The sequence below is a fragment of the Devosia sp. RR2S18 genome (assembly GCF_030177755.1).
GTDB classification, from domain to species: domain Bacteria; phylum Pseudomonadota; class Alphaproteobacteria; order Rhizobiales; family Devosiaceae; genus Devosia; species Devosia rhizosphaerae.
On record NZ_CP126539.1, the window covers coordinates 2265331 to 2321651 of the forward strand.

60 protein-coding genes (2 of these 60 only partly in view) are annotated in these 56321 nt (G+C 60.2%); 19 read left to right on the forward strand and 41 right to left on the reverse strand.

All coding sequences use genetic code 11. The features are described from left to right. The 3 genes in view from QOV41_RS11190 to QOV41_RS11200 are tightly spaced (at most 14 nt apart) and all read right to left on the reverse strand, a layout consistent with a single transcriptional unit that may run on beyond the window. Positions 1 to 1012, reverse strand: partial view of an RNA degradosome polyphosphate kinase gene (locus QOV41_RS11190; protein ID WP_284576611.1) — the 5' end (the start) only. Its footprint begins 1151 nt before the window's first position; only the first 1012 of its 2163 coding nucleotides appear in the window; its start codon is at positions 1010 to 1012; its stop codon lies off the left edge, out of view. Further along, complete coding sequence (locus QOV41_RS11195) at positions 1005 to 1715, reverse strand: P-loop NTPase family protein (protein ID WP_284576612.1); 711 nt, start codon at positions 1713 to 1715, stop codon at positions 1005 to 1007. The genes QOV41_RS11190 and QOV41_RS11195 overlap by 8 nt, the downstream gene beginning before the upstream one ends. A gap of 14 nt (positions 1716 to 1729) precedes the next feature. After that, positions 1730 to 2821 (reverse strand): AI-2E family transporter, encoded by a 1092-nt coding sequence (locus QOV41_RS11200; RefSeq protein WP_284576613.1) that lies wholly within the window; start codon positions 2819 to 2821, stop codon positions 1730 to 1732. A 132-nt stretch (positions 2822 to 2953) separates the two neighbouring features. On the opposite strand from QOV41_RS11200, the gene purM reads away from it, so the two are divergent. From purM to QOV41_RS11220, 4 genes are all read left to right on the forward strand, one after another. Then, positions 2954 to 4030: a phosphoribosylformylglycinamidine cyclo-ligase gene (purM, locus tag QOV41_RS11205; protein WP_284576614.1), complete on the forward strand. Its 1077-nt coding sequence runs from the start codon at positions 2954 to 2956 to the stop codon at positions 4028 to 4030. A gap of 44 nt (positions 4031 to 4074) precedes the next feature. Continuing rightward, positions 4075 to 4617, forward strand: coding sequence for a phosphoribosylglycinamide formyltransferase (gene purN, locus QOV41_RS11210; protein ID WP_415926708.1), 543 nt, complete (start codon positions 4075 to 4077; stop codon positions 4615 to 4617). A 93-nt stretch (positions 4618 to 4710) separates the two neighbouring features. After that, positions 4711 to 5607: a DMT family transporter gene (locus QOV41_RS11215; RefSeq protein WP_284576616.1), complete on the forward strand. Its 897-nt coding sequence runs from the start codon at positions 4711 to 4713 to the stop codon at positions 5605 to 5607. Between the two features lie 263 nt (positions 5608 to 5870). Then, positions 5871 to 6053, forward strand: a complete 183-nt coding sequence (locus QOV41_RS11220) for a hypothetical protein (protein WP_284576617.1) — start codon at positions 5871 to 5873, stop codon at positions 6051 to 6053. Between the two features lie 65 nt (positions 6054 to 6118). On the opposite strand, the gene gatB is transcribed toward QOV41_RS11220, so the two are convergent. From gatB to QOV41_RS11240, 4 genes are read right to left on the reverse strand one after another with little or no spacing between them, the layout of a single operon-like run. Next, positions 6119 to 7618 (reverse strand): Asp-tRNA(Asn)/Glu-tRNA(Gln) amidotransferase subunit GatB, encoded by a 1500-nt coding sequence (gatB, locus tag QOV41_RS11225; RefSeq protein WP_284576618.1) that lies wholly within the window; start codon positions 7616 to 7618, stop codon positions 6119 to 6121. Positions 7619 to 7635: 17 nt separating this feature from the next. Then, a complete protein-coding gene (locus QOV41_RS11230; RefSeq protein WP_284581282.1) occupies positions 7636 to 8076 on the reverse strand; it encodes a GNAT family N-acetyltransferase in 441 nt (146 codons plus the stop codon). Between the two features lie 58 nt (positions 8077 to 8134). Further along, a complete protein-coding gene (locus QOV41_RS11235) occupies positions 8135 to 8653 on the reverse strand; it encodes a GNAT family N-acetyltransferase (RefSeq protein ID WP_284576620.1) in 519 nt (172 codons plus the stop codon). 9 nt (positions 8654 to 8662) lie between these two features. After that, positions 8663 to 8977 (reverse strand): chorismate mutase, encoded by a 315-nt coding sequence (locus QOV41_RS11240; protein ID WP_284576622.1) that lies wholly within the window; start codon positions 8975 to 8977, stop codon positions 8663 to 8665. A 254-nt stretch (positions 8978 to 9231) separates the two neighbouring features. On the opposite strand from QOV41_RS11240, the gene QOV41_RS11245 reads away from it, so the two are divergent. Next, positions 9232 to 9489, forward strand: coding sequence for a YjhX family toxin (locus QOV41_RS11245; RefSeq protein ID WP_284576623.1), 258 nt, complete (start codon positions 9232 to 9234; stop codon positions 9487 to 9489). 36 nt (positions 9490 to 9525) lie between these two features. Here QOV41_RS11245 and QOV41_RS11250 read toward each other — a convergent pair whose 3' ends face one another. The 7 genes from QOV41_RS11250 to QOV41_RS19745 all read right to left on the reverse strand — a co-directional run bounded on the left by QOV41_RS11250 (position 9526) and on the right by QOV41_RS19745 (position 13468). After that, positions 9526 to 9843, reverse strand: a complete 318-nt coding sequence (locus QOV41_RS11250) for a hypothetical protein (protein ID WP_284576624.1) — start codon at positions 9841 to 9843, stop codon at positions 9526 to 9528. Positions 9844 to 9960: 117 nt separating this feature from the next. Then, on the reverse strand, positions 9961 to 11445 hold the full coding sequence (gatA, locus tag QOV41_RS11255; RefSeq protein ID WP_284576625.1) for an Asp-tRNA(Asn)/Glu-tRNA(Gln) amidotransferase subunit GatA: 1485 nt from the start codon (positions 11443 to 11445) through the stop codon (positions 9961 to 9963). Positions 11446 to 11488: 43 nt separating this feature from the next. Further along, positions 11489 to 11974, reverse strand: coding sequence for a GNAT family N-acetyltransferase (locus QOV41_RS11260; RefSeq protein ID WP_284576626.1), 486 nt, complete (start codon positions 11972 to 11974; stop codon positions 11489 to 11491). Further along, positions 11975 to 12262 (reverse strand): Asp-tRNA(Asn)/Glu-tRNA(Gln) amidotransferase subunit GatC, encoded by a 288-nt coding sequence (gene gatC, locus QOV41_RS11265; RefSeq protein WP_284576627.1) that lies wholly within the window; start codon positions 12260 to 12262, stop codon positions 11975 to 11977. Positions 12263 to 12347: 85 nt separating this feature from the next. Next, positions 12348 to 12875, reverse strand: coding sequence for a hypothetical protein (locus QOV41_RS11270; RefSeq protein WP_284576628.1), 528 nt, complete (start codon positions 12873 to 12875; stop codon positions 12348 to 12350). 10 nt (positions 12876 to 12885) lie between these two features. Then, complete coding sequence (locus QOV41_RS11275) at positions 12886 to 13362, reverse strand: DUF2442 domain-containing protein (protein ID WP_284576630.1); 477 nt, start codon at positions 13360 to 13362, stop codon at positions 12886 to 12888. After that, positions 13331 to 13468: a DUF4160 domain-containing protein gene (locus QOV41_RS19745; RefSeq protein WP_350149795.1), complete on the reverse strand. Its 138-nt coding sequence runs from the start codon at positions 13466 to 13468 to the stop codon at positions 13331 to 13333. The genes QOV41_RS11275 and QOV41_RS19745 overlap by 32 nt, the downstream gene beginning before the upstream one ends. 261 nt (positions 13469 to 13729) lie before the next feature. Between QOV41_RS19745 and ruvX the strand changes: the two genes are divergently transcribed. The 5 genes from ruvX (at position 13730) to dprA (ending at position 18277) form a co-directional block, all read left to right on the forward strand. Continuing rightward, positions 13730 to 14191 carry a Holliday junction resolvase RuvX gene (gene ruvX / locus QOV41_RS11280; protein WP_284576632.1) on the forward strand — a complete coding sequence of 154 codons (462 nt, stop codon included), beginning with the start codon at positions 13730 to 13732 and terminating at the stop codon, positions 14189 to 14191. A gap of 72 nt (positions 14192 to 14263) precedes the next feature. After that, positions 14264 to 15250 carry an aspartate carbamoyltransferase catalytic subunit gene (locus QOV41_RS11285; RefSeq protein ID WP_284576634.1) on the forward strand — a complete coding sequence of 329 codons (987 nt, stop codon included), beginning with the start codon at positions 14264 to 14266 and terminating at the stop codon, positions 15248 to 15250. Further along, a complete protein-coding gene (gene pyrC, locus QOV41_RS11290) occupies positions 15250 to 16545 on the forward strand; it encodes a dihydroorotase (protein WP_284581284.1) in 1296 nt (431 codons plus the stop codon). Before QOV41_RS11285 ends, pyrC begins: the two co-directional genes overlap by 1 nt. Before the next feature lie 3 nt (positions 16546 to 16548). Beyond that, positions 16549 to 17145 carry a glycerol-3-phosphate 1-O-acyltransferase PlsY gene (gene plsY / locus QOV41_RS11295; protein WP_284576636.1) on the forward strand — a complete coding sequence of 199 codons (597 nt, stop codon included), beginning with the start codon at positions 16549 to 16551 and terminating at the stop codon, positions 17143 to 17145. Positions 17146 to 17149: 4 nt separating this feature from the next. Continuing rightward, complete coding sequence (gene dprA / locus QOV41_RS11300) at positions 17150 to 18277, forward strand: DNA-processing protein DprA (RefSeq protein WP_284576638.1); 1128 nt, start codon at positions 17150 to 17152, stop codon at positions 18275 to 18277. Here the strand turns inward: dprA and QOV41_RS11305 are convergent. After that, on the reverse strand, positions 18274 to 19299 hold the full coding sequence (locus tag QOV41_RS11305; protein WP_284581286.1) for an aldo/keto reductase: 1026 nt from the start codon (positions 19297 to 19299) through the stop codon (positions 18274 to 18276). The genes dprA and QOV41_RS11305 overlap by 4 nt on opposite strands. Positions 19300 to 19442: 143 nt before the next feature. Between QOV41_RS11305 and topA the strand changes: the two genes are divergently transcribed. Next, positions 19443 to 22070 carry a type I DNA topoisomerase gene (topA, locus tag QOV41_RS11310; RefSeq protein WP_284576640.1) on the forward strand — a complete coding sequence of 876 codons (2628 nt, stop codon included), beginning with the start codon at positions 19443 to 19445 and terminating at the stop codon, positions 22068 to 22070. Between the two features lie 7 nt (positions 22071 to 22077). Here topA and QOV41_RS11315 read toward each other — a convergent pair whose 3' ends face one another. After that, positions 22078 to 22464: a VOC family protein gene (locus QOV41_RS11315; RefSeq protein ID WP_284576641.1), complete on the reverse strand. Its 387-nt coding sequence runs from the start codon at positions 22462 to 22464 to the stop codon at positions 22078 to 22080. Between the two features lie 633 nt (positions 22465 to 23097). On the opposite strand from QOV41_RS11315, the gene rnr reads away from it, so the two are divergent. The 3 genes from rnr (at position 23098) to rpmG (ending at position 26035) form a co-directional block, all read left to right on the forward strand. Continuing rightward, positions 23098 to 25377, forward strand: a complete 2280-nt coding sequence (rnr, locus tag QOV41_RS11320; RefSeq protein ID WP_284576643.1) for a ribonuclease R — start codon at positions 23098 to 23100, stop codon at positions 25375 to 25377. A 1-nt stretch (position 25378) separates the two neighbouring features. Beyond that, on the forward strand, positions 25379 to 25783 hold the full coding sequence (locus tag QOV41_RS11325; RefSeq protein ID WP_284576645.1) for a DUF983 domain-containing protein: 405 nt from the start codon (positions 25379 to 25381) through the stop codon (positions 25781 to 25783). Positions 25784 to 25867: 84 nt separating this feature from the next. Continuing rightward, complete coding sequence (gene rpmG, locus QOV41_RS11330; protein ID WP_284576647.1) at positions 25868 to 26035, forward strand: 50S ribosomal protein L33; 168 nt, start codon at positions 25868 to 25870, stop codon at positions 26033 to 26035. 379 nt (positions 26036 to 26414) lie between these two features. Here rpmG and QOV41_RS11335 read toward each other — a convergent pair whose 3' ends face one another. Then, positions 26415 to 27785 carry a PleD family two-component system response regulator gene (locus QOV41_RS11335; protein WP_284576649.1) on the reverse strand — a complete coding sequence of 457 codons (1371 nt, stop codon included), beginning with the start codon at positions 27783 to 27785 and terminating at the stop codon, positions 26415 to 26417. Positions 27786 to 27860: 75 nt separating this feature from the next. Continuing rightward, complete coding sequence (locus tag QOV41_RS11340) at positions 27861 to 28232, reverse strand: response regulator (protein ID WP_236897936.1); 372 nt, start codon at positions 28230 to 28232, stop codon at positions 27861 to 27863. Positions 28233 to 28330: 98 nt separating this feature from the next. Between QOV41_RS11340 and QOV41_RS11345 the strand changes: the two genes are divergently transcribed. The 5 genes from QOV41_RS11345 to QOV41_RS11365 all read left to right on the forward strand — a co-directional run bounded on the left by QOV41_RS11345 (position 28331) and on the right by QOV41_RS11365 (position 32130). Next, the gene (locus QOV41_RS11345; protein WP_284576653.1) at positions 28331 to 28609 is read left to right on the forward strand and encodes a DUF3572 family protein; all 279 of its coding nucleotides are present in this window, start codon (positions 28331 to 28333) and stop codon (positions 28607 to 28609) included. Then, the gene (locus tag QOV41_RS11350) at positions 28596 to 29930 is read left to right on the forward strand and encodes a DNA polymerase IV (RefSeq protein WP_284581287.1); all 1335 of its coding nucleotides are present in this window, start codon (positions 28596 to 28598) and stop codon (positions 29928 to 29930) included. The genes QOV41_RS11345 and QOV41_RS11350 overlap by 14 nt, the downstream gene beginning before the upstream one ends. Continuing rightward, complete coding sequence (locus QOV41_RS11355) at positions 29927 to 30385, forward strand: RidA family protein (RefSeq protein ID WP_284576655.1); 459 nt, start codon at positions 29927 to 29929, stop codon at positions 30383 to 30385. The genes QOV41_RS11350 and QOV41_RS11355 overlap by 4 nt, the downstream gene beginning before the upstream one ends. Before the next feature lie 76 nt (positions 30386 to 30461). Then, positions 30462 to 31640 carry a GNAT family N-acetyltransferase gene (locus tag QOV41_RS11360; protein ID WP_415926709.1) on the forward strand — a complete coding sequence of 393 codons (1179 nt, stop codon included), beginning with the start codon at positions 30462 to 30464 and terminating at the stop codon, positions 31638 to 31640. Between the two features lie 73 nt (positions 31641 to 31713). After that, positions 31714 to 32130, forward strand: coding sequence for an HIT family protein (locus tag QOV41_RS11365; RefSeq protein WP_284576657.1), 417 nt, complete (start codon positions 31714 to 31716; stop codon positions 32128 to 32130). Positions 32131 to 32146: 16 nt separating this feature from the next. Here the strand turns inward: QOV41_RS11365 and QOV41_RS11370 are convergent, their stop codons facing one another. From QOV41_RS11370 to msrA, 23 genes are all read right to left on the reverse strand, one after another. Then, positions 32147 to 32833, reverse strand: coding sequence for an ABC transporter ATP-binding protein (locus QOV41_RS11370; protein WP_284576659.1), 687 nt, complete (start codon positions 32831 to 32833; stop codon positions 32147 to 32149). Continuing rightward, positions 32826 to 34196 (reverse strand): ABC transporter permease, encoded by a 1371-nt coding sequence (locus tag QOV41_RS11375; RefSeq protein WP_415926710.1) that lies wholly within the window; start codon positions 34194 to 34196, stop codon positions 32826 to 32828. Before QOV41_RS11375 ends, QOV41_RS11370 begins: the two co-directional genes overlap by 8 nt. Further along, entirely contained in the window at positions 34193 to 35542 is a 1350-nt protein-coding gene (gene proS, locus QOV41_RS11380; RefSeq protein ID WP_284576661.1) for a proline--tRNA ligase, read from the reverse strand. The genes QOV41_RS11375 and proS overlap by 4 nt, the downstream gene beginning before the upstream one ends. Before the next feature lie 311 nt (positions 35543 to 35853). Further along, positions 35854 to 36102 (reverse strand): DUF1467 family protein, encoded by a 249-nt coding sequence (locus QOV41_RS11385; RefSeq protein ID WP_284576663.1) that lies wholly within the window; start codon positions 36100 to 36102, stop codon positions 35854 to 35856. Positions 36103 to 36179: 77 nt separating this feature from the next. Then, on the reverse strand, positions 36180 to 37853 hold the full coding sequence (locus QOV41_RS11390) for a ribonuclease J (RefSeq protein WP_284576665.1): 1674 nt from the start codon (positions 37851 to 37853) through the stop codon (positions 36180 to 36182). 78 nt (positions 37854 to 37931) lie between these two features. Next, the gene (locus QOV41_RS11395) at positions 37932 to 38768 is read right to left on the reverse strand and encodes a biotin--[acetyl-CoA-carboxylase] ligase (protein WP_284576667.1); all 837 of its coding nucleotides are present in this window, start codon (positions 38766 to 38768) and stop codon (positions 37932 to 37934) included. Then, on the reverse strand, positions 38768 to 40213 hold the full coding sequence (gene nuoN / locus QOV41_RS11400) for an NADH-quinone oxidoreductase subunit NuoN (RefSeq protein WP_284576668.1): 1446 nt from the start codon (positions 40211 to 40213) through the stop codon (positions 38768 to 38770). The genes QOV41_RS11395 and nuoN overlap by 1 nt, the downstream gene beginning before the upstream one ends. Before the next feature lie 9 nt (positions 40214 to 40222). Next, complete coding sequence (locus QOV41_RS11405; RefSeq protein ID WP_284576669.1) at positions 40223 to 41794, reverse strand: NADH-quinone oxidoreductase subunit M; 1572 nt, start codon at positions 41792 to 41794, stop codon at positions 40223 to 40225. Beyond that, positions 41794 to 43905, reverse strand: coding sequence for an NADH-quinone oxidoreductase subunit L (gene nuoL, locus QOV41_RS11410; protein ID WP_284576671.1), 2112 nt, complete (start codon positions 43903 to 43905; stop codon positions 41794 to 41796). The genes QOV41_RS11405 and nuoL overlap by 1 nt, the downstream gene beginning before the upstream one ends. 11 nt (positions 43906 to 43916) lie before the next feature. After that, on the reverse strand, positions 43917 to 44231 hold the full coding sequence (nuoK, locus tag QOV41_RS11415) for an NADH-quinone oxidoreductase subunit NuoK (RefSeq protein ID WP_415926711.1): 315 nt from the start codon (positions 44229 to 44231) through the stop codon (positions 43917 to 43919). Positions 44232 to 44240: 9 nt separating this feature from the next. After that, positions 44241 to 44849: an NADH-quinone oxidoreductase subunit J gene (locus tag QOV41_RS11420; RefSeq protein WP_284576673.1), complete on the reverse strand. Its 609-nt coding sequence runs from the start codon at positions 44847 to 44849 to the stop codon at positions 44241 to 44243. Positions 44850 to 44860: 11 nt separating this feature from the next. Next, entirely contained in the window at positions 44861 to 45349 is a 489-nt protein-coding gene (gene nuoI, locus QOV41_RS11425; RefSeq protein ID WP_284576675.1) for an NADH-quinone oxidoreductase subunit NuoI, read from the reverse strand. After that, positions 45349 to 46446, reverse strand: coding sequence for an NADH-quinone oxidoreductase subunit NuoH (gene nuoH, locus QOV41_RS11430; protein ID WP_284576677.1), 1098 nt, complete (start codon positions 46444 to 46446; stop codon positions 45349 to 45351). The genes nuoI and nuoH overlap by 1 nt, the downstream gene beginning before the upstream one ends. Before the next feature lie 8 nt (positions 46447 to 46454). After that, positions 46455 to 48521, reverse strand: a complete 2067-nt coding sequence (gene nuoG / locus QOV41_RS11435; RefSeq protein ID WP_284576679.1) for an NADH-quinone oxidoreductase subunit NuoG — start codon at positions 48519 to 48521, stop codon at positions 46455 to 46457. A gap of 3 nt (positions 48522 to 48524) precedes the next feature. Beyond that, complete coding sequence (gene nuoF, locus QOV41_RS11440; RefSeq protein WP_284576682.1) at positions 48525 to 49832, reverse strand: NADH-quinone oxidoreductase subunit NuoF; 1308 nt, start codon at positions 49830 to 49832, stop codon at positions 48525 to 48527. A 5-nt stretch (positions 49833 to 49837) separates the two neighbouring features. Continuing rightward, entirely contained in the window at positions 49838 to 51043 is a 1206-nt protein-coding gene (gene nuoE, locus QOV41_RS11445; RefSeq protein ID WP_284576684.1) for an NADH-quinone oxidoreductase subunit NuoE, read from the reverse strand. Beyond that, complete coding sequence (locus QOV41_RS11450) at positions 51043 to 52236, reverse strand: NADH-quinone oxidoreductase subunit D (protein ID WP_284576686.1); 1194 nt, start codon at positions 52234 to 52236, stop codon at positions 51043 to 51045. The genes nuoE and QOV41_RS11450 overlap by 1 nt, the downstream gene beginning before the upstream one ends. Further along, entirely contained in the window at positions 52233 to 52850 is a 618-nt protein-coding gene (locus tag QOV41_RS11455; RefSeq protein WP_284576688.1) for an NADH-quinone oxidoreductase subunit C, read from the reverse strand. The genes QOV41_RS11450 and QOV41_RS11455 overlap by 4 nt, the downstream gene beginning before the upstream one ends. A gap of 8 nt (positions 52851 to 52858) precedes the next feature. After that, positions 52859 to 53440, reverse strand: coding sequence for a NuoB/complex I 20 kDa subunit family protein (locus QOV41_RS11460; protein WP_284576689.1), 582 nt, complete (start codon positions 53438 to 53440; stop codon positions 52859 to 52861). Continuing rightward, the gene (locus QOV41_RS11465; protein ID WP_284576691.1) at positions 53431 to 53796 is read right to left on the reverse strand and encodes an NADH-quinone oxidoreductase subunit A; all 366 of its coding nucleotides are present in this window, start codon (positions 53794 to 53796) and stop codon (positions 53431 to 53433) included. The genes QOV41_RS11460 and QOV41_RS11465 overlap by 10 nt, the downstream gene beginning before the upstream one ends. Positions 53797 to 54198: 402 nt before the next feature. Continuing rightward, positions 54199 to 54750, reverse strand: coding sequence for an outer membrane protein (locus tag QOV41_RS11470; RefSeq protein WP_284576693.1), 552 nt, complete (start codon positions 54748 to 54750; stop codon positions 54199 to 54201). A 276-nt stretch (positions 54751 to 55026) separates the two neighbouring features. Further along, the gene (locus QOV41_RS11475; RefSeq protein WP_284576695.1) at positions 55027 to 55593 is read right to left on the reverse strand and encodes an outer membrane protein; all 567 of its coding nucleotides are present in this window, start codon (positions 55591 to 55593) and stop codon (positions 55027 to 55029) included. A gap of 51 nt (positions 55594 to 55644) precedes the next feature. Further along, positions 55645 to 56321, reverse strand: partial view of a peptide-methionine (S)-S-oxide reductase MsrA gene (gene msrA / locus QOV41_RS11480; protein WP_284576697.1) — the 3' portion only. It continues 49 nt past the right edge of the window; only the last 677 of its 726 coding nucleotides appear in the window; its start codon lies beyond the right edge, outside the window — the gene reads right to left on this strand; it ends in the stop codon at positions 55645 to 55647.

The following is a 56321-nucleotide window of genomic DNA, read 5'->3' on the forward strand; positions in this document are numbered from 1 at the left end:
AGCGGGCGTTATAGGCAGGAAACTTGAGGTCGGGCCGGTTCACGCCACAGATTTGGCTGGCGTCGGCAAGTCCAAGGAAGCCTTGTACTTCAAACACGTCGGCCTCTCGGACACCGAGCTTCTCGCCGATTTGGCGCTTGAGCGCACGGGTCATTGACGACTCGATCTCAAGCCGGATCACCTGCCCGCGACGGCGCTGACGCAGCGCCGTCTCGAATTCCACCACGAGGTCGGCGGCTTCGTCGTCGATTTCGATTTCGCTGTCCCGAACCACGCGGAAGGCGCCTGATCCCACTACTTCATGGCCGGGGAACATTTTGTGGAAGAAGAGTTTGACGAGGGTGTCGATGGTGACGACTTCGGTTCGGCCGTCGGACACCAATCCGGTGGGTAGGTTGATGAAGCGGTCGAGATTGGAGGGGATACGGACCAGCGCCGTCAATGGTAGGTCGTTATCGGGGCGGCGCATCTCAAATGCGAGCGCTAGGCCCAGATTGGGAATGAACGGGAATGGATGCGCCGGATCGACTGCGATTGGCGTAAGGACCGGAAAGATCTCCTCGCGGAACAGCTTCTGCAGGTATTCGACTTGCTCCGCGCTTAGATCGTGCGCCTCATGGATGACCACGTTTTGCGCAAATAACTCCTCGCGGAGGCTTTGCCAATGATCTTGCTGCTCGAGTTGCAGGTGGTGAACGAGAGTCGCGATTTCCTCGAGCTGTTCGGACGGCGTCAAACCATCGGCGCTCTGCTTGGAAAGTCCCGCGCGCAACTGCCCCTTCAGGCCCGCAACGCGGACCATATAGAACTCATCGAGATTGTTCGCTGAGATCGAGACGAACCGCAGCCGCTCCAGCAGCGGGTGGTGTTCGTTGCCCGCCTCTTCGAGCACGCGCATGTTGAACTGGAGCCAACTGACTTCGCGGTTGACGAAGCGAGCAGGACTTTTTCGCAAAGCCTCGATGTCGGGGGCAGAAGCCTCGGTTTCGCCGAACTCGCTCATCTCATTCATCGTCTTGCTCGTCCCAATCCTGTGCGCTACTTGCCTCGCCCCGTGCAACGCGCCGGTGATCCAGCGCCTCTGCCGCAATGTTCCGGGTTATCGCTGTGCCCCGGGCAAGTGCAAGCCTGTCCATCAAGTCGGCGAGGATCACCGCTTCCTCGGCAGACCGCTCCATGCGGGCTACCAGATAGAAGATGATTTTAGGGTCAACCACAACCTGCCGATCGCCAAACAACTTCACGAACATCTGTGACAATTGAATGTCGTCGGTGATTTCGAGCTTGAACGAAGCTGCGCGACGAGCCCGGGAGCGAACATCGTCTGTCGCGAGCGGCCAGTCGGCGATGTCCGCGCGCGCAGACAGAAGCAAGGGGCGCTGGTCGCGCATGGACTGATTGAGCAGGTGGAAGAGCCCTGCTTCGTCATAGCCGCGCTGGTCGACATCCTCGACGATGATGGGAGCCCGCCCCCCTGCTGCTGCAAGGTCGGCAAGATCACCACTATCTGCGAAAGCTGCAGCGCTGCGGTGGGCAAAGATCCGCGCGAGGTGTGATTTCCCAGACTTCGGCGGACCAATCAATAGGGTCACGGGATCCGGCCAGTGCGGGAAGGCCGCGATACGCCCATAGGCGAGCTCATTGCCCTCGCCGACCAGGAAGTCCGCTTCGCCTTGCGCTGGGATGTGCCCCAGCTCGAGAGCAAGCTGCTTCATGGGCGCGTTCGCCATCAGGCCGTAGGGGTACCGCCGCCCGCATGGCCGTTCTGGCCACGGTAGAGCGAGCTTTCCTTGTACTTGCGCACCCCGTAGCGCACCAGCACACTGCCAATCGCCGCCATTGGGACGGCAAGTAGCAGCCCGACGAAGCCAAAAAGAGCACCCAAGGCGAGAAGCGCGAACATCATCCAGACCGGGTTGATGTTGATGGTCGAACCCACGAGCTTTGGATAAAGAATGTTACCCTCGACGAACTGCCCAACGAAGTAGATCGCTGCGACAATGGCCACGAACCACCATTCGGGCCAGAACTGGACAATGGCGATGCCGATGGACAGCACGAGCCCTATGGCGAAACCGACAAACGGCACGAAGCTGAATAGGCCAGCGATCAAGCCGATGGCTAGACCAAAATTTAGTCCCACTGCCGTCAGCGCCGTGGCGTAGAACGCGGTCAGGATCAGCACCACGCCACCCTGGCCACGAATGGCTCCGCCGATGGCACTGTCGATATCGCGCAAGACGCTATTGATTTCGCCCTTGTGGTCTCGCGGCAGCAGGCTTTCCAGTCCCCGGACCATCGCCTCCCAGTCGAGCAACAGATAGAAGGTCACCACCGGGGTAAACACCAGGAAACCAAACGCGTTGATCAGGGTCATGCCGCTGGCAACGACCTCGCCGGTGATAACTCCTACCAGGCCGACCAACTGCCCCAGCATGTCGTTGACCGAGGCCTCTACCTGGGCAGCACGCTGGGGGCCCAGCCATTCGTTCAGTTCCGGTGCCCAGCGTCTGGCTAATACCTGCAGATCGGCAGCATATCCTGGCAACCTCTGAATGAGGTCGCCGACCTGCTGAACGACCAGCGGCACGACCATGTAGAACAGGCCCACGATAACGGCTACGACGACCGCGAGCACCACTGCGGTCGCCCAGCCGCGGTTGAACCGCCAATGCTGCAACTGATTGACCAGCGGGTTGAGGAGATAGGCGAGCGCCGCACCAACCACAAAGGGCAACAGGATGCCGCGGAAGAGCCATAGGAGCGCAATCAGCACGAGAAACGAGCCGATCCAGATCAGTACTTGATTTCGGAGGCTCATGGCGCCGTGCGGCCCTTGCGTCGGGGTGGAGGAGAAGTTATCAGGCCGTCTAGCTTCCGGCTGGGGACTTGGCAATCGTCTAGGTTTTCGGTGACGGCTTTGCGCACGCTTTCCCCATACGGTTCACAGCCCATGTCCGACCCGCAAAACCTGGCACCAAACGGGCTTTCATACAAGCAGGCGGGCGTCGATATCGACGCAGGCAACGCCCTTGTCGAGGCGATCAAGCCAGCCGTCAAATCGACCAGGCGGTCGGGAGCCGATGGCGAGATCGGCGGCTTCGGCGGCCTCTTCGACCTGCGCGCGGCGGGCTTCATCGACCCAGTTCTGGTTGCTGCAAACGATGGTGTCGGTACCAAGCTCAAGATTGCCATCGATACTGGGCGCCACGACACGATCGGGCAGGACCTCGTTGCGATGTGTGTCAACGACATTATCGTTCAAGGTGCCGAGCCGCTGTTCTTCTTGGACTATCTGGCAACGGGCAAGCTCGACGTCGAACAGGCCACCGCCATCGTCAACGGTATCGCCGAGGGCTGCCGGATCGCCGGTTGCGCGCTCATCGGCGGAGAAACAGCCGAAATGCCGGGTATGTATCATGGCAAGGACTATGATCTTGCCGGGTTTGCGGTTGGTGCTGCCGAACGGGGCACCCTGCTTCCCCGCAACGACATCTCTGAGGGTGACGTGCTGGTGGCGCTGGCCTCTTCCGGCGTTCACTCCAATGGCTACTCGCTGGTCCGCAAGATCGTAGAAACGTCCGGCGTCGATTGGCAGACCGAAGCACCCTTCTCGCCCGAACAGACCCTCGCGGAAGCCTTGCTGACCCCAACCCGGATCTATGTGACGCCGATCTTGTCGGCCCTGAAAGCGGGAATCGGCATCAAGGCTCTCGCCCACATCACCGGCGGTGGTTTTATCGACAACATCCCCCGGGTGCTGCCGGACCAGTTGGCTGCCCATGTCGATCTCAGCGCCATCTCCGTGCCTCCGGTGTTCGGATGGCTCAGCCGCACCGGCGGTATCGTCGAGCGGGAAATGCTGCGGACCTTTAATTGCGGCGTTGGCATGCTGTTGGCGGTTACGCCTGACGATGCGCAGCGGCTGACCGATCATCTCGCGGGCGAAGGCGAAAGCGCCGCGATAGTGGGCAGATTGGTGCCGAGGACCGGAGACGCCGTGACCTTCCAGGGCGCGCTGGCGCTGTGAACCGCAAGCGGGTCGGCATTCTCATCTCGGGCCGGGGCTCGAACATGTCAGCGTTGATCGGGGCCGCGAAAGCACCGGAGTTTCCCGCTGAGGTCGTCGGCGTGTTGTCCAATCGGGCTGCCGCTCCAGGTCTTGCTCTCGCTGCTGCCGAGGGCATCGCCACGACCTCACTGGCACAAAGCAGTTTTCCGAGCCGCGAGGGGTTTGAGGACGCAGTAACTCAGATCCTGGAAAGCTGGACGGTCGAGATCGTCTGCCTTGCCGGCTTCATGCGGATTTTGACGCCCAAGTTCACTCAACATTGGGCTGGACGCCTGATCAACATCCATCCTTCCCTGCTGCCGGACTATCGTGGGCTCGACACGCACGCGCGCGTATTGGCCGATGCTCGCTCTGTTCACGGCTGCACGGTCCATTTCGTGACCCCAGGACTAGATGAGGGTCCGGCCATTCTGCAGGCCAAGGTACCGGTTTTGCCGGGCGATACACCCGAGACGCTCGCCGCGCGCATTCTCGTCGAGGAGCACCGGATCTACCCCGAGGCGCTACGGATGCTGGCAGCCGGAGAAGTAGCCTTCAACCAGTAGTCCATCAGAACCGCTGATGGTTCTCATCGTCAAAATCGGTTCGACCTTGTCCCCGCCGAGGCGTAGCGTCCGGCTTCTCAAGGGAGAATCACCATGTCCACCCGTGATTGGGCGCTCATCATCTTCGTCGGTAGCATTTGGGGCTGTTCGTTCCTGTTCAATGCGGTTTTGATCCGTGAACTTGGGCCAGTCACGGTGGCCGCCGGCCGTGTCACCATTGCGGCTGTCGCCAGTTGGGCGGTGTTCTTCGTCTTGAGAAAGCCGCTCCTGCGCAGTCCCAAACTCTACTTCCAATTGGGTCTGCTTGGGGTGTTCAGCTACGCCATTCCCTTCACGCTGTTCCCGCTCAGCCAGTCTTACATTCCCAGTGGGCTCACCGCGATCATCAACGCCCTGACGCCGATCATGACCGTGATCGTTTCTCACTTCTGGCTGGGCGGCGAAAAGGCCCGCTACAACAAAGCCATGGGTGTTGTCGCCGGCTTCGCTGGTGCGGCACTGCTAGCGTCCCCCGCCTTGGCGGCGGGAAGCGGCAATGGACAGTTGTGGGCGATTGGAGCGTGCCTCATCGCGACGGTGCTCTATGCCATTACGCTCAATGTGGCACGGTCCTTCCGGGACGTCGAGCCGACCACCATCGCCACTGTGGCCCTCACTGGTGCAGCCCTGGCGTCGGTTCCGGTTGCTCTCGTCGCCGAAGGCCTGCCACACATCGAACATGCCGAGACCTGGGCCGCCTGGATAGCGCTTGGTGTTTTCTCGACCGCGCTGACGTTCCAGATCATGTACCGGGTCCTGCCCCGCATTGGCGCCACCAATTTCGCGTCCAACACCTTCGTAACCCCGGTCGTCGCGATCCTGTTGGGAATGGGCCTTCTCGGCGAAACGATCCTGCCAGTGCACGTCGCTGGCATGGCCGTCATTTTCCTCGGTCTGCTGCTGATCGATGGCCGCATCTTGAACTTCTGGGGACGCCGGGTGCCGGCATAAGCCCGGAACTCCCCTCCAACCGCGTTCGTTTGGCTTTCAACAAGGAGCCTCGAATGAACCAGCCCCGACCCGACATAGATCCGAGCGCACCACCAGAGATTGTGCCCCAGCCGGAGCCGCCCCAGCCCCAACCGGTAGACCCCTACCCGCCGCATCCCGCTGAGGTTCCGACACCGGACCAGCCGGTGGAAGAGCCAATGCCTCCGGTGCAGCCTGAGTTGCCCCCCGCTCCCGGGCATGAGCCCATTCCGCGGGAGGTTTAGATGGCACACAAAGCTAAGCCCGAGGAAGCTCCTGCCAGCCGCCCCGTCGGCGTCCCACCGATGCCCAAGGCACTGCCCACGAGCGACGCCAAGCGGCCGCACACGTCTCCTCTGAGGAACGGAGAACAGGAGCCGGTGGACCCCGAACTACCATCGAGCCCCGGCAACGACCCTAACCCGTAAGCGAATGCTGGTAGGTGCTTACGCGCCGGAGGAATGCTCCGGGATACTGACGCCGTCGCGCGCTTCTACTCGAGCCCGAGCTTGCTTTTCATCATTTCATTCAGGGCCTGCGGATTGGCCTTGCCACCCGATGCTTTCATCGCCTGGCCCACGAACCAGCCGATCATGGTGGGCTTGGCCTTCACCTTCTCCACCTGATCTGGATTGGCCGCGATGATTTCGTCGACGATTTTCTCGATCGCGCCCATGTCGGTCACTTGCTTCATGCCGCGCCGCTCGACGATCTCGGAAGGCTCGCCCTCCGGTTCCTCGCCAATGATGATCTGCAGCAGATCTTTTGCACCCTTGCTTGAGATTGTACCGGCGGCGACGAGGTCGACGATCCCAGCAATCTGACGCGGCTGAAGGTGGGTCTCCCAGATCGCAAGACCCTGGCTATTGGCGAACGCCGCAACATCGGCATTGAGCATATTGGCGACGGCCTTGCCGTCCCGCTTTGTATCGCCGAACGCAACACAGGATTCGTAGTAGTCTGCCGTCTCCCGGTCGAGGGTCAGCACCATGGCATCGTATGGGGTCACCCCATAATCATTGACGAAGCGGGCTTTCTTTTCGTCAGGTAGTTCAGGCAGGTGCTCTGCCAATTCGGCGATGAATGCATCGTGGAACTCAAGCGGCAGCAGATCGGGATCGGGGAAGTAGCGGTAGTCATGCGCCTCTTCCTTGGAACGCATGGAGCGCGTTTCACCAAGCTTGGGGTCGAACAGGCGCGTCTCCTGGTCGATGACGCCGCCGTCCTCAAGAATGTCGATCTGGCGTCGTGCCTCGTATTCGATCGCCTGCCCGGCGAACCGCACCGAGTTCACGTTCTTGATCTCGCAACGCGTGCCAAACTCACCGCCCGGGCGACGCACGGAGACATTGACGTCAGCGCGCATCGAACCCTGCTCCATGTTGCCGTCGCAAGTACCAAGATAGCGCAGGATCGTGCGCAACTTGGAGAGGTAGGCCTTGGCTTCCTCGGAAGACCGCAGGTCGGGTTTGGAGACAATCTCCATCAGCGCCACGCCGGACCGGTTGAGGTCGACAAAGCTCATATTGGGATGCTGGTCATGGATCGACTTGCCGGCATCCTGCTCCAGATGCAGCCGCTCGATGCCAATCTCGATGGTCTCGCCATCGACGTCGAGCAACACCTTGCCTTCGCCGACGATCGGATCCTTGAACTGGCTGATTTGATAGCCCTGCGGCAGATCGGGATAAAAGTAGTTCTTGCGGTCGAAAACCGAACGCTTGTTGATCTGAGCCTTTAGGCCAAGACCCGTACGCACGGCCTGCCGCACGCATTCCTCGTTGATCACCGGCAGCATGCCCGGCATGGCGGCATCGACGAACGAGACATTGGAGTTGGGTGGATTGCCGAATTCTGTCGACGAGCCCGAGAAAAGTTTGCTCTCGCTGGTTACCTGGGCATGGACTTCCATGCCGATAATGACCTCCCAATCACCGGTGGAGCCGGCAATCAGACGCTTCGGATCGGGCGTACGGGTGTCGACGATGCTCATTGTCTAAGGCTATCCCACTACTCCACCACCGCGAGGTATTTGCGGAAGCGGATTTTGTCCAATTCATACTTCAGGCTCGCGGAGTACTTGCTACCGCGCCAGACCGGCTGATAGCCCCAGCGCTCATAGAAGCGAACCGCTCCGACATTGCCGGCATAGGTTTCGAGTTCGGAAAAGGCGAACCCATTAGAGGCGATAGCCGCTTCGAGGGCGCCAAGCAAGACCGCTCCCACGCCCCTACCCTGCGCATGCGGCGCAACCCAGAGATCGGAGATGTTGTGGTCGCCATGTTCCCGCGCTCCCCAGCCGAGCAAATTGCCGCGGAGATCCTTCGCCACCACCAGCTTGTCTGAATGAGTCTCGCAGAAGTTCACGAACTCCGACCGGAGGGAAGTTCGATCAGCACGACCGGCATCATCCGCTCCGAAGGCACTCTCCTCCCAGGAAGCAAACCCCATCGCGCCGAGTGCCGAAGCATCCTGCGGATCTGCCGACACGATCAGGAAGTTTGGGGCATCACTCTTCGTCGAGATCGTCTATCTCGCCATCAAAGGGCAGCAGTTTCTTCTCGAGATGCACGCTCATAAACGGTTCATGTGCGGCCCGCCCGTCAGGCCGCAGCGCCAGAATGCGGTAACCCTGCCGCTCATAAAAACGAACTGCGCGCACGTTGTCAGCGGGGGTTTCGAGTTGCACTCGCTCGGCCCCCTCAAGCTCTAGCATCGATTCCATGCGTCTGAGCAGAAACGAGCCCAAGCCGTGTCCTTGCAATTCGGGCATGACAAAGAGGTACGGAATGTAGGCACGTCGGGTAGCGCGAGAACACCATCCCACTGCGATACCATCGACCTCTACTACAATGATGCGGGGCAGCGTCTCCGAAACGGCTTGAGTCAGACGGCGCTGCTCGGACTGCTTCAATCCGACCTGATCGGTCAGCAGCGGGAATATTCCACTTTCCCAAGCACGATATGCAATGTCGGACAGGCGGCGGGCATCAGCTTGTTCGGCCTTGCGAATGCGGATGCCTGCCATGGCTCCCTCCTATTGCGTGCGGCGCCGCGCCGCGATGATGCCCTTCTCGTAATTGATGTTCCAATCGATTAGGGTTCGCCACACAAGTTCGGCCTGATCTTCATCAAGATCAAGAGCCAAACTGCGATCGCGCACTTTTGCTATTACGGCCTCTATCCGGGCTAGGTCACGCGCTTCGTGCGGGTCTGTCTTGATCTGGGCCATGCGCGTGACGTAGCGGTGGCGCTCGGCGAACAGCCGCAGAAGTGCGTGGTCGATGCGGTCGATTTCGGCACGGACGTCGTCCTTGCTCTGACACTGTTCGGGAGCTTTGTGTTCAGTCACGGCAATCCTCGCTAACGGGCTGTTGCTGGTTTGCACCGCATCAGCGCCGATTTCAACCATGCTCCTGCCAGTATCTGGAGTTCAGCCAAGCCCACGCTTATTGATCATCAGATGTGTAGCTTGTCTGAGATTGCCTAAGCGCCCGTCCGCATCGCGACGGGCATGAATGAACCAGCCGGCCGTCGCGCGTGATGCCGACGGATGGCTCCGTTTGTTCGCGGGCCGCGTGCCCGCTGCCAAGGCATCTCACATCAATGGACATTTCCCGCAACGAACAGCGCGTGCTGCATGCACTCGCGCAAGGCGGTTGCATCGCTGTCATCAAGGATCAGCGTGGCAAGATCGTCGATCTTGAATTCTTCAACCGAGACGGCTGGCTGATGACCAGCTGCAAGCTCACCTTGTTCCGGAAGCTCAAAGCCAAGAAGGCAATCGCCTCTTCGGACGGTCGCCCCTACCGGATCACGCGTCGCGGGCTAGAGCTCGTTCGCAGTGAGCTCGACAATCGCTGAAAGCAACAGGGCCGGGCAAACTGCCCGGCCTTGACACTAGTGACGGGTCACGTCGCTTAAGGCCGCCGCAATGTGTTCCCACTCGGCCGAGACGCTTGCCGTCGCGCGCCGCTTGCCAGCGCGACGATACCAGTAATCGGCATTGCCCATGTCGGCCTCGATCCAGTGCATCAAGGCATGAACCCAGTCGAACGCCTGCACGCCTTCCATGGATTGCACGATGTTGTGCGCCTGCTCCCACTCGGGACCCACGCGCAGACCGCCCTTTTTGATCCACCAAAGCGCCTGGAGTGGCTTGCTCATGTCCTTGGGCGGCTCGGACCAATCGAGCGAGGTGAAGATGTCGACGGTCATCGGCGAAGTTCCTGTCGGCCCGGGCGTCGCCAGAGGCGGCGCTACAACCAGTTTCAATTTGTGCATGCCGCGCAGGTAGTGCGGAACGGCCACACGATCAAGTAGCGCATGCGCGCCCTACCACCAGCGCCTTGGTGCGAAGTCTCCGCCCGCGCTCTTTTCGATGACACGCGCCGCGGCGAATAGGGTCTCCTCGTCGAACGGCTTGCCGATCAGTTGCAGGCCTAGTGGCAGGCCTTTGCTGTCCTTGCCGGCCGGAACGGCGATACCGGGCAACCCCGCCATGTTCACCGTCACGGTGAAGATGTCATTGAGGTACATCTTAACCGGGTCATTCGCCATGTCTTCATCACCGATACCGAACGCGGCGGAGGGCGTTGCCGGCGTGAGGATGGCGTCCACGCCGCCGTTGAATACGTCCTCGAAGTCCCGCTTGATCAGCGTGCGGACTTTTTGAGCGCGCACATAGTAGGCGTCATAGTAACCGGCCGAGAGCACATAGGTCCCGATCATGATGCGGCGCTTCACTTCGCGCCCGAACCCGGCGGCGCGGGTCAGCTCGTACATGTCGGTGATGTCCTTGCCGCTAACGCGTAGGCCATATTTCACACCGTCATATCGAGCGAGATTGGACGAGGCTTCGGCAGGCGCTACGATGTAGTAGGCCGGCAGGGCGTATTTGGTGTGCGGCAAGGAGATATCCTGGACTGTCGCGCCCTCGGCCTTGAGCCATTCTAGGCCCTCCTGCCAAAGTTTCTCGATCTCCGCCGGCATGCCATCCATGCGGTATTCCCGCGGGACACCGATCGTCAGGCCCTTGACGCCCCGCTCGACCGCAGCGGCGAAGTCCGGTACCGGCATATCGACGCTGGTAGAATCCTTGGGGTCAAAACCCGACATGGAGGTCATCATCAGCGCCGCATCCTCGACAGAGCGCGCGATCGGCCCCGCCTGGTCAAGCGAGGAGGCAAAGGCGACCACACCCCAGCGCGAGCAGCGACCATAGGTGGGTTTGATCCCAACAGTACCAGTCAGAGCTGCCGGCTGCCGGATCGAGCCGCCTGTGTCCGTTGCCGTCGCACCCGCACACAGCCAGGCGGCAACGGCGGATGCCGAACCGCCCGAGGAACCACCCGGCACCAGATTGGCATTGCTACCGTCGGCCCGGAAGGGGTTGATCACCGGGCCGTAATAGCTCGTCTCGTTGGACGACCCCATGGCGAATTCATCCATGTTGAGCTTGCCCAACATGACGGCGCCATCGCGCCAGAGATTGCTCGTGACGGTAGACTCATATTCCGGCTTGAAACCGTTGAGGATGTGGCTGGCTGCCTGGGTATGCACACCCTTGGTGCCGAACAGATCCTTGATGCCGACCGGAATGCCTTCAAGAAGACCGGCTTCCCCCTTGCCGAGCTTTTCGTCGCTGGCCTTGGCCATCTCCGTAGCTTGGTCGGCAGTGACCGCCACATAGGCGTTGAGGGCCGGATTACCTGCTTCGATTGCCGTCAGATAGGCGCCAGTGAGCTCGGCAGCCGTGAAGTCCTTGGCGGCCAGTCCCTTGCGGGCTTCGGCGATGGTGAGTTTGGTTAGGTCGGTCAAATCAGTCACTTTCCTTGTGCGTTAGCGCCAGGATGCGAATAGGTTATGCGGGTTCAGCGGGGGCTTCGAGAGGCATCTCGAAGAAGGCCGACCACTCGCTGTCGGGGTAATCGAGGAAGGGGCCGCGCGGGCGAAATCCGCTGCGGGTGTAGAGCCGATGGGCCCCCGCAAAGCCGTCGCCGGTACCCGTTTCGAGCATCAACATCGCCATCCCCTTTTCGCGAGCCAGCGCGACGATTGAGGCAAGAAGAGCCGAGCCTACCCGCTGTCCTCTTACGTGTGGGTCGGTGAACATGCGCTTCACCTCCCCCAGGTCGGCTGAGTGTACCTTAAGCGCTCCAATGCCGACAGCAGCTCCAGCTTCATCCCGGGCGACGAACACCGTGGTGTCTTCGCCGGCCATCTGCTCCACCGTCATCTTGAACTGGAATTCAGGTGGCGAAAGCGGCAGGAGGTGCTCGTTCAATGCCGCCACGAGCCGGCGAACATCGTCCTGCAGCGGGGCTTCAATGGCAACAGAGATGGCCATCTACTCGACCACCTTGGGCACCATGAAGAAGTTGTCCTCACTCAGTGGGGCGTTGCTGACGATCTTGTCGGCATAGCTGCCATCGGAAATGACATCGTCACGACGACGGAGCGTCATCGGCATCACCGAGGTCATCGGCTCAACGCCCGACACATCAACCTCATCAAGCTGCTCGACGAAGCCGAGAATCGCATTCAGCTCTTCCTGGTAGCCGGCGACTTCGTCCTCCTCGATGCGAATACGGGCAAGGCGGCCGATACGCTTGACGGTGCTGGCGTCGACGGACATGAGGCTGAACTCCGGATAGGCGTCTTGTTTGCGGGCGTTATTAACAACCGCGACCGGCAAAAGACAATGGGAATGGCTATCCAGCTCAGACTTCTACCGCCATGCTCCGTTCCAGCGCCACCAAGCCAGTGCCATCGAGCCTCTCGCGCAGGACCGCAAAAGCTTGCTCAACAGCTTCATCATCCCCGGCCAGAGCGATCAACCGAGGTACCGCCCCCTCAAGCAGGCTCTTGCCGAGATGGATCAACTCCGAGTCGGTCCCAAAAAGCACGGCCACGGAGCCGCTCGCCCAACGCCCCAAACGACCAGGCGCCTCTTGCAACAAGAGCAAAGGCGCTTCATCCGCTGCATCGATCAAAACGGCCCCGCGACCACCGCCCCAAGCCTGAACCCCGGCGCCCTCCTCGCTGTCGATGAGCCGTTGAGCCGGCCGCCTTCGCCATGCTTCGAGGTTGACCTGCGCCAGGCTCTCGCCAAACCCGTCAATGATCTGATCCGCGCCTGAAACAAGTTCAGTAGCGTCGATATCAGCCATCGCTCGTGCATTCAGCACCACAATGGCACCACCGATATGGATGCGCAGGGTCGTCCCGCCGAACCAGGTAAGTTTCACGACACGTCCGTCAACTCGCCCTACGTTGGTGTTCCAACAAATAGCGGGTCGCCAATGCGATCGACGGAGGAATGGCCCTGTCCTTGCGGTAGTCGGCAACCACCCGCCTTGCTATTCCGAGTCGCGCAGCCATCCCGTCCAAACTCAGCCTCAGATCGTCCATCGCCTGCCGAAACTCGTCATTGCGCATTGTGACGGGAGCGAGCTCTTCGATCCAAACAGCAGAGAGTTCTTGCCCATCGGGCCACATCAGCGCGTCCCCACGCTCGCGAACCCTGAAAGAAGCAAACAGTTCCGGGTTGTCGCGTAAGGCGACGAAATGCCTGTGGCTCATGATCGCCGGGCGCAGATCGACTATCTCGACCTTTCCGCCTTCCCATTCGACAGAGACTTTCATCTCCCCAGCAAACCGGGCACTGCGAATACGCGGTAATGGCCCGCCGATTTCGACGAAGTCATCTTCTGGAGTTAGTTCGATTCCATTCATTCTCAAGAAGCTCCAGGTTCTGACGCGCCCAATTCAGGGCAGTCTGAAGGTCCTTCCTTCTCATGCGGCCGTTCAAAACACGCAGATCAGCAAGGCTGACGGACACCTCACCATCGGGGGCCGAGATATGGAATGCGGCGGCCGATGGTCATCCGCATAAATCCGGATATGCACTGCACCTAATTCCACTATGGTAGGCATCTTACCCCCTCGAATAGTGCGCCACACGCACTTTCTCAGATGCCGTCGCAGATTTTAATTAGTAGAACTACTTAGCCGCTAAACCGAGTGCTTAAGCGATCATACCAGGAGTCTTTTGCAACTAGGTTCACTGTATGTTCTGCATGCCTCAATGTCAAGGACCTGTATGTCGAACGATCTGAGCAATCCCCTCGAGGCCATCCCTGCCACCGGCAAGATACTGGGCCTAGATCTCGGTACGAAGACCATCGGGGTCGCGGTGTCAGATGCTATGCGCTACTCGGCGACGCCGCTCGAGACGATCAAGCGCACCAAGTTCACCCAGGACGCAGAACGCTTGGAACAACTGATCGCCTCGAATCACGTCGTTGCAATCATCCTGGGCCTGCCTCTCAACATGGATGGCTCCGAAGGGCCTCGAGTGCAGTCTACGCGGGCATTCGCGCGCAACCTTGCTCAGAGAGTAGCTCTGCCGATCGCCTTTTGGGATGAGCGCCTTTCCACCAGTGCCGTTACCCGGATGATGATCGAAGCTGACCTGCGCCGCGACCGGCGGGCCGAGGTCGTCGACAAGTTGGCGGCCAGCTACATTCTCCAGGGCGCTCTGGACCGGCTCCGGCGGGGATAATCGCTGGGCAGAGTTGAATTGCGCTCTCGCCTCCGCTAGACCGCAGCAAATCTCCAGAAGGATGTGGAGCTTATGGCTCAGGATAGCGCCGAACAGGCCGCTTCGTCCGCCGGTTCGTCCGGCGATTTCCCTCCTTTTCGGCAGCGTCACCTGCTTTCCATCGCCGACCTGCAGCAGCATGAGATCATCGACCTGCTTGATCGGGCCGAGCGTATGGTGCCGGTCAGCCGGCAGGAGCGGAAATTGCATCCGACGCTAGCTGGCAAGACCCAGATCAACCTTTTCTTCGAGCCGTCGACCCGCACCCAGTCGTCATTTGAAATTGCCGGCAAGCGCCTCGGCGCACTCGTGGTCAATATGTCGGTCAAGACCAGTTCGGTGTCCAAGGGCGAAACCCTGATCGACACTGCGGCTACCCTCAACGCCATGCGCCCGGACGTGCTGGTGGTCCGCCACTCTGCCGCGGGCGCCGTGGAACTCTTGAGCCAGAAAGTCGGATGCTCGGTGGTCAATGCTGGAGATGGGGCTCACGAGCACCCCACCCAGGCGCTGCTCGATGCCCTCACGATCCGCAATCACAAGGGACGCCTCGGCGGTCTTACCGTGGCCATTTGCGGGGACATCGCTAATTCCCGGGTGGCCCGCTCTAATCTCCTGCTCCTGGGCGCGCTTCATGTGCGAACCCGGGTGATCGCCCCTCGTAATCTCCTGCCGGCAGGCATTGAACATCTGGCCACCGAAGTCTTCACCGACATGAACGAGGGACTGAAAGGCGTCGACGTGGTGATGATGCTTCGCCTGCAACACGAGCGCGCCAACGGCAAGATGATCCCGTCGATTCGCGAGTACTACCGGTTCTTTGGCCTTGATGCTGAAAAGCTCGCCTGCGCCAAGCCGGAGGCCATCGTTATGCATCCAGGTCCGATGAATAGAGGCGTCGAAATCGATCCCGCAATTGCCGACGGCCCGCGCTCGGTGATCACCGATCAGGTCGAGATGGGCGTCGCCGTCCGGATGGCCGTGCTGGACGCTTTGTTGTCCCAGGGAGCAGCAGCATGATGCGCCCCCTTCTTGTTGAAAATGCCCGAGTGGTCGACCCAGCTTCGGGGACCGACGCCAGGGGCGCTGTACTAGTCGAGAGCGGCAGCATCAGCGATATCGCCCTGAACGGACCGGTTGGGGTGCCCGACGGCGCCGAAGTTGTTGACGCCGCAGGCCATGTTCTCTCGCCTGGCCTCATCGACATGCGCGTCTTTACGGGCGAGCCCGGCAAAGAATATCGGGAAACCTTCCAGTCCGCGGGCGAAGCTGCCGCTGCCGGTGGCGTCACCAGCTTCGTGATGATGCCCGACACCGTGCCGACCGTCGACGACGGGGCTCTCGTCGACTTCCTCATCCGTCGCGCCCAAGTGACGAGCAAGGTCAACGTCTTACCCGCCGCTGCCCTTACTAAGGGTCTCGCCGGTCAGGAGCTCACCGAATTCGGACTCCTCAAGGAAGCGGGCGCGGTGTGCCTCACCGACGGGCGGGAATCTATTCAGTCGACCGCCCTACTCCGGGCCGCGATGAGCTACGCAGCCAACTTCGACATGACGATAGTGCATCACCTGTCGGAGCGTGGGCTGACTGGTGAAGGGGTCATGAACGAGGGCTTGTTCGCCACTGTGCTTGGTCTCAAAGGCATTCCGCGGGAAGCCGAGACTATTCCCCTCGGCAGGGATCTGCAGCTGGCTGCGCTCACAGGGGTGAAATATCACGCGGCTCAAATCTCCTGCAGCGCATCGGTCGAACTCGTCGCCGCCGCCAAGAAGCGCAACCGGATGGTTACCGCAGGGGTGTCGATCAACAATCTTGCGCTGAACGAGAACGACATCGGACGCTACCGCACCTTCTTCAAATTGTCGCCGCCACTGCGGGCCGAATACGATCGCCAGGCGGTCATCGAAGGACTGCGTAACGGCACGATCGACACCATCCACTCCGATCATGATCCGCAGGACGCCGAGGTCAAGCGCCAGCCATTTGCTGAGGCTTCGATTGGCGCGATCGGGCTCGAGACCCTGCTTGCAGCGGCACTTCGCCTGGTTCATTCCGGCGATGTGGACCTGCTGACTGTTCTTCGTGCAATGACCAGTCGACCAGCCGAAATCCTCCGTCTCCCCTCCGGCCGCATCACCCGGGGGGCTCCGGCCGACCTCATCCTCTTTGATCCCGACTATCCCTGGCAGGTCGCGGAGCACAAAATCCGTTCACGGTCCCGCAATACCAGCTTTGAAGGTGCGCGGCTTGCTGGCAAAGTGATGCGGACCATCGTGGGTGGCAAAACTGTCCACATCCACACCGAGGAAGACTGATCGATGTACGCCAATCTGCTCCTTGCCGCCGTCCTCGGCTATTTCTGCGGCTCAATTCCATTTGGTCTGCTGCTGACCCGTGCTGCCGGGATGGGCGATATCCGCGCCATCGGCTCAGGCAATATCGGGGCCACCAATGTGCTGCGGACCGGCAATCGCTGGCTGGCTTTCTTCACCCTTCTGCTCGACGCCGCAAAAGCTGCTCTGCCCATCCTGGTCGCGCGTGCGTTCTGGGGTGAGGAGGCTGCTATGGTGGCAGCCGTAGCGGCCTTCCTCGGCCACTGCTTTCCGGCGTGGCTCGGCTTCAAGGGTGGCAAGGGTGTCGCCGTGTTTATCGGTTCGCTCCTTGCACTCTCCTGGCCGGTCGGTCTCATCTTCTGCGCGGTCTGGCTGCTGATTGCCTTTACCCGCAAGCTCTCCTCCCTGGCAGCGCTCACCGCAGCCACGACGGCGCCGATCTTTGCCTATGTCATCGTAGGGGAATGGCTGGCCGGCACCGCGGCGATCATGGCGGTGCTCCTCTTTATCCAGCACCGCGAGAACATCAGTCGCTTGATGGCGGGAACTGAGCCCACCATCGGCTCCGGCAAGAAGGCCTAATCCCATGAGCCAGAGGGGCGCAGAGCAAGTTCTGTCGCCCACCCGCCGTGTTGCCTGGCTGCGGTTGCTCCGCACCGACAATGTCGGGCCAGTCACTTTCCGGCAGTTGCTCAGCCGCTTCGGCTCCGCTGAGGCTGCGCTAGATGCCCTTCCCGATCTTCTCCGGCGCACAGGTAAACTCTCTCGCATAACGACCCAAGCCCAGGCGGAGGATGAAATTACCGGTCTGACCCGCTATGGCGCGCGCCTGGTCGCCACCGGCGAGCCGGACTATCCGGACCTGCTCAATCACATTCACGCCGGCCCGCCATTGGTCACGCTGGTCGGTGGCGAAAACCTTGATTGGCACCGAACTGTCGGGATCGTGGGGGCTCGTAACGCCTCTTCGGCGGGCATCAAGATGACCCGGCTGCTATCCACCGAACTGGGGGAGCGCCGCTATACGATCATTTCCGGTTTGGCGCGCGGCATTGATGCCGCTGCCCATCGGGCCAGCCTTGCCACCGGCACAATCGCCGTGCTGGCTGGTGGGCTCGACAGGATCTACCCCGACGAGAACGTTCCGCTTGCGCAAGAGATTGTGGACAATGGCGGCGCGCTCATCACCGAAATGCCGCTGGGCTGGGAGCCCCGCGCGCGCGACTTCCCCAGGCGTAACCGACTAGTTTCCGGTCTGTCGTTGGGAATTGTCGTGGTGGAGGCGGCCAAGCGGTCTGGCTCCCTGATCACCGCTCGACTGGCTCTTGAACAAAACCGCGACGTCTTCGCCGTTCCCGGGTCGCCGCTCGATCCTCGCGCCGAGGGCGGCAACGCGCTGATCCAACAGGGTGCTAAGCTCATCACCTGCGCCGAAGACATCGTTGAGACCTTGGGCAGCGTCGATCCGAGACGCACGGCTCTCTTCGACCGGGAATGGTCGACCGATTTCGAGAGCGAGCCGCCGATCACGCTGAGCGACGACGAAAAGTCACGGCTCCTAGCCTCCCTCAGCTCGACACCGGTCGACGTCGACGAATTGATCGGCCAATCGGGCCTCTCCGCTTCGACCATGCAGATGCTGCTGCTGGAACTCGACCTGGCGGGCCAGATCGAGTGGTCCAGCGGGCAGCTTGTGGCCCTGCGCTATAGCTAGCGGCCACCCTCGATCTTGCGGTTGCGCTGGTTGATGCCACCCTCGCCATAGGGGTAATCGTCCATCTCCGGTTTGCTCGCGGCGTCGAGCTTGGCGATATCCTCGTGCGTCAGCATCAGTGATGCGGCGCCCAGATTGTCGGCCAACTGTTCGGTCGTCCGGGCGCCCAGGATAACCGAGGTTACCGCCGGCTGCGCGGCCACCCAGGCGAGCGCCACCTGTGCCATGCTGGCCTTGTGCACCTTGGCAATGTCTTCGACCGCGCCGATGACCTCCCAGGTCATCGGGTTGGAGTTGCGCTTGTCAAAAGCCTCCATGCCGCGCTTCGGATTTTCACCCAGCCGGGTTGCTCCTGTGGGCATCTGGTCACGCTTGTACTTCCCCGACAGCCAGCCCCCGCCCAATGGTGACCAAGGCAGAAGTCCGATACTGGAGTCCTGGCAGGCAGGCACAATCTCATGCTCGATGTCGCGGACCAGCAGATTGTATTGCGGCTGGAGCGTCACCGGCGGTTGATATCCATTCGCCCTGGCCATCCACACCGCCTTGGTCAATTGCCAGCCGAGGAAGTTCGAGAAGCCGTAGTAAGCGATCTTGCCGGCGGCGATGGCGTCATCAAGGAAGCGCAAGGTCTCGTCTATGGGCGTCAGCGCGTCCCAGCCGTGCATCTGATAAAGGTCGATCTGCTCGACATCGAGGCGTTGAAGCGAAGCGTCGAGCGCCTCACTGAGGTGCTTGCGCGAAAGGCCGAGGTGATTGGGTCCCTGCCCCATGGGAAAACGGCCCTTGGTGGCAATCACCAGATCGCGCAACTTCTTCCCCTTGAGCCAGCGACCGATGATCTCTTCGGAGACGCCGGCGGAATAAACGTCAGCTGTGTCGAGGAAATTGCCGCCCGCTTCGACATAGTCGTCCATGATCCGGAACGAGGTCGCCTCGTCGGCTTCCGAGCCAAAGGTCATTGTTCCCAAGCAGTATGCCGAAACGACTGCGCCGCTGTTGCCGAGCTTGCGGTATTCCATCTTCTCTTCTCCTCTTATCGCCGGTGAAAATAGCTCCCCTTCGGGGAGGGCCACAAGGGTAACGGCCAGCCCGTTGACAGGGTGCATCGGGTTCACCATGTTGCGCGACCTTAAGCTTAAGGCGTTGCGGAACAGGATACCCCATGAAGGTCGTCGTCGTTGAAAGTCCGGCTAAAGCCAAGACAATCAACAAATATTTGGGCAAGGACTATGAAGTCCTGGCCAGCTTCGGCCATATCCGGGATCTGCCGTCCAAGGACGGTTCGGTGCGTCCCGACGAAGATTTTGCCATGTCCTGGGAGGTCGACACCGCCGCCAAGAAGCGGGTCGCCGACATCGCCAATGCCCTCAAAAATGCTGACGGACTGATCCTCGCAACCGACCCGGATCGTGAGGGAGAAGCCATTTCCTGGCACATCATGGATGTGCTCCGGCAGAAGAAAGCGCTTAAGAAGGACACCCCCGTCCAGCGCGTGGTGTTCAACGCCATCACCAAGGATGCGGTGACCGCAGCCATGGCCAATCCCCGCGACATCGACATGCCGCTGGTGGATGCCTATCTCGCCCGCCGTGCGCTCGATTACCTTGTGGGCTTTACCTTGTCGCCCATTCTCTGGCGCAAGCTCCCCGGCTCACGCTCGGCAGGCCGCGTGCAGTCGGTGGCGTTGCGCCTTGTCTCGGAACGCGAATCCGAGATCGAAAGGTTCAAACCGGAGGAATACTGGTCCGTTGAGGCCAAGCTGGCCCAGCAGGGCAAGAGCTTTCTTGCGCGCCTGTTCTCGGTCGACGGCAAGCGGACAGACAAGCTCGACATCAAGACCGGCGAAGACGCGGCAGCGATCAAGCAGCTGATCGAAAAAGGCCAGTTCAACGTCACCAACGTTGAGAAGAAGCCGACCAAGCGCAATCCCTATGCGCCTTTCACCACCTCTTCGCTGCAGCAGGATGCGTCTTCGCGCGTCGGCTTCTCGCCGTCCCGGACCATGCAGATCGCACAGCGCCTCTACGAGGATGGCTTGATTACCTATATGCGAACCGACGGCGTGCAGATGGCGCCTGAGGCCATCGGCATGGCACGCTCCGTGATCGGCAAGTATTTCGGCGAAGAATACCTTCCCGAAAAAGCCCGTATCTACCAGACCAAGGCCAAGAACGCACAGGAAGCGCACGAGGCCATCCGCCCCACCGATATGTTCAAGCGGCCCGAGAACCTCAATCTCGATGCCGACCAGGCCAAGCTCTATGGGCTGATCTGGCGCCGCACCCTCGCCTCGCAGATGCGTTCTGCTGAGATCGATCGCACGACGGCGAGCATCGCGGTGAACGTGCCGGGCCGCACGGTGGAGCTGCGTGCAACCGGTTCGGTCGTCACCTTCCCCGGCTTTCTCACCCTTTATGGGGTCGAAGCGAAGTCGGACGACGACAACGAAGACGAGGAGAGCCGCGAATTGCCGCCGCTGGCCGTCGGCGACAAGCCGGACCTTCAGGGCGTCGACATCGAGCAGCACTTCACTCAGCCGCCTTCGCGCTACACCGAAGCCAGCCTGATCAAGAAGATGGAGGAGCTCGGCATCGGGCGCCCCTCGACCTATGCTGCGACGCTGACCACCCTTAAAGATCGCGACTATGTCCGGCTCGAGGGCAAAGCACTGCACCCCGAGGACCGCGGACGCATCGTCACGGCGTTTCTCGAGAGCTTCTTCAACCGCTATGTCGAATACGGCTTCACTGCTGGGCTCGAAGAACAGCTCGACGAGATTTCGGCCGGCAAGCTCGACTACAAACAGGTGCTGCGCGACTTCTGGCGCGACTTCACGGCCGCAACCGAGGAGATCAAGGACCTTCGCGTTTCCGAAGTCCTCGACGCGCTCAATGATTTGCTCGCTGACCACATCTTCCCGCCCAAGGCGGATGGCGGCGATCCACGCCGTTGCCCCACCTGCGGCACCGGCACCCTGTCGCTGAAGCTGGGCAAGTTCGGCGCTTTCATCGGCTGCTCGAACTATCCCGAGTGCAAGCACACCATGCAGCTCTCGGACGCGGCGACCGGGCAATCCAGCGAGGCAGCTCCGGGCGATGGTGTGCTCGGCACCGATCCGGAATCGGGCGAGGAAGTGCACCTCAAGACTGGCCGGTTCGGCCCATATGTTCAGCTCGGCGATAGCAAGGAGCCCAAAAGATCTTCCCTGCCCCGCGGCTGGGAGGCGACGACGCTTACGCTCGAAAAAGCGCTCCAGCTGCTTTCGCTTCCGCGCGAAGTGGGTCTCCACCCAGAGAGTGGGCAGCCTATAACCGCCGGTATCGGTCGTTATGGTCCGTTCATCCTCCACGACGGCAAATATGCAAACCTGCCTGACGTGGAGGAAGTCTTCACGGTTGGGATCAACCGCGCCGTTGATCTCATCGCGCAGAAAGCTGCTGGCGGTTTTAGCCGCGGCAAGGGTGCGATCCCCGCTGCCATCCAGACATTCGAGCATGACAACGGATCGGTCACTGTGCGCGCCGGCCGCTATGGTCCTTATGTCAATCAGGGCAAGGTCAACGCCACCATCCCCAAGGACGTAAAGCCCGAGGATGTGACGCTGGCGCAGGCTCTCGAATGGATCGCGGCGCGTGCCGAGGCAACCGGCACCAAGATCAAGAAAGCTCCCGCCAAAAAAGCAGCCGCGAAAAAGCCTGCAGCCAAGAAGGCTGCGCCGAAAAAGGCGACCACTGCCAAGAAAGCTGCTCCGAAGAAGAAGACTGCCGCTGACGAGGATATCCCCTTCTAGGGAGGGATCAGGCGATCACCTGAGCCACTTCCCAGATGTGCCCGGACGGATCTGCGAAAGCGGCCGTCCTGCGCCCCCATGGTCGGTCAATCGGGCCGTTGAGCAGCGCAACACCAGCCTTGGCGAGCTCATTGCAAACGGCGTCGACATCGTCGACGCGGACCGTCAACAGCATGCTGGCTCCGGCCTTGGCTGAGGCGATACCAGCTGGTTCGACAAGCGCCGGCGCTTCTTCGACCGCCAGGAGGTTCACCATGGTGCCGGAGAGGTCAATCACCGCCGAAACCTCGTCCTCAAAAACAATATCGGCTGAAAAGATGCGACGGTAGAAGTCTTTGGATCCCACGATGTCATTCACGAACAGGGTGATGACCTCGATCTGATTGGGTAGCATGCTGATCCTCCCCTCGGCGTAGCGCTCAACCGGAGGGTACTCGCCGAAACTGTCTACGCAAAGCCGTAGCATGAGCATTGTACATCGCTCCCTACGCTGCACCGGGAACCCCCACCCGGCCTCCCCCTGGGAGGGGGAGGTGAAGGGGAGCACCGGCACTGCGGCAAGCTCGATTGGTTCCTCCCCCTCCCAGGGGGAGGCTAGGTGGGGGTTTCTACCCCATCACCTAATCTATCCACCTATCCACCTATCCACCTATCCCCATCCCCTAAACGTCAGCTACACTCCCTCCATTCCCCCGCAGGAGCGGCGCTGCAGCGAACAGACAGGCGGGTGGAACCACGGGACTTCGGGGAGATCGCCCCCGGAGTGGGTCCGAGCGGTGTTGGCCGGATATACGCCTCTCCCTGCCTGTTTTGGGGAGACGCAACACCAGCTGGTCCGGCAAATCCCGGCTAACCCCGAGGCGAAGTCGTCTCACCTACTACCAATCGCACGAGGCGGCGTCGCCTCGGGGTCCGCTCCACTTCGCGCAACCGGCGGAACCAAGTTCCGGCGGCGTGTTTTCACGTCTGTTTGGTAATGCGCGCCAACTGCCCTATCTATGGATCATATCCAGAAGAAACAGAATTCATGCCCAAGACAAAAACATCAAAGAACACATCGGGGCCTAAACGTGCGCGCCAGCTGCGTGCCGACGAACTGCCGACCCGCGAGCAATTGCTCGAAGCTCTGGCGACCGAGCCAGACGTAAAGGGAAAGCGCGACCTGGCGAAAATTTTCGGTATTCGCGGTGAAATGCGAAAGCCCTTCAAGGCCATGCTCGCAGAACTCGAGGGCGAAGGCGTCATAACGCGCACGCGCAAGGCACTGCGCCGCACTGCCGCGCTGCCTGCCGTAACCGTCCTCGACATCCCGACCGATGCCGACCCGGACGATCTCCACGCCTTCCCGGCACAATGGAATGACGAAGAGGGCGAGCGACCACGCGTTCAGGTCCTTGGTGGCCGCGACGCTCGTGTCGTGCCCGCCCCTGGCGACCGCATCTTGGCCCGCATCGATGCCGGCGAAGATGAGATCCCGCACTACACCGCCAAGGCGATGAAGATCCTCGACAAGCCGCGTCGCGCCCATATCGGCATCGTCCGCATGGACGAGGATGGCGCACGTCTGATCCCCGTGGAGCGCAAGCAGAAGGAAATGCGAATCCCCGCCGGAGACCTTGGCGACGCGAAGGACGGCGACCTTGTCGAAGTGGAGGTTAAGCTCTCGGGTCGCCTGATGATTCCCCGAGCCAAGGTCACCAATGTGATCGGCAACCCTATGTCCGAAGGGGCGATCAGCCTCATCGCCATCCACTCCTATGAAATTCCCTATCGCTTCCCTGCTGCCGTCGTGCGCGAGGCCGATGAAGCCAAGGAAGCGGGGCTCAAGGGGCGCGAAGATTGGCGCGATCTGCCGCTCATCACCATCGACCCAGCAGACGCCAAGGACCATGACGACGCCGTCTATGCGCAGCCGGATGAGGACGAGAACAATCCGGGTGGCCACATAGTCTATGTCGCCATCGCCGACGTCTCCGCCTATGTCCAGCCCGGCTCGGCGCTGGACCGGGAAGCCTATCTGCGCGGCAACTCGGTCTACTTTCCCGACCGCGTTGTGCCGATGCTGCCCGAGCGCATCTCCAACGACCTCTGCTCGCTCCGTGAAGGTGAACCACGGGCAGCCATGGCGGTGCGTATGGTCATGGGGGCCGACGGGCGCAAGCGCTCACACAGCTTCCATCGCGTGTTGATGCGCTCGGCCGCCAAGGTCAGCTATCAGCAGGCCCAGGCGGCGATTGACGGACAGCCCGACGACAAGACCGGACCCATTCTCGAACCTGTCCTCAAGCCTTTGTGGGCAGCCTATGAAGCCATGACCAAGGCACGCGAGCAGCGCGGACCACTCGACCTGGACCTACCTGAGCGTAAGATCCTGCTCGACGACAAGGGCATGGTGCGCGACATCCATGTTCCCGAGCGGCTCGATGCCCACCGACTCATCGAAGAGATGATGATCGCGGCGAACGTGGCGGCGGCCGAGACGCTCGAGCAGAAGCGTTCGCCCGTGATGTATCGGGTCCATGATGAGCCTTCCGGTGAAAAGCTCTCCGCCCTTCGTGACTTCCTGGGGTCGCTCGACATCGCCATGAAGAAGTCAGATGCCGTGAAGGCCAAGGACTTTAATGGCATTCTCGCCCAAGCTCGCCGCGCCAACAACATCGAGCAGGTGAGTGAAATGGTGCTGCGCTCGCAGGCGCAGGCCGAATACGCGCCAGAGAACTATGGCCACTTCGGTCTGAACTTGGATCGATACGCCCATTTCACGTCACCGATCCGGCGCTATGCCGACCTCATCGTGCACCGCGCCCTGGTGAAGGCTCTCGATCTCGGTACCGGCGGGCTCAGCGACCAGGAAGCACTCAAGCTCCCCGGCATCGCCCAGCACATCTCGGCCACTGAACGGCGGGCTATGCTGGCGGAGCGCGAAACCTCCGACCGGCTCCTGGCTCAGTTCCTGTCGACCAAGATCGGTGCTCGGTTCGAAGGCCGCATCTCGGGCGTGACTCGCTCGGGATTGTTCGTTCGGCTGCTGGAAACGGGGGCAGACGGCTTCATCCCCGCCTCCACCCTCGGCGAGGATTACTATCGCTACGTGGAAGAGCAGCAGGCCATGATCGGCGAGCGGACCGGGGAGAAGTTCGGCCTGGGCGAGCGGGTCACCGTGCGCCTGCTGGAAGCAGCACCCGTCGCCGGCGCGATGCGGTTCGAACTCCTCTCGGAGGGCACCCGCGTCAATCCGTCATCTATAAAGCGCGGCAGTCGCAGACCATCTCAGTCGCGCAGCTTCAAAGGCCGTCGGAAGAAGTGATATGAGCTCTGAACCTCACACCCTCGACAATCGCAGCGTCGCCCAGGCGGCCTGGCGCGGGACGCTCTGCAAGTGCCCCCATTGTGGCGAGGGCAAGCTGTTCAGGGCCTATCTCAAAGTCACCGATTATTGCGGCGCCTGCGGCGAGCAGCTCAACCTCCATCGCGCCGATGATTTCCCGCCCTACATCGCCATCATGATCGTGGGGCACCTGCTCGTGGCGGTGATGCTGCATATGGAGATGATCTGGCACGTCAATCCGCTGACCTATCTCTATACCATGATACCACTCGCCGTGGTTCTGCCGCTCCTGATGTTGCCTTCCATCAAGGGGGCTATCGTCGGCTTCCAATGGGCAAACCGGATGCATGGCTTCGACCCGGCTCAGCGCGAGCAGAAGGCTTGACATATGGCGGCAAATCCGTAGGTTGCGCGCAATTCCCGAGCGCTGCCCGTTGGCGGCGCCCTTTTGTTTGTCGAGGACACTCCAATGGCTAAAGCCAACACTGTCAAGATCAAGCTCGTGTCCACGGCTGACACCGGCTTCTACTACGTGACCAAGAAGAACGCTCGCACACAGACCGAGAAGCTCTCGTTCAACAAGTACGATCCGGTCGCCCGCAAGCACGTCGAGTTCAAGGAAGCCAAGATCAAGTAATCTGGCGTCTTTACGAGCTAAGTCATTTGGAAGCCCTGCATCATGCGATGCGGGGCTTTTAATTTATACCCGTGCCGTTGACCGGCGCTATAATCGTTGGCAGCCTAGAGACGTCAGGGGAACAAAGGAGTGGCTGGTCCGGAGCGGCATGTCGAAGAGGCCACTCTGTCCGCGTCCGGACCAACCGCCCTACGGTACTCAGGAGTTGCGGCGGACCTGAGAAGAGCCGTAGGGAACTCGCAGCGGCCGGTTCGTCGGGGGGCGCGCTGGTGTTGACGTCAACCTACGCTTTCGCCGGGCAAACTCAAGCAAATCCCGCCCTTTGAAGCCGGTAAGTGCTTGTTAATTATAACAGATAACCCTAACAGGCGATGTGAAGCTACGCCGCGTCGAAAACAACGCGATTACGGCCCTCGCGCTTGGCCCGGTAGAGCGCCAGATCAGCGCGCTTGATCAGGGTCTCGGGCGTATCGCTTTCGGTTTCGTTGAGTGCCACGCCGGCCGATACGGTCAGCGACAGCGGCCGCCCCGCACCAACGTCAAAGCTGCGCTCGGCAATGGCGTTGCGGACGCGTTCAGCAACGGCTTCGGCTTGCTGGTGGTCGGTGTCGGGCATGAGCACCACGAACTCCTCCCCGCCAAAGCGGCAGGCCAGGTCCACGCCACGGATGTTGCGCTTCAATCGCGCCGCAAATTCCTTGAGCGCGGCGTCGCCGGCATCGTGGCCGTAGGTGTCGTTCACGGCCTTGAAGTGGTCGATATCGAGAATCATCAGCGCCATGTCCCGATCCTGGCTCTGGGCCTTCTCGAGCATCACGGAGAGGTGCCGGTCCAAATAGCGCCGGTTGTAGAGCCCGGTCATGTCGTCGGTGACAGCCAGGGCCATGGTGTTGTTGACGCTCTGCCGCAGCTCCTGGGCGTAGCGGTGGCGCCGGATCTGCGTCCGCACCCGGGCGGCGAGTTCGTTCCGCTCCACGGGGCGGCTGATATAGTCGTTCACGCCAAGGTCGAGCGCGCGCATCACCTTGGGCTTATCGACCTCATCGGACATCAGGATGATCGGCAGCGTCCGAGTGTGCTCGAGCGTCCGGATCTGCGAACAGACGCGCAACGGGTCGAAATCCGTCAGCGACATCGCGATCAACGCGAGTTCGTAATGGGCGCCGGTTACCTGAAACACGGCATCGGCAGGCTGGGTCAGGATGTCGACCCTGTGTTCGGGCGTAAGGTACCCCTTGATGCGTTCGGCGTGGCGGCCATCCGAGTCGATAATCAGAATGGAGCCACCGGCCGAGGTGACCTGGTCCATCGCCCGCATGGCATCTTCGATGGCAATCTGCTGCCCGGTGGTGGCGCGCGCCCGCAGTTCGTCGGTCAGCGATTTGAGCCGCACGAGACTTTTGACCCGAGCCAGCAATTGCATGTCATCGACCGGCTTGGTCAGGAAGTCATCGGCACCCACTTGCAGGCCCCGCACCCGGTCGGAGGGCTGGTCCAGCGCTGTGACCATGAGGACGGGAATGTGCTGGGTGCGGGTATCGGCCTTGAGACGCTGGCAAACCTCGAACCCGTCCATGTCCGGCATCATCACGTCTAGAAGGACGATGTCGATGTCCGAACTCTGGCAGAGGGAGAGCGCCTCGGGTCCGGAAGACGCCGTTACAACGTCATAGTACTCGGCGTTCAGCCGAGCTTCGAGCAGGCGAACATTGGTGGGAATGTCGTCGACGATAAGAACGCGTGCGGTCACTCTGGCCCCCAGATACCAGTTCGCCGCTCACTGGCGTCCACCAGGACAAGCGGCATGTCGCTCCGAGCACTAGGCTCAGGCCGGGCCAATGTAGCGGGCAATGGTTTCCAGAAAGTGTGGCACCGAGATGGGCTTGCTGATGTAGCCCTCGCACCCACCCTGGAGGATGCGTTCCTCGTCCCCCTTCATTGCAAAGGCCGTCACGGCAATCACGGGAATATGGGCGAGCTCGTCGTCGTCCTTGAGCCATTTGGTAACAACCAGGCCGGAGACTTCGGGCAGTTGGATGTCCATCAGTATCAGATCAGGGTGGTGAGCGCGTGCGAGATCGAGTGCCTCCATCCCATTACGGGTTTGGATGACGGAATAGCCCCGCGATTCAAGCAGATCGTTGAAGAGCTTCATGTTGAGCTCGTTGTCTTCCACGATCATCACTGTCTTGGGCATAAGTCCTTCCCCGTCTCCAAGGGCGCTGGTGGCACTTCGTTTTGCAGCTTGGATGAGCTAGCATTGAATCTCTTTACAAACCACTCAAGGAGGCCGGTGTGGCGCGTCCGCAAGAGGCCGAGACTTCGACCGCAGCCTTGGCGGATGCCTGTTTGGGCCATCTTGCAGAGAATCCGGAGGAGTTGCTCGCCTTCATGCAGCAGGCTGGCTTTAGCCCAGAATCGCTTCGGCGCTCAGTTGGATCCCCTGCCCTGCACCATGGATTGCTCGACTATTTCGCGTCCAACGAGCCACTGCTACTCGCCCTTTGCGCCAATGCCGGCATCTCGCCTGAGGACTTCATGCGCGTGTGGCACAGCCACAATCACGGCGGCTGAATTGAGCGGCGATTGGCTGTGTCGAGATTGTTTGTCACACGGCTCCGGAGAGGGATCGCCCAACCGGTGCCCGAAATGCGGCTCGCCACGTCTACGGAGCCATGATGAGCTGTTTCAGCTGAGCATTGCTCATGTCGATTGTGACGCCTTCTACGCCTCAGTTGAGAAACGAGACGATCCAAGCTTGCGTGACAAGCCGCTGATCATCGGTGGAGGCGTGCGCGGCGTGGTCTCCACCTGCTGCTATATCGCTCGACAATCGGGTGTACGCTCGGCAATGCCCATGTTTAAGGCGCGGCAGTTGTGTCCCGACGCGGTGGTCCTCAAGCCGAACATGGCTAAATATGTCGAGGTGAGCCGGGCGATCCGACGGCAAATGGACGCCCTTACCCCACTTGTCGAGCCGATCTCGATCGATGAAGCGTTCCTCGATCTTTCCGGTACCGCCGCCTTGCACAAGGCACCGCCGGCTCTGGTGCTCGCCCGCTTCGCCCAGTCGGTCGAGAAGGAGATCGGCGTGACTATTTCAGTTGGGCTGAGCCACAACAAGTTTCTCGCCAAGGTCGCTTCCGATCTCGACAAGCCAAGGGGATTTGCCGTGATCGGCGCGGCTGAAACGCTGTCTTTCCTCGCGCCAAAGCCAATCAGCATGATCTACGGGGTCGGGAAGGTCTTCGCCGAAACGCTCCGCAAAGACGGCCTCACGACGATCGGCCAGTTACAAGAAGAGGCACCAGAAAACCTCATCCGGCGCTATGGAGAGACTGGCGCTCGACTCGCAAGATTATGCAGAGGCCTGGACAGCCGAGCGATCTCGCGCACAAGCGAGATGAAGACTATCTCGTCGGAGACCACCTTCAACACTGACTTGAGTTCGGTTGACGCACTCTCCACCGAGCTCCTCAAATGCAGCGAACGGCTTTCCGACCGACTCAAGGCAAAGAGCATCGTAGGCGACACCCTCACGCTGAAGCTCAAAACGGCAGGCTTCCGCCTCCGGACGCGGGCTCGCCACTTGATGATCCCCACTCAGCTTGCCAATGTGATCTACGAGACAGGCATGTCGCTATTGGAACGAGAGCTCGATGGCACAGCTTTTCGTCTGATCGGCATTGGCGTTTCTGGGCTGGAAGCGGCGGCTGGCACCGATGCAGTCGACCTGCTTGAACCGCAGATTGCCCGCAAAGCCGCCGCTGAGCGTGCTATGGACCGGGTCAGGTCGAAATTTGGTCGTGAAGCGCTCATTCGTGGCAAGCTTTATGGACAAAAGCCTAGCCGTCCCCCGATAGATATTGATGAAGACGAAGGAACCCACAGATGACCAACGCGATCGAGCGGCTTCGAGAATACGGCTACGAACTTCCAGCGCCGAAGGCGCCGGTCGCTAGCTACGTCCCAGTCTCGCGTTCTGGCAACATCCTCTATGTCTCGGGCCAGATCTCCAGCAACGAAGCTGGCGTGGTGATGGGCCTGCTGGGTGACACGATGAACGTGGTACAGGGCGCCAACGCAGCGGAGTTGGCCGCCATCAACGTCCTGTCGCAGATTGCCAATGTTGGCGGTGTTCCTCTGGACGAGATCAAGCAGATCCTCAAGGTCACCGTGCTGGTTGCCTCTACGCCCGACTTCACCGAGCAGCACCTGGTTGCCAACGGCTGTTCCAATCTTCTCGTCACTGTGCTCGGCGACAAAGGAAAACACGCCCGTGCCGCCTTTGGGGTGGCCTCGCTCCCCTTCGGCGCTGCAGTAGAGATTGAGGCGGTGGTAGAGGTTTGATCGCCAGCGTGGTTGAAGCTCTGCACCAGGCTCGCCATATCGAGACCGCACACTCCTGAAGGCACTCCACCACACATTGTCCGCCAGTAGTTACACAGCGACCATCCATCCCAGTACCGCCAGCATAACCGCTGAGGTTTGGAACGAGCTTGTACCCAGGACGGGTGGAAAGCCCGACAACCCGTTTCTGGACCACGCCTTTTTCCTGGCCCTTGAAGAGTCGGGCTGCGCCACTGCACGGACGGGTTGGCAGCCGCAACACATAGTTGTGTCGGATAACGCCGGCACTCCCTTGGGCCTGCTGCCCCTTTTCCTCAAGTCCCACTCGATGGGAGAATATGTCTTCGACCATGGGTGGGCAAATGCTCTCGAACGTGCGGGCGGCCAGTACTATCCCAAGCTCCAATGTTCAGTGCCGTTCACGCCGGCAACCGCGCCCAAGCTCCTGGTACCCTCTGGTAGTCTAGAAATCGAGGCGGCCTTGCTCTCATCAGCGCAGCAGCTCGCGATGCAGCGCGAAGCATCCTCGGTCCACATGACCTTTGTGCCGGAGCGCGAAGCCAGCCTTGTCGAGCAGGCTGGCTGGCTGCACCGCATCGACACACAATTTCATTGGCATAATGACAGTTACGAGAGCTTCGAAGATTTCCTCGGCACCTTAGCCTCACGCAAACGGAAGACAATAAAGCGGGAACGCCGGGACGCTTTGGCTGATGGGCTAAAAGTGCAATGGTTGAGTGGCTCGGACCTCAAAGAGCATCATTGGGACGCCTTTTTCGAGTTTTACGAAGACACAGGCTCGCGGAAGTGGGGCCGTCCTTACCTCAATCGCTCGTTTTTTTCACTCCTCGGCGAGAAAATGGCTGACCGCGTTGTCCTGATGCTCGCCTATGACGGGGCTGAGCCTATAGCGGGTGCCATCAACTTCGTGGGCAGTGACCGAATCTATGGAAGAAACTGGGGCTGCACGCGGGATGTGCCGTTTCTCCATTTCGAGCTCTGCTATTACCAGGCGATCGACTACGCCATCCAGCACAAGCTTTCAGTGGTTGAGGCGGGCGCCCAGGGCGAGCACAAGCTGGCCCGCGGCTATGCCCCTGCCATTACGCATTCGGCGCACTGGATCGCTCATCCCGGCCTGCGGGACGCCGTCGCTGACTACATCGAGCATGAACGCGTGGCAGTGGAACAAAACAGCGACCTGCTCCAACAGTTTACCCCCTTCCGCAAGGGTGAACGAACAGATCTCGATTAGACGGCCCTGCCTTCCCTAGCCACCTCCAGAGCTCTATTAGTCGAGGGAATCGATACGTGGAGACTGGGTACACATGAGCTATGATCCCTCGAACATTTTCGGCAAGATCCTGCGGAATGAGCTTCCTTGCCATAAGGTCTACGAGGACGAGAGTGCCCTGGTGATGATGGACATTTTCCCGCAATCGCGCGGGCATGTCCTGGTCATTCCCAAAGCCGCTTCTCGTAACCTCTTCGATGCAGACCCAGCAGTCCTTGCGGAGGTGATGCCACTTGTACAGCGCGTGGCAATTGCAGCCAAAGCAGCCACGGGCGCCGATGGCGTGAGGCTAGCGCAGTTCAATGAGACCCCCGCGGGCCAAACCGTGTTCCACCTGCATTTTCACGTCATTCCCATGTATGAGGGCGTAGACCTTGGCAGTCATGGCGGCGGCAAGGCCGATGATGGCGAGCTGGCGGAGTTGGCGCAGGAGATTGCCGCACGCCTCTAAGCCCAGGCGTCGCCGGTCAGAGACTATGCGGTATCACGAGGCCGCCCTTCAGCGTCACGATCCGGTCTGCCCTGCGGGCAAGGTCGTGGTTGTGCGTGGCAATCAGAGCAGCCGCGCCCTCGTCCTTGATCAGTGCGGCGAGTGCCGCAAAGACGATGTCGCTGGTTTCCGGATCGAGATTGCCGGTGGGCTCATCCGCCAAAATGATCTTGGGATGATTGGCCGCGGCACGCGCTATCGCCACTCGCTGTTGTTCACCACCCGAGAGTTCCGCTGGCCGATGCGAAGCTCGCTGTCCGATGCCGAGAAGGTCCAGCAATTCCATCGACCTGCCCTTGGCCTGCTCGGGAGACTTGCCAGCGATCAACTGGGGCATCGACACGTTCTCGAGGGCCGTGAACTCGGGCAGCAAGTGGTGGAACTGGTACACGTAGCCGACAGTGGAACGTCTGAGTTGGGTGCGGCCGCGGTCCCCAAGCTGAGACGTCTTGATACCCGTGATCTCCACTTCGCCACTCTGTGGGGATTCGAGCAGGCCTGACAGGTGGAGAAGAGTAGACTTGCCAGCTCCCGAGGGGGCGACCAGCGCGACGAGTTCGCCGCTGGCTACCGTGAGGTTAGCGGCTTCTAGCACACGAACGGTCTTGGCGCCGTCGCCATAGTGCCGGTGAACATCGGTGAGGATCAGGTGCGGCCTATTCATAGCGCAGCGCCTCTACCGGATCATATTGTGCGGCCCGCCAGGCGGGATAGAGCGTCGCCAGGAAGCTCAGGCCGAGCGCCAACCCCACGACCACAGCCACCTCAACGGGGTCTGTCTTGGAGGGAAGCGAGGTCAGATAGAATACTTCGGGCGGAAAGATCGTGACACCGAGCGTGTTGGAGATGAAGGCGCGCAAGGGTTCGGCATTGGCCGCAACAATGAGCCCCAGGAGCAGCCCTGAGAGCGTACCAACGACGCCGATGGTTGTGCCGGTGATTGAGAAAATGCGCATGATGGCTCCGCGCGTCGCCCCCATCGTGCGGAGGACCGCGATGTCAGCGCTCTTGTCTTTCACCAGCATGATGAGGCTGGAGATGATGTTGAATGCGGCTACCAGGATGATCATCGAGAGAATGGTGAACATCACCACCCGTTCGACCTGCAGTGCCGAAAAAAAAGTTTCGTTGCGCTGTTGCCAGTCGGTCAGCACCAGCGGGCGGAGGTTCGGCAAGGCGGCGATGCGCTCGCGGACCGCGGCTACGTCGTCGGGATTGTCGATGAAGATTTCGACGGCGGATGCCTGCCCGATGCGCTCATAGGCGGCGTCGATCTCTTCATCGGTGGCCAATGGATCAAGCGGCCCCATGCCTGGCCTCAGAACCTCCTCGTAAAGCCGAAAGTAGTCCTGCGCCGGCTCAAAGGGCATGTACATGTAGAAGCTGTCGAACTCGACCATGCCGAGATCGAAAATCACGTTGACCGGGTAGGAACGGATCTGCGGCGTGGAGCCGAAAGGCGTCATTGCGCCATTCGGATTGATGATCTGCACCTGATCACCAAGGGTAACGCCAAGCGTCGACGCGAGGCGATGGCCGATGGCGACCCCGCGCGAACTGTCCCAATCGTCCCATCCGCCCTGAATGGCGGAGTTGTAGAGTAGGTCGAGCTTGCGGATATTCTCCTCATCCATACCGCGCACAGAAACACCGGTGGAACTGCCCTGCCCTGAAGCCAGAACCTGGCCTTCGACGAAGTACACGGCGAACTCGACGCCATTTACTTGCTGCAGGGTCGCGACGGTTTCCTCGTAGTCGGTGAACTGTTCTTCGATGGGAAATGCCGTGAAGTGGCCATTGAGGCCGAGAATCTTGGTCAGCAGTTCCGCACGAAAGCCATTCATCACTGACATGACAACAATGAGAGTGGCAACGCCAATGGCCACGCCCACCATTGTCAGGCTGGCGATTACGGAAATGAAGGCTTCCTTGCGCCGGGCACGCAGGTAGCGCCCTGCCACCATCCATTCGAACCGGGAAAATGGCCTTGTGCCCTTAGCCTGCGCCGGAGCCGTTTGGTCCGTCAAATGTCGGTCTTTCTTTGTGGTTCGATCAGTGCCTTGAGGCGGGCGACGGCGTCACCAATCGGCAGTGTCTCGCGTTCACCACTCTTGCGGTGCTTGATCTCGACCTCGCCGGACTTTAGCCCACGCGGCCCCAGCAACAGCTGATACGGAATGCCCACAAGGTCGGCCGTGGCGAACTTGGCACCCGCCGGTTGATCCCGATCGTCGTAGAGCATGTCGATCCCGGCAGCAGTGAGTTCGCCGTATAGCTTGTCACAAGCTGCGTCGCAGTCCTGATCACCAGCCTTGAGGTTGATGATGACAGCCTCGAACGGCGCTACCGATACCGGCCAGACGATGCCGGCGTCGTCATGGCTGGCTTCGATGATCGCAGGCACCACGCGGGTCAGGCCGATGCCGTAGGACCCCATATGCACAACCGCCTCCTTGCCGTCCTGACCGGTCACGGAGGCCTTCATCGGTGCAGAGTACTTGGTGCCGAAGTAGAAAATGTGGCCAACCTCAATGCCACGAGCGGATACGCGCTTGTCTTCGGGCACGGCAGCTTCGTACGCGGCTTCGTCGACCATCTCTTCGGTGGCTGCGTAAAGGGAGGTCCAGTCGTCGACGATCGGCTTCAGATTTCCGCGGAAATCGGTATCCTTCGGAGGAATGGGCTTGTCGAGCAGATCGCGATGGCAGAACACGGCGCTTTCGCCGGTCTCGGCAAGAATGATGAACTCATGGCTGAGATCTCCGCCGATGGGACCAGTATCGGCGCGCATTGGAATGGCGGTAAGCCCCAGGCGCGCATAGGTGCGCAAGTACGCCACGAACATACGCTCGTATGCCTTCACCGCCTCTTCCTTGTTGAGGTCGAAGCTATAGGCGTCCTTCATCAGGAACTCGCGGCTACGCATGGTGCCGAAGCGCGGACGTACCTCGTCACGGAACTTCCACTGTATGTGGTAGAGGTTGAGCGGCAGATCCTTGTAGGATTTCACGTACGAGCGGAAGATGTCGGTTATCATCTCCTCGTTGGTCGGGCCGTATAGGAACTCCCGCTCATGCCGATCTTCGATGCGGAGCATCTCCTTGCCGTAGGCATCATAGCGCCCTGATTCCCGCCAGAGATCGGCCGATTGGATGGTCGGCATTAGCAGCTCGACGGCGCCGGCACGGTTCTGCTCCTCCTCGATGATGCGCTGCACCTTCATCAGAACCTTGTAGCCAAGCGGCAGCCATGAATAGAGGCCTGAGGCCTGCTGGCGGATCATCCCGGCGCGCAGCATCAGTCGATGCGAGACGATCTCAGCTTCCTTGGGAACATCGCGCAGCACCGGCAGAAAATAGCGAGACAGGCGCATGTGAACTCCCGTTGGGACAATCGACTCAGAGCTTTTGTTGATGCCCACTCAAATCGTACTCGTCCATACGATGCAAGCATGGAAGGCATGCAGAATCTGCGTGACAGGAGCGGTTTTCGTTGTTAGGGTCCATCGCAATAAAGCAAAGGCGGTCCAAACCGCCGGACGTCGACAACGTCTAGGGAGGAGCGTTGGCAGCCGCTTTGTAGCGCGCCTAAGACCAACGTATTGTCGAGCGAACTCATATCAGCGGGGCACTTGTGCCCCGCTTTTTTATTACCGCCGCGGAACTAAGCTCACCTTGGTACGGACTAGCGGTTCCAGTAATCGTGGACGATGCCATTGCTCACCCCAAGCAACAGCAAGGGTGTGCACACTGCAGCCAAGAGCGTCGCGATGAGTGCCTTCCGCCACATGCGTGGGAGAACAGGCGCAGCGGGGTCGGTGCCGTGGGTGATGTCGCCTGCTTCGTGCTGACTTTGCGTGCCTATAGGCAGCACAGCCACAAAGCAGATCCACCAGACAACGAAGAAAACAGCGATGATGGAGCCGATCGGCATGAAAATGTCCTTTCGGCTCCTTTTATCGACACTCCGGCCAAGGCGACAGAGGCAGGCGCAGCGCCTATCGTCGCAGCCTAAACCCGATGAACAAAGACCGACACATTGGGCTTGCGCCCCCAATAGGCGTTCACTTCGTTGCGGATCGCCTTGAACAGCGCGGAGTTCAGCATCTCAGTGTCGCTCCGCCGCTTTGGCGGAACCGACTTGAGAACGTTAGCGATGGTGTCTTCGACCAGGTCGCCCAACGACTCGTCCTCAGTTTCAGGTAGTCCTTCGATGACGACATCGGGACCCGACACAATGTGCCCACTGCTATTTACGCAGACGCTGACCACCACATGGCCGCCGAATGACAAACGACGGCGCCCCTTAACGCCAGATTCTTCAGGTGTGCAGAGTACCAGCCCATCCAGATAGAGCTCGCCGGTGCGAACCTCGCTCGGGAATGTGAGTGGCTCGGGAAAGAGCCGCACCATGTCACCATTGCGCGCTTCGCAGACATTGGGGATGCCAGCTTCGCGCCCGAGCTTGGCATGCGCCTGGAGATGGATCGCTTCACCATGCACCGGCACCAGGACCTCCGGCTTCACCCAGCCATACATCTTTCGAAGTTCGCCGCGACGCGGGTGTCCTGTGACATGGACGAGATCATCGTTGGCTGTAATGACTTCGACGCCCCGGTCAATCAGACGGTTCTGGATATCGATGACTTCCCGCTCGTTGCCGGGGATGGCCCAAGATGAGAAAATCATGCGGTCGCCGGCATTGAGGTCGATGACTGGGTGCTCGCCCCGAGCTATGCGAGCAATGGCAGCGCGTGCCTCTCCCTGCGAGCCCGTGCAGATCAGCACGCATTTGTCGCGGGCAATGCTCTTGTAGGCATCTTGATCAAGCAACGGCGGAAGCCCCTCCAGCATACCGATCTCGCGGGCAATTCCCATGATCCTATGCAGCGAGCGCCCCGACATGACCACCTGCCGCCCGGCTCTCTCCGCTGCGCGAACAATTGAAATCACCCGTCCGACGTTGGAAGCGAACGTCGTTACGGCAACCCGCTGCGGCGCGTTTGCAATCAACCTGTCCAAAGAAGCGGCAATCTCCGCCTCGCTTGGGCTTTCCCCCTCCTTGAGGGCGTTGGTCGAGTCGCAAATCAGAGCCAGCGGGCTTGAAGTGTCCTCGCCAATTCTCTGGAGACGAGCCACATCGGTCGGCTGATTGCCCACTGGCGTAGGATCGAGCTTCCAGTCGCCGGTGTGCAAAACGCGCCCGGCAGGGGTGGTGATCAGAAGTGCGTTCGACTCGGGGATCGAATGCGCGACATTGATCGGCTCAATGGTGAATGGGCCAACAGTGAAGGGCTTCCCGGGCTGCATTATGGTAAGGTCGACATTCTCGACGATGCCGTCCCCTGCCCGCTTTGCCGCCAGCATGGCCGCGGTGAAAGGCGTGGCGAAGACGGGCTTCTCGAAGCCGGGCCACAGGTCGAGAACGGCACCGTAGTGGTCCTCATGGGAGTGCGTCAGGATGAGCGCCAGGACATCGTCGGCGCGGTCCTCCAGGAACTCGGGATTGGCCATGATGAGTTCGATGCCAGGTAGGTCTGGCCCGCCGAAGGTGACGCCGCAATCGACCACTATCCACTTACGTGACCGTTCGGGACCGAACCCGTACGCCGCCATGTTCATGCCGATTTCGCCGACGCCGCCAAGCGGCACAAAGACGAGCTCATCCCTTTGGTTCTTAGCCATAGGTTAGATACTTCCTTTCGAAGCGCAGCGCAGCGCCTGAGCGATCATTGGCCGCCGGTCGCTGCGCAAGTGTTGTGGTCAGCTTTGGGCGCTGGCCGTTGCCCCAAAATGTACATCGCCCGCGGCGATCGCTATGCGGCTGCTGTCGGCCGTTCGAACGATCAATCGTCCATCATTGTCGATCGTTTCAAAGATGCCGCGGAGCACCTCACCGTTCTGAGATACTGCGACCGGAGCGCCAATACCGGCTGCGGCCGCGCGCCATTGCTCGAGCACAAGACTGTTTCCCTGGCCTTCGTTCCACTGCGAAAAAGTGTCGACCCAGGCTTCCGCTAAGGCTTCAAACATCTCAGCTGCAGACGTCCTGACGCCGAGACCGCCCAAGCTGGTTGTTGGATAGGGTAGCCCCTCAGGTGCTGAGACCACATTCACACCGATGCCGATGGCAATGGCATGGCGGCCGCCGGGCGTCTTGCTTGCTTCAAGCAGAATACCCGCCAGCTTTGCACCATCGGCCAGCACGTCATTGGGCCATTTAAGGGCAACGCGGACATTACCGGCGTGGGATGAACCATCCGCGCCGTCGATCCCGATCTTCACCGAACTCGCGGCTAGCATCGATGAGAGCGCCCGACTGAGTGACACGCCCGCCACAAAGCCAAGCGACGCCACCAAGCTGGGGTCAGCGTCTGGAACAATCAACAACGTCGCCGCTAGATTGCCATGGGGGCTTTGCCACTGACGACCCCGACGGCCCCTTCCGGCGGTCTGCTGCAGAGCCGCAAACCATACTCCGCCTGGATCACCTGCCGCGGCAGCAGCGGTGGCTTCCGTGTTGGTCGACCCGATGGTGTCGAAGCCATGCAGCCGGTATCCGGCCGCACGTGCTTTGGCACCAAGGGAGAAAACCGCCACTAGAACAGGCTTCCCGCAGCAATATGTGCGGCTGCCGCGAGCGGAGCACCTACCGTGAAGTAGTAGGTGACGATCAAGAAGCCGCTCAAACCCATGATGATAGTTAGTTCGGACGGCACAGCGCGGAACGCCCGCACGGGTTCATCGAAGTACATCACCTTGACCACCCGCAGGTAGTAGAAGGCGCTCACCGCAGACGCTAGAACGCCGATCACTGCCAGCACATAAAGCTGGGCGTCGATCGCCGCGAGGAACGCATGCCACTTGGCGAAGAATCCAGCCAGGGGCGGCAGCCCTATCAGCGAGAACATGAGAACCGCCATGATTGCCGCAACGAATGGGTGGGACTGCGCGGCTCCAGCGAGTTCGTCGATGGTTTCCACATAACCACTCTCGGTTCGAAATGCGAGAATGCAGGCGAAGAGACCGATAGTCATGGCAAGATAAATAGCCATGTAGATCGCCACACCTTCCACGCCGACTTGCGTGCCTGAGGAGAGACCGACGAGCGCGAAACCAACATGGCCAATTGAGGAATAGGCAACCAGTCGTTTGATCGACCGCTGCCCGATGGCAGCGAAGGCTGCCAGTACCATCGAGGCAATGGACAAGAAAATGACGATCTGCTGCCAGTCCGCGCTGATGCCCTGGAAAGTGTCGATGACCAGGCGCACCATCAAAGCCATGGCAGCCACCTTGGGCGCACTCGCCAGGAGAGCGGTTACCGGAGTGGGTGCTCCCTCATAGACGTCGGGCGTCCACATGTGGAATGGAACCGCAGAAATCTTGAAGGCCACGCCGGCAAGCAGGAACACGATCCCAAAGATCAGACCGATGGAGCGGCCCTCGCTGGCGATGGCGATCACAATGGCCTGCAAGTTGGTGTGCCCCGTGAAGCCATACACCAATGAAGCACCATAGAGTAGCAGACCCGAGCTCAGCGCACCCAGAATAAAGTACTTTAGCCCCGCCTCTGTGGCTCGGGAGTCGTCGCGCTTGATCGCGGCGAGCACGTAAACCGCCAGCGACTGCAGTTCGAGACCGATATAGAGGCTCATGAGATCGTTTGCCGACACCATCAGCATCATGCCCAGCGTCGCGAGCAGTACGAGGATGGAATACTCGTACTTGTGGGTGCCGTTCTCGAAGTCATTCGGCATGGAAAGCATAAGAGCGAAGCCAGAGCCACCCAGCACAAGCGCCTTCATGAAGCGGGCAAAGCTATCCTCGATGAAGACGCCGCTGAAAAGTACGCCGTCGGCCGGATAGAAGACTACCAAGGCAGCCGACGCAAAAAGCAGGACGACGGCGAGCATCGTCACCAGAGCCGAGCGCTCCTTGTTGATGACAATGCCGAGCAACAGCAGCACGAGGATGCCGACCGCCATCAGCATCTCGGGATACGCCGGAGCCAGGCTCGCGAAATCGATTACGTCAGAGTTCACGGGTGTCTCCTAGTGGGCAGCAGCGGCGGGTTCAGCCGCCTCAAGCGGTACCGGTTCGCCATGGGCGAGCGGCGCGCGGGCCTCGGCCAATGCAACCGCCGGATCTCGACCGACCGATGCAGAGTAGTGTGCAACAAGGTTGTTCACTGCAGCCGCAGAAGTGTCGAGGATCGGCATCGGATAAAAGCCGAAGACGATAGTAAGGACAATCAGAGGGTAGATGATGATTTTCTCGCGGAGATTCAGATCCAAGATGCCGCGCAAACTCTCCTTGGTTAGCGCGCCAAAGATCACCCGGCGATAAAGCCAAAGCGCATACCCTGCCGACAGGATCACGCCGAACGCAGCGCCAAAGGCTACCCAGGTATTGACCTGGAAAGCGCCCATCATGGTCAGGAACTCACCCACGAAACCGGACGTGCCGGGAAGACCAACATTGGCCATGGTGAAGACGAGGAAGGCGAAGGCATAGCGCGGCATCCGCTCGACAAGCCCACCATAGGCAGAGATGTCGCGTGTGTGCATGCGGTCGTAAACCACGCCAACACACAGGAACAGCGCACCCGACACGATACCGTGCGAGATCATCTGGAACACGGCGCCCTGGATGCCAAGCGCATTGCCGGCAAAGATACCCATGGTGACGAAGCCCATGTGCGCCACCGACGAATAGGCAATCAGCTTCTTGATGTCGGTTTGCACCAAAGCAATCAGCGAAGTGATGATGATGGCAGCGACCGACAAAAAGAACACGATGTTGGCGAACTGAGCCGAAGCCTCAGGGAACATGGGCAGGCTAAAGCGCAGGAAGCCGTAACCGCCCAGCTTGAGCAAGATAGCAGCCAGGATAACTGATCCGGCAGTCGGCGCCTGCACGTGGGCTTCGGGCAACCAACGGTGCAGTGGCCACATGGGCATTTTGACGGCGAATGACAAGAAGAATGCCCACCACAGCCAAGGCTGCCAATCTTGGGGGAAAGGGTGGCCCAAGAGCCGCGTGATATCGGTAGTACCCGCGTTCCAATACATGGCCATCATGGCCAGCAGCATCAGGACCGAACCGCCGAAGGTGTAGAAGAAGAACTTGTAGCTGGCCTGAATGCGAGCCGAACCGCCCCAGATGCCAATGATCAAGAACATCGGCAGCAGCGTGCCTTCGAAGAACACGTAGAACATGGCCAGATCGAGCGTGGTGAAGACGCCGACCATCAGCGTTTCCAACACCAGGAACACAACCATGTATTCCTTGACCCGATGCTCGACTGACTCCCAACTCGAGAGGATGGCAAACGGCATCAGCAGTGCCGTCAGCACCACGAACAGCACGGAGATCCCGTCCACGCCAACACGGTAGCCGATATTATCCCCGATCCAGGGGATGTTCACCACAAACTGGAAGCCAGGATTGGTAGTATCGAAGCTTTGCCAGAGCGCCAGGGAGAGCACGAGCACGATCAGGGTCACCCCGAAGGCCATCCAGCGGATAGCGCCATGTGCCCCGCGGGGGAATAGTGCAATCAAGGCTGCACCGGCCAGCGGAAGCCAGGTAAGGATGGTCAGAATAGTGTTTTCGAAGTTCATCAGATCAGTCCCCCGGCCGTGATGGCCCAGGTCAGCAGCGCCGCGATGCCGATCAGCATGGCGAAGGCATAGTGATAGAGATAGCCCGACTGGAGCTTGACGACCCAAGACGTGACGTCCTGCACGCGGCGGCCCAACCCTTCTGTCAGCCTGCGGTCGATAAGGTCGTCATCGAAGCCGTGCCAGAACGCGCGTCCCACCCACATGGCCGGCTTGACGAAGATCGTGTTGTACAACTCGTCGAAATACCACTTGTTGAGGAGGAACTGGTAGAGTCCGCGATTGGAAGCGGCAAGCCGTGCCGGTGTCCCGGGGCTCCGGATATACATGATCCAGGCAGCCACGAAGCCGATGATCATGGCAATGGTGGCGCTCCACTTCACCCAAAGCGGTACATGGTGGGCGGCCTCGATGATCTCGTGGTCCACCACCAGGGAGCCGGTGAAGAAGTGTTCAATGTGCTCAACGTGCCCGAAGAACATGTCGTAGAAAACGGCACCCGAGAGCAGCGCACCGACCGCTAGCACGTAGAGCGGCACCAGCATGACACTAGGCGACTCGTGTGCGTGGTCATAAGCCGAACCATGATGCCCGTGATCTCCATGATCATCGGCATTGCTGTCGTCGATGGGCTCATCGTGACTCTCCAGAGCCGCGTGAGCGGGATCAGGATGCGGCCCTTCACCGAAGTGCTGCGGGTCACGAGGGGAACCGTGGAATGTCAGGTGCACCAGGCGCCAGGAATAGAAGCTCGTGAACATGGCGGCGATCGCCAGCGACCAGAAGGCAAACTGACCCAGATTGCCGCCGAAACCGTAGGCAGCTTCCAGAATCGCGTCCTTGGAGAAGAACCCCGCGAAACCGAAGATCGTGCCCGGAATGCCCAGACCGGTGAGCGCCAGGGTGCCGATCAGCATCATGACATAGGTGATCGGGATCTTCTTGGCCAAGCCGCCCATATTGCGCATGTCCTGCTCGTGGTGCATCGCGTGGATCACCGAACCGGCGCCGAGGAACAACAGTGCCTTGAAGAAAGCGTGGGTAAACAAGTGGAAAACGCCCGCAGAATAGGCCCCTACTCCCAAGGCAACGAACATGTAGCCGAGCTGCGAGCAGGTCGAATAGGCGATCACCCGCTTGATGTCATTCTGGACCAGGCCGACGGTGGCGGCGAAGAATGCGGTGATGGCACCGATGACGATCACGACCGAAAGCGCCACGGGCGAGGTCTCGAACAGCGGCGAGAGACGCGCCACCATGAACACACCGGCAGTCACCATGGTAGCGGCGTGAATCAGCGCCGAGACGGGCGTGGGTCCCTCCATTGCGTCGGGAAGCCACGTGTGCAGGAGGAACTGTGCCGACTTCCCCATGGCGCCCATGAAGAGCAACAGGCAAATGACCGTCATCGCGTCCAATTCCCAAGCAAGGAACTGGAAGACCGGCAATCCGGTGGCGCCGAACGCCCCAACTACGGCGAATGCCTCATCGAAGTTGATGGATCCGAGCACCATGAAAGCGCCAAAGATGCCCAGGGCAAAGCCGAAATCGCCCACGCGGTTGACCACGAATGCTTTCATGGCCGCGGCATTGGCAGAGGGTCGCGTGTACCAGAACCCGATCAGCAGATAGGACGCGAGGCCCACGCCTTCCCAGCCGAAGAACATCTGGACGAAGTTGTCAGCCGTCACCAGCATCAGCATGGCGAAGGTGAAGAGCGAGAGATAGGCGAAGAAACGGTTCCGGTGGGGATCCTCGGCCATGTAACCGATGGAATAGACGTGGACGAGCGCGGACACGGTATTCACCACGACCAGCATGATGGCGGTCAAGGTGTCTACGCGCAGGACCCAGCGTAGGTCCATATCGCCGACCTGAATCCATCGCATGATCTCGACCTTGAGAACTGCGGTCTCGCCATTCACCAGTTCGGCACCCATGAGGCCGCCGCCAAAGGCAACCGGGAGAAAAACCACCCAGCTCAGAACGGCCGAAATGATCAAGAGCCCAGTCGTGATGAACTCGCTCGGACGATGCCCGATGGTGCGGCCCAGCAGTCCGGCAATAAGCGCGCCGACGAGGGGCAGGAAAACAATCGCTTGAATCAACATAGCGGTGGTTCTTAGCCCTTCATCTGGTTGACGTCTTCAACCGCGATCGAGCCACGGTTGCGGTAGAAAATCACAAGGATCGCCAAGCCAATCGCCGCCTCGGCAGCAGCCACTGTCAGGATCAACAGAGCAAAGATTTGCCCCTGAAGGTCCAACAGCGCAGCGCTGAACGCGACGAGATTCAGGTTCACTGCCAGGAGGATAAGCTCCACCGACATCAGGATGACGATGATGTTCTTACGGTTGATAAATATGCCGAACACGCCGAGCGTGAACAGGATTGCTGCTACGGTCAGGTAGTGACCGAGCTCGATACCCAAGCCCATGTGTATCTCCTATAGCCCTTGACCGCTCTTGACCTTGACGACTTCCAGCGTCTCCGAGGGCTTACGTCCCACCTGTCGCGCCGCATCCTGCCGCTTGATACCGGGACGATGCCGCAAAGTCAGAACAATCGCACCGATCATCGCCACCAGCAGTACCGCACCGGCGCCTTGGAACAGGAAGACATAGCGGGTGTAAAGCACCTGACCGATGGCACGGATGTTTTCCATGCCTGGGACGATCGGAAGGGCGGAGCTTTGCGCCGCCTCTGGCGATACAACAAAAGTCCCAGCGACCAATAGCAGCTCTAGTAGCAGCACGAGACCAACGACCAGTCCGATGGGCGCGTATTGCAGAAAACCTGAGCGTAACGAGGCGAAGTCAACGTCGAGCATCATCACGACAAAGAGGAACAACACCGCCACAGCGCCGACATAAACAACGACGAGGATCAGCGCCAGGAACTCGGCGCCGGCCAACATGAACAATCCTGCGGCGTTGATGAACGTCAGAATCAGGAACAAAACGGCGTGCACCGGATGCCGCGACGCAATGACCATAACGGCCGACGCAACGCAGACCACCGAGAACACGTAGAAAAAGAATAGCGGAAGGGTCATGCTCTTCCCTCTTAGCGGTAGGGTGCGTCGGCGGCGAGGCTGTGGGCGATTTCACGCTCCCACCTATCACCATTCGCCAAGAGCCGCTCCTTGTTGAAGTAGAGCTCTTCACGGGTTTCAGTCGCAAACTCGAAGTTGGGACCTTCAACAATCGCATCCACCGGACAGGCTTCCTGGCAGAAGCCGCAATAGATGCACTTCACCATGTCGATGTCGTAACGGACCGTACGACGCGTGCCATCGTTCTGCCGGGGGCCGGCTTCGATGGTGATGGCCTGGGCCGGGCAGATGGCTTCGCAGAGCTTGCAGGCAATGCAGCGTTCTTCGCCGTTGGGGTAACGGCGCAGGGCGTGCTCGCCGCGAAACCGGGGGCTGATGGGGCCCTTTTCGAACGGATAGTTCACCGTCGGCTTCGGGCTGAAGAAATACCGCATGGTCAGGAAGAAGGCTTTGACCAGTTCCGAGAGCAGCAGCGTGTTGACGAATTGGGCGGCGCGCATCAGGCCATCCCTCCATGCCAGCCCCAGCCAGTCAGCTGGAGGACGAATGCAACGATTACGACCATGATCAGCGACAGGGGCAGGAAGAGCTTCCAGCCAATACGCATCAATTGGTCATAGCGGTAGCGCGGTACGATGGCCTTGGACATCGCGAACATGAAGAAAACCGCGCTGAGCTTAAGAACAAACCACACCGGGCCCGGAATCCAGGTGAACGGCGGCAGGTCGATCGGTGCCGTCCAGCCACCCAAGAACAAGATCGTGGTGAGAGCACACATCATGAGAATCGAGATGTACTCGCCCAGCATGAACAGCATGTAGGGCGTGGCCGAGTACTCCACCATGAAGCCGGCAACCAGTTCCGACTCTGCCTCAGGCAGGTCGAAAGGCGGCCGGTTTGTCTCGGCCAGAGCCGAGATAAAGAACACGATGAACATCGGGAAGAGCGGCAGCCAGAACCAGTTCAGGAACGTTAGCTGCGGCACGCCGAGCATATGCGCCAAGCCCATCTCGTACTGAGCCAGAACGATGTGGGTGAGATTGAGCGAACCCACGCAGAGCAGCACAGTGATGATCACTAGGCCAATGGAGACCTCGTAACTCACCATCTGGGCGGCAGAGCGCAACGCACCCAGGAATGGGTACTTCGAGTTCGAAGCCCAGCCACCGATGATCACGCCATAAACGCCGAGCGATGAGATCGCGAAGATGTAAAGAATGCCCAGATTGATGTTGGCGATAGCCATACCGAAGCCAACCGGGATCACGGCCCAGGCCGAAAGGGCGAGGGTGGCGGTGATCAAGGGCGCCATCAGGAACATAACCTTGTCGGAGCCCGATGGAATGATCGGTTCTTTGACGGCAAATTTCAGCAGGTCTGCAAAGCTCTGTAGCAAGCCGAAGGGGCCGACCACGTTGGGACCACGCCGGATCTGAACAGCAGCCCAGATCTTGCGGTCAGCCAACAGGATGAACGCGGTAAAAACAAGCAGCAGAACAAGCAGCAGCAAGATCTTGTAGACTACGCCTACATGCACGCCCAGGCCGAGCACCGGGATGCCGACCAGATAGGAGAGCGCTAGGTTGAAAGAGTCCATGATGCCCCCTACTCCGCAGCCTGCCGGAGACCAGCCACGGTAGCCGAACATTCTGCCATGATGGCGGATGCGCGGGCGATGGGGTTGGTCAGATAGAAGTCGCCGACGGGCGAGGCAAAGCTGGGCTTACCAGGCTTAGGCGACAATTTGGCAAGCTTTGCAATGTCTGATGCCTTACTGGGTGCAATCACATCAATGCGCGCCAGATGCGGGTAGTCCGCGTAGAGCGCTGCACGCAGCTGTGGCAATGAGTTGAACGGCAAGGCCTTGCCCACGAACCCACTGAGCGCCCGAATAATCGACCAGTCTTCCTTTGCGTCGCCGGGCGGGAACACCGCACGGGTCGTCATCTGAACGCGACCCTCAGTGTTGACGTAAGTTGCGCTCTTTTCCGTGTAAGTCGCAGCAGGCAGGATGACGTCGGCACGATTGGCCCCGTTGTCTCCGTGCGTGCCGATATAAACCACCATGGTGGTTCCCAGCTGAGTCAAATCGACTTCATCGGCGCCAAGCAGGAACAGCACGTCGACACCACCCGAAAGCATCGCCGAGGTATCAGCGGCGCCTTTGCCCGGCACGAAACCGACGTCGAGCGCACCCACGCGAGATGCCGCATTGTGCAGAACGGCGAAGCCATTCCAGCCTTCTGCCAGTTCGGTGTTCGAGGTGGCGAGCTTGGCAGCTGCCGCGAGAACATCAGGTGTTGCGGCGGCTTCGCCTACGATCACCACAGGCTTCTTGGCCTTGGACCAGGTTTCGGCAAAACTGCCATTGCCCGAAGCAAGGTCGGACAGGGTATCCATACCGGCTCCAAGGTGCTGCACCGGATAGGTAAGGTCGGCATTCTCCCCAATCAGGGCGATCGGCAGACCCGTGGCGCGCCACACCTTACGAATGCGCGCATTGACCAGGGAGGCTTCTTTGCGCGGATTAGTGCCGATCAAGAGGATCGCATCGGCCTCTTCAAGACCGGCAATAGCCGGATTGAAGATATAGCTCGCGCGACCTGCAGCAGGGTTGAGCGTCGACCCAGCCGGCCGGGCGTCCACATTGGCTGAGCCGAGCGTTGCAAGCAGCGCCTTGAGCGCAAACATTTCTTCTGCGCCGGCGAGGTCGCCAGCAATGGCGCCGATGCGTACGCCTGGCTTCTTGACGGCCTTGGCGACCGTCTGGAAAGCGTCGTCCCACGTGGTGGAAGCCAGCTTCCTGTTCCGCCGGACATAGGGGCGATCGAGCCGCTGGGACTTAAGGCCATCCCAGATGAAGCGGGTCTTATCCGAAATCCACTCTTCGTTGATGGACTCGTTCAGGCGAGGCAGAACGCGCATAACCTCGCGCCCGCGGCTGTCGACGCGGATGTTCGAACCGACCGCATCCATGACGTCGATGGTTTCGGTCTTGTTCAGCTCCCAGGGGCGAGCCTGGAATGCATAGGGCTTGTTGGTGAGCGCGCCGACGGGGCAAAGGTCGATGACATTGCCCTGCAACTCACTCGAGAGCGCCTTCTCGAGATAGGTGGTGATCTCAGCGTCTTCGCCACGCCCCAGCAGCCCCATCTCGGCGATGCCAGCGACTTCGGTGGTGAAGCGCACACAGCGCGTGCAGTGAATGCAGCGGTTCATCGAAGTCTTGACCAGCGGGCCAATATACTTGTCCTCGACGGCGCGCTTGTTCTCGGCAAACCGGTTCTTGTCCACGCCATAGGCCATGGCCTGATCCTGCAGATCGCACTCGCCGCCCTGATCGCAGATTGGGCAGTCCAGCGGATGGTTGATCAGCAGAAATTCCATCACGCCTTCACGGGCCTTTTTGACCATTGGCGTGTTGGTGAACATTTCGGGTGCCTCACCATTCGGCCCAGGACGAAGATCCTTCACCGACATGGCGCACGAAGCTTGCGGCTTGGGAGGGCCGCCCTTCACTTCCACCAGACACATACGGCAATTGCCGGCGACTGACAGGCGCTCGTGGTAGCAGAAGCGCGGAATCTCCGCACCGGCCGCCTCTGCCGCCTGCATCAGGGTGTAATAGTCTGGTACTTCGACGAGTTTACCGTCGACCTTGATGTTTGCCATGACCTACTCCGCAGCGACCGACGGAACCGCGCCGTCGCTGGTGGACGACCAGGTATACTGGTCGATGCGTTCTTCGATGACGTGGCGGAAATTGCGGATCAGGCCCTGGATCGGCCAGGCCGCGGCGTCGCCAAGGGCACATATGGTGTGCCCCTCGATCTGCTTGGTGACTTCAAATAGCATGTCGATTTCGCGTTTCTGCGCGCGACCTTCGACCATACGCTCCATGACACGCATCATCCAGCCGGTGCCTTCCCGGCAGGGCGTGCACTGGCCGCAACTCTCATGCTTGTAGAAAGCCGAGAGGCGCCAGATTGCCTTGATGATGTCCGTCGACCTGTCCATCACGATGACGGCGGCCGTACCCATGGAGGAGCCGACTTCCCGCAAGCCGTCGAAGTCCATAATGGCATCGGGCATCTTCTCGCCGGGTACACACGGCACAGAGGAGCCACCGGGGATAACCGCAAGCAGATTGTCCCAGCCGCCGCGAATGCCACCACAATGCTTCTCGATGATATCCTTGAAGCTCTCGCCCATGGCCTCTTCAAAGGTCGCCGGACGATTGACGTGGCCGGATACGCACATGAGCTTGGTGCCCGTGTTGTTGGCACGACCGATCGAGGCGAACCAGGCGCCGGAGCGCCGCAGAATTTCCGGCACAACAGCGATGGATTCGACATTGTTGACGGTGGTCGGGTTGCCGTAGACGCCCATGCCTGCCGGGAAAGGTGGCTTGAGGCGCGGCTGACCCTTTTTACCTTCGAGGGATTCCATCAAAGCGGTTTCTTCGCCGCAGATGTAGGCGCCGGCGCCATGATGGACGATGATGTCCAGATCCCAGCCGTGGATATTGTCCTTGCCGATCAGGCGAGCCTCATAGGCCTCCTCGACGGCGCGTTCGAGGTGCTGACGCTCGCGGATGAACTCGCCACGGACATAGATGAACGCCAGATGAGCATCCATGGCGCGCGCCGCCAGCAGGCAGCCCTCGACCAGATGGTGGGGATCGTGGCGGAGGATTTCGCGGTCTTTGCAGGTACCGGGTTCGGATTCGTCGGCATTGACCAAGAGGTAATGTGGCCGGCCGTCGCTGACCTTGGGCATGAACGTCCACTTGAGGGCCGTCGGGAAGCCAGCGCCGCCGCGCCCACGCAAGCCGGAGGCTTTGACTTCGTTGGTGATCCAATCCCGGCCGGCGTCCACGAACTCCTTGGTGCCCTGCCAGGCGCCGCGCGAACGCGCGCCTTCCAGGCCCCAGTCGCCCTGGCCATACAGATTGGTGAAAATGCGATCCTTGTCAGCGAGCACGCTAATTACTCCGACTTGTCGTCGTCATTGGAGATATCGCCGCCCAGTTCCTTGGTCGGCTTGATGGCTCCAGCTTTGGGTTTGCGCCGGCGCACCGGTTTCACGGCTGCTTCGACAGCGTCGATTTCATCCTGCGGCAACTGCTTGGTGTCCACCAGAGGTGTGCCAGTCGTATCGCCCATGGTTCCTGTGTCAGGGTCGTTGTTCGCGGCGTTGGCAGCGGCAGGCGCCCCGCTCCGTTTGGTCTTGCCGGGAGCGTTGCCCCCGTCGATCTTCTGCGCTTCGGACTCGGCGCCAACCGCATTGGGACGCATGGCATCGTTAGGGGTGCCATCGGCATCTTCGTCAGCCTTAGCTTTCTCCTGCGCGGCTTCAGCGACTGCTTCGGAAACCTTGGCCTGCGGCGCGGGACCCTTCACAGCGGGCGCAGCTTCCACAGAGACATCGCCCGGCTTGGCAGCCGTCGTCGGGGCCTGTGGAGCTGCCGGAGCAGATGGCTTTACCGGTTCAGCCTTGGGTGCCTCAGGCTTGCCTGCGGCGGCCGGTGCAGCAGCGTCAGCAGGCGCAGCGGGTGGCACAAACTTCTCGCGCGTGGCGCTTGGCGGCTCCAACAGCGTAGTCCGACCACCTTCGGGCGCAGAGTTCAATCGGTCAATCTGCGTACCGGGCTTGATTGCGTCGCCGCGTCCAGCATGGAGAGCGTCGATAATCTCCCCCAACCGGTCGGGCGTCAGGTCTTCATAGGTGTCGTGGAAGATTGCCACCATGGGTGCATTCACACAGGCGCCGGCGCACTCCACCTCTTCCCAGCTCAAAGTTCCGTCTTCATTGAGGTGGTGCGGCTGGGGATGGATCTTGCTGCGGCAAACTTCCTTGAGTCCCTCGGCCCCGCGCAGCATGCATGGTGTTGTGCCGCAGACCTGAACATGGGCGCGAGTGCCCACAGGTTGCAACTGGAACTGGGTATAGAAGGTCGCGACTTCCAAGACGCGGATATAGGCCATGCCCAGCATTTCGGCGATCTTTTCGATCGTCGCGCGGCTCACCCAACCATCTTGATCCTGGGCGCGCATCAGCAATGGGATCACAGCCGACTGCTGCCGCCCCTGCGGGTAGAGGCCGATCTTCCATTCCGCCCATTTGGCGTTTTCTGCATTGAAGGCGAAACTCGCCGGCTGAACCGACTCGTCCGCAAGGCGACGCGCAACCATTAGCGATCAACCTCTCCGAACACGATATCTAGGGAGCCAAGGATGGCCGAAACGTCGGCGAGCATATGCCCGCGACACAGGAAATCCATGGCGCTGAGGTGAGCAAAGCCTGGCGCCCTGATCTTGCATCGATAGGGCGAATTGGTGCCATCGCTGACCAGATACACGCCGAACTCACCCTTGGGCGCTTCGACGCAGGCATAGACCTCGCCGGCCGGCACCTTGAAGCCCTCGGTGTAAAGCTTGAAATGGTGGATCAGCGCTTCCATCGAACGCTTCATCTCGCCGCGCTTGGGCGGAACCACCTTGCCGTCGAGCGACGACACTGGCCCCTTTCCGTCGGGGCTGTTCAGCTTGTCGATGCACTGCTTCATGATGCGAACCGACTGCCGCATCTCTTCCATTCGGATTAAGTAGCGATCGTAGCAGTCGCCGTTCTTGCCAATCGGAATATCGAAATCCATCTCGGCATAGCATTCATAAGGCTGCGACTTGCGCAGATCCCAAGCCGCGCCGGAACCGCGGACCATAACGCCAGAAAAGCCCCAGTTCCAAGCTTCGTCGAGCGAAACCACGCCGATATCGACATTGCGCTGCTTAAAGATACGGTTGGCGGTCAGCAGGTTATCGATATCGCCGAGCACCTTGGGAAAGGACTCGCAGAAGAGTTCGATGTCGTCGATGAGCGACTGCGGCAGGTCTTGATGAACCCCGCCCGGACGGAAGTACGCCGCATGCAGGCGGGCCCCGGAAGCGCGCTCATAGAAGATCATGAGCTTTTCGCGTTCTTCAAAGCCCCAAAGTGGTGGCGTCAACGCGCCCACGTCCATCGCCTGCGTCGTGACGTTCATGAGGTGCGCCAAAAGCCGGCTGATCTCGGCATAGAGCACACGAATCAGTTGCCCGCGCCGCGGCACGGTAATGCCAAGAAGCTTTTCGATTGCGAGTGCAAAGGCGTGTTCCTGGCTCATGGGAGCCACATAGTCCAGGCGATCGAAATACGGCAGCGCCTGGAGATAGGTCTTGTGCTCGATCAGCTTCTCGGTGCCGCGGTGCAATAGGCCGATATGCGGATCGACGCGCTCGACGAGTTCACCATCCAGCTCGAGAATCAGGCGCAGCACGCCGTGGGCAGATGGGTGCACCGGACCGAAATTGAGGGTGAAGTTGCGGACTTCAGCTTCGAGCGTCATTGCTTAGCCTTCTCATCGCCGGGTAGCACATAGTCGGTGCCCTCCCAAGGCGACAGATAGTCGAACGTACGGAATTCCTGCACGAGTTTGACAGGCTCATAGACCACGCGCTTGCGTTCCTGGTCGTACCGAACCTCCACGAAACCCGTCAGCGGAAAGTCCTTGCGAAGGGGGTGCCCGTCAAAACCATAATCGGTCAGGATCCGCCTTAGGTCAGGGTGTCCCGAAAAGAGGATCCCGTAGAGATCGTAGGCCTCACGCTCGAACCAGTTCGCACCGCGGAAGACGTCCACAATGCTGGGCACGGTGGTGTATTCATCCGTCTGCAGCTTGAGCCGGACGCGTCTGTTCTTGGTTGGACTCATAAAGTGATAGACCACGTCGAACCGGAGTTCGCGCGATGGGTAATCGGCCCCGCAGATATCGATGAGCGCGATGAACCGGCACTCCGGATCATCACGAAGGAAAGTTGCAACTTCGACGATGGAATCGCGTTCGACTTCCAACGTCAGCTCACCAAATGAAACCGCATGCGACTGCACTGCGGCGCCTAGTGAACGCGCGATATGGTTGCCGAGCTCGGCCAGCGGATCGATTTGAGCGACCTCATCCATCACGCCGTCTACCTCTCGATCGTGCCAGTGCTGCGAATTTTCTTTTGCAGCAACAGGATACCGTACAGAAGTGCCTCTGCGGTCGGAGGGCAGCCGGGCACATAAATGTCCACTGGCAGAATGCGGTCGCAACCACGAACCACCGAATATGAATAGTGATAGTAGCCGCCCCCATTGGCACAGCTGCCCATCGAAATGACGTAGCGCGGCTCCGGCATCTGGTCATAGACCTTGCGCAGCGCTGGAGCCATTTTGTTGGTCAGCGTGCCGGCAACTATAAGTACGTCGGACTGGCGCGGCGAAGCGCGAGGCGCCGTCCCGAAGCGTTCGACGTCATAACGCGGCATGGACATCTGCATCATTTCGACGGCGCAGCAGGCAAGGCCCGTCTGCATCCACATCAAAGAGCCGGTGCGAGCCCAGTTGATGAGATGCGCAGCCGTCGAGACCAGAAAGCCCTTATCGGCCAGTTCATCAGTCATGCCGGTGAAGAACGGATCTTCAGAACCGGCGGGCTTGCCGGTGTGCGGATCAACAAGGCCGGTCGGCTGTGGAGCGACCATGGTACCCGTTTGTGAACTCAATCCCATTCGAGAGCCCCTTTCCGCCATTCATACATAAACCCGACGGTCAGAACGCCGAGGAAGATCATCATGGACCAGAAGCCGAACCAACCCACGTCTCGGAAGGCGACTGCCCAAGGGAAAAGGAACGCCACTTCGAGATCGAAAATAATGAACAGAATCGAGACCAGGTAGAATCGAACGTCGAACTTCATGCGCGCGTCATCGAACGCGTCGAAGCCCGCCTCAAAAGCGGAAACTTTCTCTGGGTCCGGATTCTTGATCGCTATCGCGAACGGGGCGATCAGGAGAGCCAGACCGATAATGGCAGCAAGCCCAGCGAAAATGACGATGGGCAGATAGTTGCTCAGCAAGTCAGTCATGCGGCAGCCTAATTTTTTGACCGGCCTGGCGACCGGTTGCGCGAGAGTTAGCAGGCAATTTGGGCGAGCGAACCAACGCGACGGTTGATGGCTTCGGCTTAGACCTTTGCCTATCCTCTTTCAAGGGAAAGAAAATATGACTTATAAGGTCATGTAAGTACCTCTGCGACATCATATAAGCCGCGTATGCCTCGCCACAAGTCGCAGAGCCAAGCGGCCGTCGTCACTGCTACGTGAGGGCTCGACCACAGGCGATCTGCACTGCCCCAGCCCGACAGAAGCCTGCGACAAAAGAGAATCGCCACCCACGAAAACCAAAACGGCGAACCGGAGGCCGGTTCGCCGCAATGGGTTTTGCAAGATGCAGCAGGGCGGGTGACCACCCTGCCTGATCGCAAATTCTTAGAAGTGGTAGAACACGCCGACCGTGGCCTTAGCCGACTCGAAGAAGTCGTCATCACCACCGTCGAAATCGCCGAGACCGACGACTTCACCACGAACCGATACGTTCTCGGTAACGAGGAACTCAACACCACCACCGAGCTGGTAGATAGCATCGCTATCACCGTCGGCAACGTTAACGCCAACACCACCGATTGCGTAGATCAGGGCTGCGTCGGTAACAACGGCACCGGCACGCAGGCTAGCCAGGAACTGGCCGTAGTCTTCTTCACCGTCGGTCCAGATGTAGTCGCCCGAAACTTCAGCGCCGACCAGGAAAGCATCCGCAGCGGCGAAGTTCACGCCGACAACGCCGCCGATGACGCCATCAGTGTCGTCACCGTCGTTGAAGATACCGCCGGCGCGGATACCGGCATACATGCCGTCCCAGCTGAAGCCGGCTTCTTCGTAGATCGGCATCGGGGTGGTCGGGATGATCAGGTCAGCAGCCTGAGCACCACCAACGAGCAGCGTGGCAGCAGCGACGCCGAGAGAAAGCTTACGTACAAACATATCTTGCACTCCCATAGAGAAGTTAACCGTAGTCGATCGCTAGATGCCTGAGGGCAACGCGAGTGACAAGCCTCTCGATGGTGAATTTGGGCGGTGCGGCTAAGATTCAGTGACCATTCTGGGGCACGTGTTGCAGCAATGTCGCGCTATTGGACCAGTTTGATACAAATTGGTGCGAGGGCAGTAGATTTTGGGTCTGCAAAGAGACGCCTGCGCGGCCAGGTGTGCTGAACGCGGTTGAGTCTCCACGGTGTGCCAGGCCCGCGAAATCGGCGGTTAGAAGTGAAATTTGGCGCCGAGGGTGACTTGGTTGGTTGGCTCGCCACCAGATAGCGGTACGCCGCGTAGGTATTGAGCGTTGAGGGAGACGGAGTCTGTGACCGCCACTTCCAATCCACCACCGAGGAGTAGGTCGTCTTCCTCCGGTGCGCCTAGATCGAGGCCGTAACCACCCGCACCGTAAACCAGCACATCGTCGCTGACGACTAAGCCGGCGCGTCCCAAGATCTGTCCATAGGTGGTCGTGCCAACATCACCACTGAGACCCTGCACTGACACCTCAGCGCCGGCCAACAGGAACTCGAACTGCGTATTCACTCCAGCCTGGATGCCAAGCCCATACTGAACCTCGTCTGCAGAGTTCGAAGCGGAGACCCCATACACCCCAGCGTAGAATCCATCCCAGCTGAAGGCGCCTTCGTCATGCACCGGCACGGCGATCGGCGTGCTGGTGGGAACGGTGACGACATCTGCGGCCATAACCTGCGCCGCACCAGCTGCGCAGGTTATTGTTAGAGCCGCGATGTATCTGGTGACCGTCACTGCTTTGCGCCTCTCCATCATCTACGTTTTCAACGCGCCCTGGTCACCAGCGTTCCAGTCAGCCGCACGCTGCTAGAGGGTGCCGACCAACACGGGTTCCGCCCGGTACATTCCAGGGAAGTAGGCCTCCAGGGCATCGATCTTCGGCTGGTCGTGCACAACGATGTATGGTGCAGTGGGGTTTAGGGTCAGGTAGTCCTGGTGGTACTGCTCGGCTGGGTAAAACGCCTCCAGCGGCTCGATGGTGGTGACGATCGGCCCTTCAAAGGGAGCGGCGGCATCCAGCTGCTCGATATAGGCTTCGGCTACATCACTCTGCTCGTCGGTGGCAACGAAAATGGCTGAGCGATACTGTGGCCCGTGATCCGGCCCCTGATAGTTGAGCTGAGTAGGGTTGTGCGCCACCGAAAAGTAAATCTGCAGAAGGTCGCCATAGCTGATCACCGACGGATCATAGGTGACCTCAACGGCTTCGGCATGCCCAGTTTGCCCGGTCCCGGTCTGCTCGTAAGTAGCCGTTTCGGCGCTGCCACCGGAGTAGCCTGAGACTGCATTGGTTACGCCTTCCACGTGTTGGAAGACACCCTGCACGCCCCAGAAGCAACCACCTGCGAATACCGCCGTCGCGGTGGCGCCGGCCTCTTGCAGATCAACCGCGGGAGCGGGAATTTTAACAGGCTTTTCCTGCGCGTCGCTCGGCCGATTGAACACCAGCAAGGCGGGAACAAGCAGCAGGGCGCCGAAGGCGA

Coding starts and splice junctions, on each gene's coding strand:
- QOV41_RS11195 (WP_284576612.1), bottom strand. CDS start 1,715: ATGAAGCAGCTTGCTCTCGAGCTGGGGCACATCCCAGCGCAAGGCGAA.
- QOV41_RS11200 (WP_284576613.1), bottom strand. CDS start 2,821: ATGAGCCTCCGAAATCAAGTACTGATCTGGATCGGCTCGTTTCTCGTG.
- purM (WP_284576614.1), top strand. CDS start 2,954: ATGTCCGACCCGCAAAACCTGGCACCAAACGGGCTTTCATACAAGCAG.
- purN (WP_415926708.1), top strand. CDS start 4,075: ATGTCAGCGTTGATCGGGGCCGCGAAAGCACCGGAGTTTCCCGCTGAG.
- QOV41_RS11215 (WP_284576616.1), top strand. CDS start 4,711: ATGTCCACCCGTGATTGGGCGCTCATCATCTTCGTCGGTAGCATTTGG.
- QOV41_RS11220 (WP_284576617.1), top strand. CDS start 5,871: ATGGCACACAAAGCTAAGCCCGAGGAAGCTCCTGCCAGCCGCCCCGTC.
- gatB (WP_284576618.1), bottom strand. CDS start 7,618: ATGAGCATCGTCGACACCCGTACGCCCGATCCGAAGCGTCTGATTGCC.
- QOV41_RS11230 (WP_284581282.1), bottom strand. CDS start 8,076: ATGGGGTTTGCTTCCTGGGAGGAGAGTGCCTTCGGAGCGGATGATGCC.
- QOV41_RS11235 (WP_284576620.1), bottom strand. CDS start 8,653: ATGGCAGGCATCCGCATTCGCAAGGCCGAACAAGCTGATGCCCGCCGC.
- QOV41_RS11245 (WP_284576623.1), top strand. CDS start 9,232: ATGGACATTTCCCGCAACGAACAGCGCGTGCTGCATGCACTCGCGCAA.
- QOV41_RS11250 (WP_284576624.1), bottom strand. CDS start 9,843: ATGACCGTCGACATCTTCACCTCGCTCGATTGGTCCGAGCCGCCCAAG.
- QOV41_RS11260 (WP_284576626.1), bottom strand. CDS start 11,974: ATGGCCATCTCTGTTGCCATTGAAGCCCCGCTGCAGGACGATGTTCGC.
- gatC (WP_284576627.1), bottom strand. CDS start 12,262: ATGTCCGTCGACGCCAGCACCGTCAAGCGTATCGGCCGCCTTGCCCGT.
- QOV41_RS11275 (WP_284576630.1), bottom strand. CDS start 13,362: ATGAATGGAATCGAACTAACTCCAGAAGATGACTTCGTCGAAATCGGC.
- ruvX (WP_284576632.1), top strand. CDS start 13,730: ATGTCGAACGATCTGAGCAATCCCCTCGAGGCCATCCCTGCCACCGGC.
- QOV41_RS11285 (WP_284576634.1), top strand. CDS start 14,264: ATGGCTCAGGATAGCGCCGAACAGGCCGCTTCGTCCGCCGGTTCGTCC.
- pyrC (WP_284581284.1), top strand. CDS start 15,250: ATGCGCCCCCTTCTTGTTGAAAATGCCCGAGTGGTCGACCCAGCTTCG.
- plsY (WP_284576636.1), top strand. CDS start 16,549: ATGTACGCCAATCTGCTCCTTGCCGCCGTCCTCGGCTATTTCTGCGGC.
- dprA (WP_284576638.1), top strand. CDS start 17,150: ATGAGCCAGAGGGGCGCAGAGCAAGTTCTGTCGCCCACCCGCCGTGTT.
- QOV41_RS11305 (WP_284581286.1), bottom strand. CDS start 19,299: ATGGAATACCGCAAGCTCGGCAACAGCGGCGCAGTCGTTTCGGCATAC.
- topA (WP_284576640.1), top strand. CDS start 19,443: ATGAAGGTCGTCGTCGTTGAAAGTCCGGCTAAAGCCAAGACAATCAAC.
- QOV41_RS11315 (WP_284576641.1), bottom strand. CDS start 22,464: ATGCTACCCAATCAGATCGAGGTCATCACCCTGTTCGTGAATGACATC.
- rnr (WP_284576643.1), top strand. CDS start 23,098: ATGCCCAAGACAAAAACATCAAAGAACACATCGGGGCCTAAACGTGCG.
- QOV41_RS11325 (WP_284576645.1), top strand. CDS start 25,379: ATGAGCTCTGAACCTCACACCCTCGACAATCGCAGCGTCGCCCAGGCG.
- rpmG (WP_284576647.1), top strand. CDS start 25,868: ATGGCTAAAGCCAACACTGTCAAGATCAAGCTCGTGTCCACGGCTGAC.
- QOV41_RS11340 (WP_236897936.1), bottom strand. CDS start 28,232: ATGCCCAAGACAGTGATGATCGTGGAAGACAACGAGCTCAACATGAAG.
- QOV41_RS11355 (WP_284576655.1), top strand. CDS start 29,927: ATGACCAACGCGATCGAGCGGCTTCGAGAATACGGCTACGAACTTCCA.
- QOV41_RS11365 (WP_284576657.1), top strand. CDS start 31,714: ATGAGCTATGATCCCTCGAACATTTTCGGCAAGATCCTGCGGAATGAG.
- QOV41_RS11370 (WP_284576659.1), bottom strand. CDS start 32,833: ATGAATAGGCCGCACCTGATCCTCACCGATGTTCACCGGCACTATGGC.
- proS (WP_284576661.1), bottom strand. CDS start 35,542: ATGCGCCTGTCTCGCTATTTTCTGCCGGTGCTGCGCGATGTTCCCAAG.
- QOV41_RS11385 (WP_284576663.1), bottom strand. CDS start 36,102: ATGCCGATCGGCTCCATCATCGCTGTTTTCTTCGTTGTCTGGTGGATC.
- QOV41_RS11390 (WP_284576665.1), bottom strand. CDS start 37,853: ATGGCTAAGAACCAAAGGGATGAGCTCGTCTTTGTGCCGCTTGGCGGC.
- QOV41_RS11405 (WP_284576669.1), bottom strand. CDS start 41,794: ATGAACTTCGAAAACACTATTCTGACCATCCTTACCTGGCTTCCGCTG.
- nuoL (WP_284576671.1), bottom strand. CDS start 43,905: ATGTTGATTCAAGCGATTGTTTTCCTGCCCCTCGTCGGCGCGCTTATT.
- nuoK (WP_415926711.1), bottom strand. CDS start 44,231: ATGGGCTTGGGTATCGAGCTCGGTCACTACCTGACCGTAGCAGCAATC.
- QOV41_RS11420 (WP_284576673.1), bottom strand. CDS start 44,849: ATGACCCTTCCGCTATTCTTTTTCTACGTGTTCTCGGTGGTCTGCGTT.
- nuoI (WP_284576675.1), bottom strand. CDS start 45,349: ATGCGCGCCGCCCAATTCGTCAACACGCTGCTGCTCTCGGAACTGGTC.
- nuoH (WP_284576677.1), bottom strand. CDS start 46,446: ATGGACTCTTTCAACCTAGCGCTCTCCTATCTGGTCGGCATCCCGGTG.
- nuoG (WP_284576679.1), bottom strand. CDS start 48,521: ATGGCAAACATCAAGGTCGACGGTAAACTCGTCGAAGTACCAGACTAT.
- nuoE (WP_284576684.1), bottom strand. CDS start 51,043: ATGGTTGCGCGTCGCCTTGCGGACGAGTCGGTTCAGCCGGCGAGTTTC.
- QOV41_RS11450 (WP_284576686.1), bottom strand. CDS start 52,236: ATGACGCTCGAAGCTGAAGTCCGCAACTTCACCCTCAATTTCGGTCCG.
- QOV41_RS11455 (WP_284576688.1), bottom strand. CDS start 52,850: ATGGATGAGGTCGCTCAAATCGATCCGCTGGCCGAGCTCGGCAACCAT.
- QOV41_RS11460 (WP_284576689.1), bottom strand. CDS start 53,440: ATGGGATTGAGTTCACAAACGGGTACCATGGTCGCTCCACAGCCGACC.
- QOV41_RS11465 (WP_284576691.1), bottom strand. CDS start 53,796: ATGACTGACTTGCTGAGCAACTATCTGCCCATCGTCATTTTCGCTGGG.
- QOV41_RS11470 (WP_284576693.1), bottom strand. CDS start 54,750: ATGTTTGTACGTAAGCTTTCTCTCGGCGTCGCTGCTGCCACGCTGCTC.
- QOV41_RS11475 (WP_284576695.1), bottom strand. CDS start 55,593: ATGATGGAGAGGCGCAAAGCAGTGACGGTCACCAGATACATCGCGGCT.